Below are 57,671 nucleotides of genomic sequence, written 5' to 3' on the forward strand. Positions count from 1 at the left end.
TGCAGTCGCAGGCGCCGCCACGTCGGAGCCCGTGGTCGAAAAGCTCCGTCAGACACTCGAACGCGCGGAGGCGGCGCTTACCGGCTTCGCAGAGGAGACCGGCGGACAGAAGCTGGCCGAATTGCGTCGCAGCCAAAATGAACAAAAGCAGCTGGTCGCAGAAGTCGCCGAGGTGCAGGCGGAACTCGCGGACCTCAAGATCAGAGCTGCACGAGCGTCCGCCATGACGCTGGAAGATGTGCTCAACAAGCCGCTGCCGGATAATCTGGATTATACCGGCCTTGAATACCAGCGCCAAAGGCATATCGAGGCGAAGCTCGCCGTCGACCAGCTCTCGGGCAATCTCGGTCCGCGCCACCCGCGCCTCCTTGCCGCGCAGGCTGCGCTGGGGGAGGTTCGACTGGATATCCAGAAGACCCTGAAACAACTGTCCTCGACGCTTCGCCAACAGGAGACGGCGGCCGGCCGGCACCTGGCCGAATTGAAGAACAAGCAAGTCCGAAAACCCGATAACAAGGAAATAGCTGACTCCGCCGCAAGGCTCGCAGCGCTTGAAGACGCGGCGAAAGAGGCGCGTCAGAACTATCTCGACGCCCTTCACCGGTCGGAAGGCCAGGCGGCGCCGCCGGCCGCCAAGGTCGAAATCCTAAGCCCGGCGACGGCAGAGGCCGCGCAGCCGGCGGGCCTGTCGATGATGCAGGCATCAGCCGCCGGTGCCGTAGCTGGCCTTTGCTTTGGCCTTGCTCTGTCTGGCCTCGCGCGTCGCAGCTCCGGGTCGGACGAGATGGACGAGGAGCCCGCTTTCGATCTTATCGATCCGGAGCCTGCTCCTAGACGGCCAATCGAGGTTGCCGACCCTGTCGGGACGATTGAGGACGAGGAGGATGCCGACCACTACGAACCTCCGCGCGGTTATCCGGCTTTTCCCCCGAAAACCCGCTACGCGGCGCCAGCCAACGACGCGCCGCTTACCGAGCAGATCCGCGAGATGCTGATCGCCAACCGCAGACCGTCGCGCGAGATTGACCTGCCGCCGCTGGTCGCGGCCGTTATGTCGGGCGGGAGTGCCTATCCGCCGTCTTATAGTGCGGCGCGATCCTCCCCTGAGGATATTCGAAAAGCTGAAGAGGTTCGCGAATTGCGCCGTAACATGACGGAGCTTCGGGAGAGGGTTCAGTCCTATTCCGCCCGCCGCGGGTCGACGTTGTAATAACGGACATCCGCGACATCGAATCAGCTTGCATTTGCCGTCTGCGACCAGCATAGGGCGTTGGCGGGCAAATCTGACCGATACCCGCTTTGTAGATTGGCGGCGGTTTCAAGCGGGAGGGTGACGCGTGGCTGTAGTGATCGATGGCAAAGAGGCGGCAGCATCCGTGATTGCAGCCGTAACCGAGGCGACCGCTTCTCTTGAAAGTGAAACGGGCGTTAAGCCGGGACTCGCGGTCGTCATCGTCGGCAACGATCCGGCAAGCCACGCCTATGTAAACTCCAAGAGCAAGATGGCCAAGCAGTGCGGATTCAACTCGATCCAGCATAGCCTTGCTGAAGAGACGACGCAGGAAGAACTTGAAGAGCTCGTCGCCGGGCTGAATGCCGATCCAGCGATCCACGGTATTCTCGTGCAGCTTCCTCTGCCGAAGCATCTGAAGGCGGAACCGGTAATCCTTTCGATTTCACCGGAAAAGGACGTCGATGGCCTGCATGTCGTCAATGCGGGCAAGATCGCCACCGGAGACTTGGAAACGGGCCTTATTTCCTGCACGCCGGCCGGCGCAATGCTGCTCGTCAACCGCATCCACGGCCGAGATCTTTCCGGCCTCAACGCCGTCGTCATCGGCCGCTCCAACCTGTTCGGCAAGCCGATGGGCCTGTTGCTGCTAGCCGCCAATGCGACCGTGACCATGGCGCATTCCAAGACGAGGGATCTCGCCTCGGTCTGCCGCAATGCCGATATCCTGGTTGCTGCCGTGGGACGGCCGCAGATGGTCAAGGCGGATTGGGTGAAGCCGGGAGCTACAGTGATAGATGTCGGCATCAACCGCGTGCCGGCCCCGGACAAGGGTGACGGAAAGAGCCGCCTTGTTGGTGACGTCTCTTATGTGGATGCAGCAGAAATCGCCGGAGCCATCACGCCCGTTCCCGGTGGTGTCGGCCCGATGACCATCGCAATGCTGATGGCCAATACGGCAATCGCCGCCTATCGCGCCGCCGGAAAAACCGCTCCCAGATTTTAATCGATTTAAAATATTCTGAATGCCGCTGCCTGAGGGGGTTGACTCCTCGGCAAGAGCGTTAAATCTCTTTCCATGTTTTGGAACTCTCGGTTGGGTAGAAGAAGCCGGGACAATGGGAGGGTAGTTTCATGAAGACACCATTTTGGATCGGTACGGCGCTCGCGGTCGTTCTCGCAGGAAGCGCAGCCGCCCAGGAACTCAAGTTTGCGCCGGGTCAGGACGCGCGCTTCAACTGGAAGAGCTACGAGGATTTCAAAGCCGCCAATGCCAACCTCAAGGGGCAGAATCTGACGCTATTCGGCCCTTGGCGTGGCGAGGACGAGGTGCTGTTCAACAGCGTTCTGGCCTACTTCAATGCGGCGACCGGTATCAATGGCAAATATTCCTCCTCGGAAAACTACGAGCAGCAGATCGTCATCGATACGCAGGCGGGCTCGCCCCCGAATATCGCGATCATTCCTCAGCCGGGCCTTTTGGCCGATCTGGCCACCAAAGGGTTTCTGACGCCGCTCGGCCAGGAAAACGCCGACTGGGTGAAGCAGAACTACGGTGCAGGCGAGGGCTGGATCCGGTATGGCACCTATAAGGGCAAGGATGGACAAGAGGCCTATTTCGGCTTCCCATTCAAGGCCGATTTCAAATCCATGGTCTGGTATGTGCCTGAAAACTTCGAAGAGGCGGGCTACGAGGTACCCAAGACCATGGAGGAACTGATCAAGCTCAGCGACCAGATCGTTGAGGATGGCGGCGTTCCATGGTGCATCGGCCTTGGCTCCGGGGGCGCCACAGGCTGGCCGGCGACCGACTGGGTCGAAGACATGATGCTGCGCACCCAGACTCCGGAAACTTATGACAAGTGGGTAAGCAACGAGATCAAGTTTGACGATCCGGCCGTAGTGGGCGCGATCGAAGAGTTCGGCAAGTTCGCCAAGAATGAGAAATATGTCAGCGGCGGTGTTGCGGCAGTTTCCTCCACCGACTTCCGCGACAGCCCGAAGGGTCTCTTCGGCATTCCGCCGAAATGCTACCTGCATCACCAGGCATCATTCGTGCCGTCCTTCTTCCCGCCGGATACGAAGCTCGGCACCGATGCCGACTTCTTCTACCTGCCGACCTACGCCTCCAAGCCCGAGCTTGGCACGCCCGTTCTCGGCGCCGGTACGATGTTTGCCATCACCAAGGATTCACCAGCCGCCAAGGCCTTCATCGAATTCCTGAAGACGCCGATTGCTCACGAGGTCTGGATGGCGCAGTCGTCGTTCCTGACGCCGTTCAAGGGCGCTAATCCTGATGCATATGCCAACGACGTCATGAAGAAGCAGGGTGAGCTTCTGACCACGGCAACGACCTTCCGTTTCGATGCATCCGACCTGATGCCGGGCAAGATCGGCGCCGGCGCCTTCTGGACCGGCATGGTCGACTATGTCGGCGGCAAGGACGCCAAAACGGTTGCGACCGATATACAGAAGGCTTGGGACGGCCTGAAGTAAACCTCCGAACATAAATCCGAGAATTCGCCGCGCCGGTTTTTCGGCGCGGTGCCTTCAGAAAAATCCGGAAAAATCGGTGAAAAGGGGAGAGGCATGATATCGCAGGTCGTTTCAGCCGTCGGCGTTGTGATCGCCGGCGTTTTCATCTGTGCCTTGTATTACTGGCTCTCCGACAAGATTCTGCAACTCGTGTTTCCGGTTCCGGTGGATAATGTCCATGCGGCCTCGGTGAACCTCAACCGGCGGGCGGTGGTTCGCCCTTGGCTGTTTCTGGGGCCGGCCCTCATCCTGCTGGTCGTCTATCTGGTCTATCCGGTAGTCGCGACCTTCGTCTTGTCCTTTTACGACCGGTCGGGCGGAAATTTCGTTGGTCTTTCGAACTACCGCTGGGCCATCCAAGACGCGCAGTTCCGCCAATCGATCTTCAACAATATCCTGTGGCTGGCGGTGGTACCGGCGGCCTGCACCTTCTTCGGCCTCGTTATCGCCGTGCTGACCGATCGGATCTGGTGGGGTAATCTCGCCAAGAGCCTGATTTTTATGCCAATGGCGATTTCTTTTGTCGGCGCCTCCGTCATCTGGAAATTCATCTACGAATATCGCGGCGGCAGCGAGACTCAGATCGGCCTCCTGAATGCTGTCGTGCAGTTCTTCGGCGGCAATCCGCAGGTGTGGATATCGCTTCCCTTCTGGAACAACTTCTTCCTGATGGCGATCCTGATCTGGATACAGACCGGTTTTGCTATGGTCATCCTGTCGGCAGCGCTTCGCGGCATCCCGGAGGAGACGATTGAGGCCGCCGTCATCGACGGCGCCAGCGGCTGGCAGATTTTCTGGAAAATCATGGTGCCGCAGATCTGGGGCACCATTGCCGTGGTCTGGACGACCATCACGATTCTCGTTCTGAAAGTCTTCGACATCGTGCTGACCATGACGAACGGCCAGTGGAACACCATGGTCCTGGCGAATCTGATGTTCGACTGGATGTTCCGTGGCGGGGGGGACAGCGGACGAAGCGCGGTCATCGCGCTCATCATCATGGCCGCCGTAACGCCGATCATGATCTGGAATATCCGCCAGGCGAACAAGGAAATGGGAGGCCATTGAGATGAACCCTGCCGTCAGCCTCCGCCGTATCGGGCTCCCGCGCCTCATCGTCCATTTGTCGGTCCTGGTGATCTGCATCATCTGGCTTATCCCGACCATCGGCATCCTCGTCACCTCATTCCGCGATGCAGGCCAGATCGCCGCGTCGGGCTGGTGGACGGCATTCACCGGCGCTGCCGAGACAAGTGCTGCCCGCCTTGGCGAGCCGTCCACCGCCAGACAGGAGGGGGCGAACTACGTCATTTCCGGCTCGGTCTTCGAGCAAGGCCAGAGCGGGGCGGTTCGCGCCTTCGGCACGCGCGTCGCGGCGCCGACGGAATTCGAAGCCGGGCAGGCGGCCGACCTCGGCGACGGCGAGATGCTGACGATCAACGAGGACGGCAGCTACGTCTATACGAAGAATGCTCCCTTCGACGGCGAGCGTGGAAAGCGCGTCTATCTCTCCATCGCGGCGCCGCCCTCCTTTACCCTCGACAACTACCGGACCGTGCTCACCTCTCAAGGTATCGGACAATCCTTCGTCAATTCCCTGACGGTCGCGATTCCTGCGACCATCATCCCGATCCTGATCTCCGCTTTTGCCGCCTACGCGCTGTCCTGGATGGAATTTCCCGGGCGTGCGCTGATCATTGCCATGGTGGTGGGGTTGATCGTCGTGCCCTTGCAGATGTCCCTCATTCCACTTCTCAGGATGTATAACGAGATCGGCAACTTGTTCGGGGTGCCGTCGCGCAGCTATGCGGGCATATGGCTTGCCCACTCGGCCTTCGGAATGCCGCTTGCGATCTACCTTCTGCGCAACTACATCGCAGGCCTGCCGAGGGAGATTATCGAATCCGCCCGGGTTGACGGCGCGAGCGACTTCGAGATCTTCGTGAAGATCATCCTGCCGCTGTCGTTTCCGGCTTTGGCATCCTTCTCCATCTTCCAGTTCCTGTGGACATGGAACGACCTTCTGGTCGCCATGGTCTTTCTCGGTACAGGCAAGGATCAGCTTGTCCTGACCGGCGCTCTCAATGCGCTTTTGGGCTCCATGGGCGGAAAGTGGGAAATTCTCACCGCCTCCGCCTTCATCACGATTGTGGTGCCGATTATCGTCTTTTTTGCACTTCAGCGGTATCTCGTCCGCGGATTGCTTGCCGGCTCGGTCAAGGGCGGCTGAGCCGCAGGCTTATTGTGTCAACTACAGGATATTGAATGATCATTTCGCACGAAAAACCCGCGGAGCTGGACAAGGATTGGTGGCGTGGGGCGGTCATCTATCAGATTTATCCGCGGTCCTTCCAGGATTCGAACGGCGACGGCATCGGTGACCTGAAGGGTATCACTGCGCGCCTACCGCATGTCGCCGCGCTCGGGGCCGATGCGATCTGGATATCGCCGTTCTTCCCCTCACCCATGAGGGACTTTGGCTACGATGTCTCGAACTACACCGATGTCGATCCGATGTTCGGGTCGCTCTCCGACTTTGACGGTCTGATCTCGGAAGCCCATCGGCTTGGCATCAAGGTGATGATCGATCTTGTGATGTCCCACAGCTCCGACCAGCATCCATGGTTCATCGAGAGCCGGTCCAGCCGCTTCAATCCCAAGGCCGACTGGTATGTCTGGGCCGATGCAAGACCGGATGGAACGCCGCCGAACAACTGGTTGTCGATCTTTGGTGGATCCGCCTGGGCCTGGGATCCGACGCGCATGCAGTATTACATGCACAACTTCCTGACATCGCAGCCGGACCTCAACCTTCACAATCCGGAAGTACAGGATGCGCTCCTGGACATGACCCGTTTCTGGTTGTTGCGCGGCGTCGATGGTTTCCGTCTGGATACGATCAACTTCTATTTCCACGACAAGGAACTGCGCGACAACCCGGCGCTTGATCCCTCGCGGCGCAATGCATCCACTGCACCGGCAGTAAACCCCTATAACTTCCAGGAACATGTCTACGACAAGAACCGGCCTGAAAACCTGGAATTCCTGAGACGCTTCCGCGCCGTGCTTGATGAGTTTCCGGCGATCGCCGCTGTCGGTGAGGTCGGCGACAGCCAGCGGGGCCTTGAGATCGTTGGCGAATATACCTCCGGCACCGACAAGATGCAGATGTGCTATGCGTTCGAGTTCCTGGCGCCGGATCCGCTGACGCCTGCGCGTGTCGCAGAAGTGCAGAACGCCTTCTCGGTCGCCGCGCCGGACGGCTGGGCATGCTGGGCCTTCTCGAATCACGACGTCGTGCGTCACGTCAGCCGCTGGGGCCACGATCTTCTCGACCGCGACGGCTATGCAAAGATGTCCGCTGCGATCCTCATGACCCAGCGTGGCTCCGTCTGCATCTACCAGGGCGAGGAATTGGGCCTCACCGAGGCAGATATCGCCTATGCCGATCTGCAGGATCCATACGGCATTCAGTTCTGGCCGGAATTCAAGGGGCGGGATGGTTGCCGCACCCCCATGGTGTGGGACGCACAGGCGTTGCAGGCCGGTTTTTCGACCGCCGAGCGAACCTGGTTGCCCATCCCCGTCGAACATCAGCTCCGCGCCGTCGGCGCCCAATATGGCGACCCCGCTTCCGTGCTGGAGCAGTACCGTCGCTTTCTGGCGTTCCGCAAGCAGCACCCGGCCTTTGCAAAGGGCGATATCGCCTTCCTGCCGGAAGATGGGCCGGTGCTCGGCTACAAGCGGCAGTACGGTAACGAGACCGTGCTTTGCCTGTTCAATATGAGCCCAAGCGAGACCTCGACGGAATTGCCTATCGGCGACTGGGAGATTTTGACGGGGCATGGATTTGAAAGCGGCCTCGAAGGCCGACGCATCGAACTACCGGCCTGGGGGGCGTTCTTCGCCCGCCACGCCTAACAAAAACGGGAGGGAAACATGGCTGGTGTCGTGCTTAAGGATATCCGCAAGGCCTATGGTCAGGTGAAGGTGCTGCACGGCATCGACCTTGACATCAAGCAGGGCGAGTTCGTGGTTTTCGTCGGCCCCTCGGGCTGCGGAAAATCCACGCTGTTGCGGATGATCTCCGGTCTCGAGAGCATCACAGGCGGGGAAATGTTTATCGACAATCAGTTGGTGAACGAGGTTCCGCCTTCGCGCCGCGGCATTGCCATGGTTTTCCAATCCTACGCGCTTTATCCGCACATGACGGTTTACGACAACATGGCCTTCGGCATGCGGATCGCCAAGGAAAGCAAGCAGGAGATCGACCGTCGCGTCCGCTCGGCTGCCGACATCCTGCAGCTCACGCCCTATCTCGACCGGTTGCCGAAGGCGCTCTCGGGCGGGCAGCGGCAGCGCGTGGCGATCGGCCGGGCCATCTGCCGCAATCCGAAGGTCTTCCTGTTCGACGAGCCGCTCTCCAATCTGGACGCTGCCCTTCGGGTGGCAACCCGCATCGAGATCGCCAAACTCAACGAGGCGATGCCGGATACCACGATGATCTACGTCACCCACGACCAGGTGGAGGCGATGACGCTTGCGGACCGTATCGTTGTACTCTCGGCCGGGCGTATCGAACAGGTGGGGGCACCGCTCGAGCTTTACGAGCGTCCCCACAACCTCTTCGTCGCGCGGTTCATCGGCTCGCCGGCGATGAACATCATTCCTGCAACGATAACCGAGACTGGCGAGACCACCACCGTATCATTGAGGGGCGGCAAGTCGGTGCGTCTCCCGATCACCACTGCCGCTACTGAAAAAGGCAGGGCTGCAAGCTTCGGCGTGCGCCCGGAGGATCTTTCGATCGCGACTGGCGAGGAATATCTTTTCGAAGGGCAGGTCTCGATCGTCGAAGCTCTTGGCGAAGTAACCTTGCTTTACATTGAGGGGCTTGCCGACCAGGAACCGATTATCGCCAAGATTCCCGGAATTCTGAATGCGAAGAAGGGGAACGCTATGCGCTTTGCCGCCGACCCTACGAAGCTGCACCTTTTTGATGCAGAAGGTAAGAGCTATCGGAAATAAGGGATAAGCCGCCGTTTACTATAAACCACCGAGCGTTGTTGGGAATTGTTCTGGATTGAGACTTCAAAACGCTCTGTTAAATTTCACCGGCTAGCCTTCTTCTCATAAACGAAGGAGGGATGTCGTGGGTGCGGCTCCAAAAAACAAAAATCACTTTTTGAGTAAGGAAGAGTCTTTCATGTACGACCGGGAAGCCCGGTTCAAGATGGAAGACACGATGAATGCGGCGCGCATCGAATATACGGAAAAAGGCGTGATGAACATGGCGCAGCGCCGCTGCGACGTGTTGCGCATTTCCCAGAGCAGCGCCGTTATCGGCATCCTGACCCAGTACAATCTGCCTCAGCAGTTTTACCTGGATATTCCGGATGCGCGGATCACCAAGGTCGGCTGCCTGTTGATGCGCACTAATGCCAACAACACGATCGAAGTCCGTTTCCTGCGCCTTCTCACGCAGAAGGAGATGGACCGGATTTTCGTGTTTTCGACCCATCCCAACCATCGCGACCGGACGCTCGACATCCGATCCTGGTGAAGTCGGAAATTTTCGATGGGCGGCTCTGGCCGCCCATTCATTTATGCAAACACGCTTGCACCCTGGTCCGCGTGACCGACATTGCGGCGGAATGCGGCGAAGAGCTCTCGGCCCATGCCGAACTCGTTGCCCGAAAGGTCGGCGACAACAGGCGTCCGCGCTTCAAACTCGCCCGCATCCACCAGTACCTCCAGCGTACCTGCGACGGCGTCAAGCCGGACCATGTCTCCGTCCTTGATCTTGGCGATGGGTCCGCCGTCGGAAGCTTCCGGGGTAATATGGATCGCCGCCGGCACCTTGCCCGAGGCACCTGACATGCGCCCGTCAGTCACGAGCGCCACCTTGAAGCCGCGGTCCTGCAGCACGCCCAGCGGCGGCGTAAGACGATGGAGTTCCGGCATGCCGTTTGCTTTCGGCCCCTGAAAGCGGACGACTGCGACAAAATCCTTGTTGAGTTCGCCGCGCTTGAAAGCGTCCTGCAGCCCCTGTTGGTCATGGAAAACAATGGCCGGCGCTTCGACGATGTGGCGCTCCGGCTTTACCGCGGAAATCTTGATGACGGCCTTGCCGAGATTGCCGGTCAGCATCTTCAGCCCGCCGGTGGACTGGAAAGGTGTCTCTATGGTCGACAGAACTTTCTTGTCTCCACTTTCGGCCGGTGCCGGCTCCCGCACCACCTGGCCTTGAGCATCGAGTTTCGCTTCGACGGTATAGGCATCGAGGCCGTGGCCGAAGACGGTGCGAACGTCGTCATGCAAGAAGCCTTGCTTCAGGAGCTGCTTGATGAGGAAGCCCATGCCTCCGGCGGCGTGGAAATGGTTCACGTCCGCCAGACCGTTCGGATAGACGCGGGCGAGCAGGGGGACGACATCCGAAAGGTCGGAGATGTCCTGCCATGTCAGGTGAATGCCGGCCGCGCGCGCCATGGCGACGAGGTGGAGCGTGTGGTTTGTCGAGCCGCCGGTGGCGTGCAGGCCAACGACGCCATTGACCACCGAACGTTCGTCGATCATCTCGCCGGCTGGTGTGAATTCATTGCCGAGGGCGGTGATGGCGAGCGCCCGCTTGGCGGCTTCTCGAGTCAATGCTTCGCGCAGCGGCGTACCCGGATTGACAAAGGAAGCGCCGGGCATGTGGAAGCCCATGATTTCCATCAGCATCTGGTTGGAGTTTGCGGTGCCGTAGAAGGTACAGGTGCCGGGGCCGTGATAGGACTTCGACTCGGCGTCGAGAAGTTCTGCGCGGCCGACCTTGCCTTCCGCATAGAGCTGCCGGATGCGCGACTTCTCGTCGTTCGGTAGACCCGAAGTCATAGGGCCTGCCGGAATGAAGACGGAGGGCAGGTGGCCGAAGCTCAGCGCTGCGATCACCAGGCCGGGTACGATCTTGTCGCAGATGCCGAGGAAGACTGCTGCGTCGAACATGTTGTGGGAAAGGCCGATGCCGGCCGCCATGGCGATCGCATCCCGCGAGAACAGCGATAGTTCCATGCCCGGCTGCCCTTGGGTGACACCGTCGCACATAGCCGGCACGCCGCCCGCAACCTGCGCGATCCCGCCTGCCTCCCGGGCGGCTTCCCGGATGATCGGCGGGAAGATCTCGTAGGGCTGGTGGGCGGAGAGCATGTCGTTATAGGCTGTGATGATGCCGAGGTTCGGAACGACGTCGCCCGCGAGCGCATCCTTTTCGGCGGGGGAACAGACCGCAAAACCGTGTGCGAGATTGCCGCAGGAGAGTGTCGACCGGTGCGGGCCTCGCGATGCCGCTCGCCGGACGCGGTCGAGATAGGCCTCACGGTGCGGCTTTGATCGTTCTACGATGCGGGCGGTGATAGCCTCGATGCTGGAATGGGCGGCCATGGGTGTTGTCCTCATCCGTCAAGCCCGGCTTGGGAATGGCGAAAGCCGACCGGGATTGCTCCTGTTGAAAATCCTGCGCCTTTACGGCGCCCAGTAGATCTCTAGCGGCGACGCAGCGTGATTGAGCACGGCGCGGATTGGCATCTCCGCTTCGTCGGAACCGGCCTTCGCCTTTTCCAGCACGTCCCGCTTGCCCTGACCTTCGATATGAAGGACCAGGAAACGCGCGTCCGAAAGGCTTGCAAAGGAGAAGGTCAACCGCTCCTCGCCAGCACCTTCCGCCTCCATGGTCAGAACGCCGCGAGGGCCAGAAAGATCGAGCGCTTTCGTGAGATTATTGCCGTGCGGGAAGAACGAGGCCGTATGGCCATCGGTTCCCATGCCGAGGATGGCGACATCGAAAGGATTTCCAATGCCCGCCGTCTTATCTGTTGCCGCGACCGCAGCTTCGTCGATTGAGGGTCGATCATAATAAAGCGGGATGAACTTCGCCGTCGCAGCCTTGTCCTTCAGGAGATGCGTCGCGACCAGAAGATGGTTGGAGCGCGGATTGTCGGCCGGTACGAAACGCTCGTCGACCAGAGTGACCGTGACCTTGCTCCAATCGATATCGCGCGCCGACAGCGTCTCGAAGAACTTTTTCGGTGTGGAACCGCCAGAGACTGCGATGGACGCGATCCCCCGTTCGCGGATCGCGGCGGCCAGGCGTGCCGCAACCTCGTCCGCCAGGGCGGCAGCAAGTGTTGCGGCATCGGGAAAGTCATGCAGGTTCGCGGTCATTGCCCGGTCTCGCCCTTCCTATCGTCAGCCTTCGTGCCAGGTGCGGTGATCCCGTTCTATCAACGCGATCGCTTGGCTGGGTCCCCAGGTTCCGGCGGTATAGCCCTGCACCTGCTGGCCGGTTGCTTCCCAACCCTTGAGGATCGGGTCGACCCAGCGCCACGCGGCTTCCACCTCGTCACGGCGCATGAAAAGGGTCTGGTTGGAGCGGATCGTGTCCATCAGGAGCCGCTCATAGGCGTCGGGATTGCGAACCGCGAACGCTTCCGCAAAGCTCATGTCGAGCGAAACCTCGCGAAGCCGCATTCCGCCGGGACCTGGGTCCTTAATCATCAATGATTGCTTCACCCCCTCATCCGGCTGCAAGCGGATGATCAGCTGGTTTGCGGCAATTCGGCCCGCAGCATTGTCGAAGATATTGTGTGGGATCGGCTTGAAGGTGATGACGATCTCGGAGACGCGGTTCGCGAGCCGCTTGCCTGTACGGATATAGAAGGGCACGCCGGCCCAGCGCCAGTTGCCGATCTCGGCCTTTATGGCCACGAATGTCTCGGTATTGGAGACGCCGCCTTCCAGCTCGTCGAGATAGCCCTTAACGGGGCCGCCGGCTGAAGCGCCCGCGCGGTACTGGCCTCGCACCGTGAATTGTTCGACATTGGCTTCGGTGATCGGCTTCAGCGCCCGTAGCACCTTGAGCTTTTCGTCGCGCACCGATTCCGAATTCATCGAGGAAGGGACTTCCATGGCGACAAGGCAGAGAAGCTGCAGGATATGGTTCTGAACCATGTCGCGCAGCGCGCCGGCCGTATCGTAATAACCGGCGCGGCCTTCGAGCCCGACAGCCTCCGCAACCGTGATCTGCACGTGATCGATATGCTCGGCATTCCACAACGGCTCGTAGAGCGCGTTGGCGAATCGCAGCGCCATCAGGTTCTGCACCGTCTCCTTGCCGAGATAGTGGTCGATACGGAAGATCTGCTCTTCGCGGAAAACCTTGCCGATCGTATCGTTGAGTTCGAGCGCTGAGGCGAGATCGCGGCCAATCGGCTTTTCCACGACGATCCGGGTTGCTTTCGTGATTAGCTTGTGGTCGCGGATTTTTTCGGAAATTGCTCCGAAGATGCCGGGCGCAACGGCGAGATAGAAAACGCGCACCCGTTCTTTTCCATCATCGATGAGCTTCTTGAGCGCATCCCAGCCCTGATCGGACTTGGCATCGATCGAGACGTAGTAGAGCCGCTGGCAGAACTTTTGAACTTCAGCCTCGTCGTATTCGCCCTTCTTCAGGTGCTCCTTCAATGCGTCCTGAGCAAATTTTCGATAATCTTCGTGTGAGAGATTGCTGCGGGAAGCGCCGATGATACGGGTTGGTTCCGTAAACTGACCCTCCACCTGACGGTGGTAAAGGGCCGGCAGGAGTTTGCGCTCTGCGAGGTCGCCGGTTCCGCCGAACACGACGCAATCAAAGGCTTCGACTGGGATGATCTGGCTGCTCATCTCTGTTCTTTCGTCCTGGATGGTTGGGGGCATACTTAATCTAATCGATTTAAAAAGGCTAGCCCGAATTGATGTTGAGGACCTCGTAGGGTCGCTTGCTTGTCAGAGCCTGTCGCGCAGCGCAAACCACGTGAGGGCCAGAAAAAGCAACGGCGTTCGCATATGACGCCCGCCTGGAAAGGCGGGAACATCCAGTGCGGCAAGTTGATCCAGTTCGGTCGCATTGCCGGAAATCATGTCAGCATAGAGCTTGCCACAATAGTTTGACAGCATGACGCCGTGACCGGAATAACCGCCGATCGAGGTCACACCCGGCATGACTTCGCGCACGAAAGGCTGGCGCGGCATCGTGATTCCCACATTGCCGCCCCATGCATGCGTGATCGCAATGTTTTTCAGGCTCGGATAGGTGGCGATGATTTGCTGGCGGATGGCCTGCGCAGTATCTTTCGGGTCGCGAGAGGAATAGACCTCGCGCCCTCCGAACAGGAGACGGTTGTCGCGCGACTTGCGGAAATATCTCACGACGAATCGCGAATCGGCCACCGCCTCGCCGCCCGGAATGACCGTTGGAAAATCATCGAGCGGTTCCGTGGCTGCGATGAAGGAGCCGATCGGCATGATATGTGCGGACGTGACAGGTTCCAGTTCGCCGACATAGGCGTTTGTGGCGATCAGCACCCGGCCGGCCGTCAACGTCCCGGACGGTGTATCTACCTTGATCTTTCCGCCGCTCTGCCGGATGGCCGTTGCCTTCGTCATTTCGTGGATCTGAGCGCCGGCCGACCTGGCAACGCTCGCAAGACCGATCAGCAGCTTCAGGGGATGAATGTGGCCTGTGCCCGTATCCCGGACGCCGCAGTGATAATCCCCGGTGCCGAGCCGTTCTGCGGTTTCCCTGGCGTCCATGAACGAGATATGGGGATAGGCGTAACGTTCCGCGGCAATCTCGGCATTCGCACGATATTCCCTCTCGTGTCCCGGCTTGTGGGCGACATTCATCTGCCCCGGCATGTAATCCATGTCGATGCCGTGAACATCGGCAAAATCGAGAAGATGGCGCTTGGCATGCTCCGCCATATCGAAGAGCGCCTTCGAGCGTTCATAGCCCAACTCCTTCTCGAATTCTTCCGGCCACCAGCGCTGGCCGGTGCCCATCTGCCCCCCATTGCGTCCCGAAGCGCCGTCGCCGAGGCGATATGCCTCGATCAGGGTGGTGGAAATACCGCTCCTGGCGAGGTTGTAGGCGGCCTGAAGCCCGGTATAGCCGCCGCCGACGATCGCGACATCGACCGTCTTCGATTCGTCGAGGGCGGGATAGGTCGGTCGTTCGCCAACGGTTGCCTGATACCAGGAAACCCCCGGCGCTATCGGGCTCTGCCACTTGTCCAAAACACCAGCCCTCACACGTTGAGAAGCAGGAATTCCCGCTCCCACGGGCTGATGACCTGCATGAAGGTCTCAAATTCCCCACGCTTGACGCCCGCATAGAGGCCTATGAACTCGGGGCTGAAGACCTGCGCCAGGGCTGGTTCTGATTCCAGCAACGATACGGCTTCGAGCAGGCCACGAGGCAGATCGATCGAGCCTTCGTTGGCCGTATCTTCCGTGGGCGGCGCCGGCTCAATCCCGTTCATGATGCCGAGCAGGCCGCAGCCGAGCGACGCCGCGAGCGCCAGATAAGGATTGGCGTCCGAGCTCGGCAGTCGGTTTTCGACGCGGCGGGCGTTCGCGTCCGAAACTGGCACACGGAAGGCGGTGGTACGATTATCGTAGCCCCAGGCATTGTTGACCGGTGCCGACATGTCGGGCGTCAGGCGGCGGTAGGAGTTCACATAGGGAGCCATCATGGCGAGCGTCTTGGGCACATAAGTCTGCATGCCGCCGATGAAGTGGAAAAATTCCTTCGAGGCGGAGCCGTCCGGGTTCGAGAAGACGTTCTTGCCGGTTTTGATGTCGACCACCGACTGGTGGATGTGCATCGCCGAACCCGCCTGGCCCTGCATCGGTTTGGCCATGAAGGTGGCGTAAATCCCGTGCTTCAGGGCTGCTTCGCGGATCGTCCGCTTGAACATGAAAACCTGGTCGGCGAGTTCGATCGGATCGCCATGGCGCAGGTTGATCTCGAGTTGCGCCGGACCTTCCTCATGAATGAGGGTGTCGATCTCCAACCCCTGCTTTTCGGAAAAGTGATAGATGTCGTCGATCAGCTCGTCGAATTCATTGATGCCGGCAATCGAATAACCCTGGCCACCGAGGATCGAACGGCCCGACCGGCCTTTCGGCGGGTGCAGGGGATAGTCAGGGTCGTCGTTTTTGGCGACAAGGTAAAATTCGATTTCCGGGGCTACGACAGGTTTCCATCCGCGTTCTTCGTAAAGCCTAACAATGTTCTTCAACACATTGCGCGGCGTGTAGGCCACAGCCTTGCCATCCGTATCGACGATATCGCAGATCACCTGCGCCGTCGGGTCCGTCTCCCACGGAACGACCGCGAGAGTGGACAGATCAGGCATCAGCTTCAGGTCGCTGTCCCGCGGCTCGTAACGGAAAGTGCCGGTTTCTTCGGGATATTCACCTGAGATTGTGTGGCGGTAAAGGGCGGAGGGCAGCGCAAGCGAAGTATTCGACGTGAATTTCGAAGATGGCATCATCTTGCCGCGCGGAACGCCGGCCAGATCGGGTGTGATGCATTCGACATCCTCGATCCCCCGCGCTCTCAGCCACGCGGTGGCCTCCCGCCAGTCCGCCACGCCTCGAAGGGAGGTGAGCGTCGGTTGGGCAGCGGCTGCTTTGAGCACGGTGCCGGTTGCGGGGGCGGGATTGGCTTTTTTGCGCGGCATGACACACCGGAGTGAGGTTGATCGAAGTTCCCATCATAGCCACGGATTGGCGCTTGGCGAGGGGGCGTCATTGACTTTGGCGCCGGGGATGGCGAAGAGCCAACGGGGAAACGATGGAGCGCCGGGTGACGCGAAAATTCGACGTGGTGATTTTGGGCGCAGGCGCCGCAGGGATGATGTGCGCGATCCGAGCCGGAGCCCGCGGACGTTCGGTCCTGTTGCTCGACCATGCGAAGGCGCCGGGGGAGAAGATCCGCATCTCCGGCGGCGGGCGATGCAACTTCACCAACATCCATGCCAGCGCCAGGAATTATCTGTCCTCCAATCCGCATTTCGCCAAGTCGGCGTTTGCCCGCTACACGCCGCGCGATTTCCTCGACATGGTCGAGGCGCACAAGATCGGCTGGCATGAGAAGACGCTCGGGCAGCTCTTCTGCGACGAAAGCGCCAAAGATATCATTCGCATGCTGCTCATCGAAATGCAGGCGGCAGGAGTGGTCCTCGAACTGCAGAAGCAGGTCACTTCGATCGAAAAGACTCCGGATGGCTTTCGCATCGCAACGTCTGAAGGTGCCGTGGAAGCAGCAGCACTCGTCGTTGCGACGGGCGGCAAATCGATTCCGAAGATGGGGGCAACCGGCTTTGCCTACGAGATTGCGAAACAGTTCCGCCTGAAGGTCATCGAAACACGTCCGGCGCTCGTGCCGCTGACGCTCGACCCGAACCTGTTGGAGAGACTGTCGCCGCTATCCGGCGTCTCGGTGGCGGCGGAGGTACGACACGGCAAGACGGCTTTCCGGGAAGCGCTGCTGTTTACTCATCGCGGCCTGAGTGGCCCTTCCATCCTGCAGATATCCTCCTTCTGGCGGGAAGGAGACGACATCACCCTGGTGATCGAACCGGACCTGGATGTTGCGTCCATGCTTAAAGCAGCGCGCAAGGTCAACGGCAGGCAGGCTGCGCAGACGGTGCTTGCAGAAGCTTTGCCCAAACGGCTGGCGCAATTTTTTGTCGAGACGAGAGGCGTGACGGGACATCTGGCGGATCTTTCGGACAAGGCGATCGCAGGGCTTGCCGCTGCAATACAGAATTGGACGATCCGGCCTGCCGGTTCGGAAGGTTACAGGACGGCGGAGGTGACCCTTGGCGGCGTCGATACATCCGAACTGGATTCCAGGACCATGCAGGCGAAGGCGGTGCCCGGTCTCTATTTTATCGGCGAATGCGTTGATGTGACCGGCTGGCTCGGCGGTTATAATTTCCAGTGGGCCTGGGCATCAGGCCATGTTTGCGGGGAAGCATTGTCGTAGTGCGTGATTCAGCACTTCTTAATATACCTCCCTCATCCTGCCTTAATGCCAGCAAAATCCTGTGGTTAAGAGCTGGTATACGCAGCCTGTCGGGTCGCGGCAGGACGTCGAGAGCAACCGTTTTTGGGGTTCAGGATTCATGCAGAAAACCCGCCGTGCCCGCGCAATTGCAATCGCACTCGTCAAGGACGACGCCAGGCAGAAGCGGTTGCGGCTTCTGGTGATCTCGATCGGGGCTATGGCAGCTCTTCTTTCCCTTCCGGCGTTTTTTCACTAATCGCTTGAAAGCAATTTAAAGAAGCTGGCTCTCCGCAGCCATTGCTCTGCATGACTCACTGAAGCGGTGTCGCATCTTGAATTCCACTGGTTCAGTAAAATTTTAAAGATTGCTCATAATAATCCGACTGTCTTTATCCCACAGGGAAGGCTTGGGGCATGTCGAGATTTTTTCCATCGTCCGTCGTATCGCGGATCGCCTTCTTCTGTCTGTTCATGATCTTCGTCGCGATTGCCGCGGTTGGCGGTCTCGCCTACGTGCATCTGCGCGGCGATATCATGGAAACGGCGAAAGCAGATGCCCATAAGGCGGTTCGCACCATGAGCCTGCTCTACGAGCTTGAGCTGCCCGGCGCCAAGAGCGAAATCCGCGACGGTTTCGTTTCCCGCGTGCTTCAGGGGGATGGAGTTCTGAGTGACCATGACCTGGTGGACCGTACGGCCGGAGCTATCGGTGGCGTTGCTACCCTCTTCGAAAAGCGCGGCAGCGATTATGTTCGCGTCTCCACCAACGTGAAAACGGAGAAGGGCGAACGTGCTATCGGCACCAAGCTTGCCGCGGAACACCCGGCGCAGCCGTTCCTTGCCCGCGGTGAAGCCTATTTCGGCCCGGCCGTCTTGTTCGGCCGCGATTTCATGACCGGCTATTTTCCGATTACCAACGCCTCCAATGCCGTTACAGGCCTCCTGTTCATTGGCATCCCCATGGAGGTCTACTTCGATCACATCGCCTCCTCGGCTTATGTCATTGTCGGCAGTTCGGTTGCTGCACTCGTCCTGATCGGCTTTGTGAGCTTCTTCACGCTGAGGAGCTTGCTCCGCCCGCTCGGTGTACTGACCAGCACGGTCCGCACGCTCTCCGGCGGAAATGATGCGGTCGAGATCCCTTATACCGCGCGCCGCAACGAGTTCGGCAACATCGCTCGTGCGCTGGAAGTGTTCCGCGACGCAGCCCGCGAAAAACGGCTCATCGAAAGTCGAAGCGTGGAGGAGCGCAGCGAAGCAGAGGCGGAACGTCGCCGGAGCGATGAGGAAAAGCAACGTGTCGATCAGCAGATCGATATTGCGGTCAGCGAGCTGGCGGCGGCTCTATCCCGCTTGGCGCAGGGCGATCTCTCGACCACGATCGAGACTGTTTTCTCAGGCAGGCTTGAACAACTGCGCAACGACTTCAACGGCTCTATCGTCCGGCTACGCGATACTCTTTCCGATATCCGCGAAAGCACGCTCTCCATCCAAAAGAGCAGTGCCGGTCTCAGCCATTCATCGACCGAACTCTCGCGCCGAACCGAAACCCAGGCAGCCTCGCTGGAAGAGACCGCTGCCGCAGTGGACCAAATCACGGTAACGGTGCGGTCTTCGGCCGAGCGTGCCCGCGAAGCCAATCACGCCGTTTCGGAGACCAAGAAGAGCGCCGACAATTCCGGCACCGTGGTCAACAACGCAGTCGCCGCCATGGGGCGTATCGAGGAGGCCTCGCGGAAAATCGAACAGATCATCGAGGTGATCGACGATATCGCCTTCCAGACCAACCTCCTTGCGCTGAATGCCGGGATCGAGGCAGCGCGCGCAGGCGAGGCCGGCAAGGGCTTTGCCGTCGTGGCTCAGGAGGTCCGCGAGCTTGCCCAACGATCCGCCGGAGCGGCGAGCGAGATCAAGGATCTGATCACGCAGTCAAGCCAGGAAGTAAGCTCCGGGGCCGGTCTGGTACAACAGGCGGGTGCGGTGTTGGCGGCCATCAGTCAGCAGATCACCGGCGTCAGCCAACATGTCGATATGATCGCAACCGCAAGCCAGGATCAATCGGCGGCCCTGCAGGACATCAACAACTCGGTCAACCGTATGGATCAGATGACCCAGCAGAACGGCGCAATGGTCGGCGAAACCACCGAGGCGAGCCGCCGTCTTGCCGAAGAGGCCGACGCCCTGCTTCAACTTGTTCAGCAGTTCCGCATCGACGGCGTAAAGCATTCGCGCCCGCAGGCTTCCCGGGCGGCTTGAGGTTTCTTGTCGGAAATCCGTGGGGCGGCAGCGATGCCGCCCTTTCTTGTTTTCAGTCTAGCGACCAGGTCGGCCACCCCGGAGATCCAGCTGGGGGCGAGTGAACCGAACTGCTCGTAATAGGCGTCCTCAGCCTGCCGGCTGTCACCTTTCGCAGCGGGATAGATTGGGCGGGAAAGAATGAGGGCGACGACATTCTCATACATCGGGAATTTCTCCTCTAGAAAAGCCGTCTCCTCCTCTAAACATAAAAAAGTGCTTCTTATAGAGAAAAAACCGCATTATGTTTTTCACTGATGAAAAACATAACTTGGGACGCTTACGAGCTTTTTATGCAGGTGGCCCGCCACGGAGGACTGTCGGGAGCTTCCGCCGTCAGCGGCCTCAGCCCCGCAACCCTTGGCCGTCGCATGCTCGATCTGGAGGAAGCGGTGGGGCGATCTCTCTTCGTCCGCAGTCGCACGGGTTACCGTCTGACATCCGATGGTTCGACCCTGTTTTCGCAAATCATGGAAATGGAGGGCACGATCCGGCGGATCGAGAGCTGGAAGCACAAAGGCGTGACTGCTCCTCTCGTCCGTGTGGCATGCGGCACCTGGCTTGCCTGGATCTTTACCCGCAACCTGTCTCTCATCCGTACGGATGAGGACAATTTTCGCCTCGACTTTTATGTGGCGGAGCGGCGGGCGAGCCTCGCGCACCGGGAAAGCGATATCGGCATTCGCGCCTTTGAACCGCAGGAGCCGAACCTGGCAGCAACGAAGCTCGGCGATGTTGCCTATGCCGCCTATCGTGCCCGAAGCGCGCACCCCTCCATGGCGGACCGATGGCTTGCAGTTTCGGAGGAGGACGCCATTTCCGCTTATCTGCGCTGGCCGCATGAAGAGCGGGCCGATCAGATCGTGGTTACCGTGAACCGGCCGCGCTCCCTGCGCGACCTCGCGCTTGCCGGTGCCGGCACTGCGGTTCTTCCCTGTTTCGTGGGCGATCAGGATATGCGCCTGGAGCGGGTGGGAGACGAGATCGCCAGCCTTCGCCACACTCAGTGGGTGGTCATGAACAACGACGATCGCCACCGCCGGGAAATCCGGGCGGTGGTCGATCGCATGGTGAGGTTCGTCAAAGGCAATTCAGACCTCTTTGCCGGTAAACGTCCTTAGTTACTGGATGCGGTTCGTCACGATGACGGGGATCATCAGGTCTCCCCAATGGCCGTCTCCGCCGTGGTGCCGGGCAGACCGGACGAGCTCGACAGAAACGCCCGCCTCGACCGCCTTCATGATGGAATGGTTCAGGCGATGCAGATCGTTGGCGAGTGTACGGATCGCCGCCTGCTGTTCTGGTGTCATGGCGGAGGACTGTTCCTCGGCGCGTTCCTTGACATGAGTCTTGACTGGGGCTTGGATCGTCATGGCATTTCTCCTCTTTTTTGATCGGGGTTTTTGAAAGGCCCTGCCCTCCGAGAAGGGCAGGGAGTTTGGCCATTATTCAGCCGCGGGGCGGAACTGGTCGTGCTCGGTGGATTCCTTCATTGCGGTGGTGGACGAGAGGCCGCCGGTGATCGCCACGGAGACGGCATCGAAATAGCCGGTGCCGACCTCGCGCTGGTGCTTGGTCGCGGTGTAGCCGTTGACCTCCGCCGCGAATTCCGCCTCCTGCAACTCCGAATAGGCCGCCATCTGCCGGTCCTTGTAGCCGCGGGCGAGTTCGAACATGCCATAGTTCAGCTGGTGGAAGCCGGCGAGCGTGATGAACTGGAACTTGTAGCCCATCGCGCCGAGCTCACGCTGGAATTTGGCGATCGTCGCGTCGTCCAGGTTCTTTTTCCAGTTGAACGAAGGCGAGCAATTGTAGGCGAGCATCTTGCCGGGATGCGCCTTGTGGACGCCTTCAGCAAATTTGCGCGCCTGCTCGAGATCCGGCTTCGAAGTTTCGCACCAGATGAGGTCACAATAGGGTGCATAGGCCACCGCGCGAGCGATGCAGGGCTCAAGCCCGTTGCGGACCTGATAGAAGCCTTCGACGGTGCGGCCGGCGTCGTAGTCCACGAAGGGTTGGTCGCGCTCGTCGATGTCAGAGGTCAAAAGCTTTGCTGCTTCGGCATCCGTGCGGGCAATGACCAGTGTCGGCGTGCCCATGACGTCGGCTGCAAGACGTGCTGCAGTCAGGTTGCGGATATGGGCGGCGGTCGGGATCAGAACTTTGCCGCCGAGATGGCCGCATTTCTTTTCCGAAGCCAGCTGGTCTTCATAATGAACGCCGGCAGCGCCAGCCTCGATGAAGGCCTTCATGATCTCGAAGGCATTGAGCGGGCCGCCGAAGCCGGCCTCCGCATCCGCAACGATCGGAGCAAACCACGTTTCGACCGAAAGGCCCTTACCTTCGGCAGTTTCGATCTGGTCGGCACGCTGCAGCGTGCGGTTGATACGACGGGCCAGCTCCGGTGCAGCATTGGCCGGATAAAGCGATTGGTCCGGATACATGGCGGATGCCGTATTGGCGTCGGCCGCGACCTGCCAGCCGGAGAGATAGATTGCCTTCAGTCCAGCACGAACCTGCTGCATGGCCTGGTTGCCGGTCATGGCGCCGAGCGCGTTGACGAAGTCCTCGTTGTGGAGCAACGACCAGAGACGGTTGGCGCCCAATTCCGCCAGCGAATAACGGATATCGGCCGAGCCGCGCAGCCGTTTTACGTCGTCAGCCGAATAGGGGCGCTGAATACCCTCGAAGCGGTCCTTCGGTGCTCCTGGAACGAGTGTGTAAAAATCTGTCATTGTCATTCTCCCAAACAAAGTAACCACTGCGCTCAACCGCGTTCTGGTGTGACTAGATTTACAGAAGGGAATGCTGCACCGCCAGAAAAGAAGCAAAATTGGCGTTTGAAAAAGGGTTAGGATGTGTTGCTTTTCACAAACGGCTCTGTGAAGATGTCAAAACAGTAAAAGCGGCAGTTGTCTGGATTTTGTAAAAGAGGCCAAATTGGCAGAACGGAAGATATTCGCAGGTCCCCGGGTCCGGCGGGTGCGGCTGGGGCTCGGACTGACCCAGACGGCGATGGCGGACGCTCTGGGCATTTCGCCCTCCTATCTCAATCTGATCGAGCGAAACCAACGGCCGTTGACGGTCCAGCTCCTCTTGAAGCTTGCTTCCGTCTACAAAGTCGATCTTGACGCCTTGCAGGGGGAGGCAGGCGGATTGGCGAGCCAACTCCGCGAAGTTTTCGCCGATCCGCTGTTGGTTGGTGAAATTCCCGGCGATCAGGAAATCATCGAGGTTGTCGAAGCAGCCCCCAATGCAGCGTTGGGCCTGATGAAACTCTACCGGGCCTATCGCGAGCAGGCGGCGCGGCTTTCCGATCTCGCCGACCTTCTTGCCCGCGAGGGGCATGAAACCTCGATCGCGGGTGCACGTCTTCCGATCGATGAGGTACGCGAGGTTCTGGAGCGACGGCCCAACTTCTTCATGCGGATCGAGAACGCGGCTGAGGCCTTTGCAGCAAAGCTGGGCATCGGCGACGAACTGCCGGGCGCGTTGAAGGCCTGGCTGAAGAGTGAGCATGGCATCGTGGTGCGCGCGCTTCCCGTTCATGCCATGCCGAACCTGCGCCGCCGTTATGACCGCCACTCGATGCGTCTGTTCCTGTCCGAGCGCCTCTCGCCTTTCGAACGCACCCGTGAGCTCGCAATGGAAGTGGCCTTGCTGGCGCTCGGGCAGGAAATTGCAGCCGAACTCGATGCACTGGCCTTCTCGACCAACGAAGCGCGCCGGATTGGAAGATTCGAACTCGCCCGTTATGCCGCCCATGCGCTGATGATGCCCTATGACGCATTCCTGTCGGCGGCACAACGCGCCCGCTACGACCTCGATGTGCTGCGGTCCCGTTTTGAAGTTTCCTTCGAGCAGGCGGCCAGCCGCTTGACATCGCTTGCGCGTGCGGGTGCTGCCGGCATCCCGTTCTTCCTGATGGAGGTTGATCATGCGGGGAATGTGATCCGCCGCGCCGGGGCGCAGGGTTTTCCCTTGGCACGTTTCGGCGGGCACTGTCCGAAGCTCGGCATTCACGCCGCGTTTGCCCAGCCTGGACAGATCCTGGTCGACCGGGTCGAAATGCCTGATAGCGCTGCGTTTGTCACGATTTCGCGAACGCTTGATGGCCCCCAGGCCGGCTTCGGCGAGCGTGTCCGGCGCACGGCCGTTCTGCTGGGTTGCGACTTGTCCAATGCAGGTGATGTTGTCTACGACGGCGCATTGCCAGGGCCGATGGGAACGGTGCTCGCCGGCACGGCCTGCCGCCTTTGCGAGCGGCAGGGTTGCCTCTCCCGTGCCGAGCCACCGATCACCCGCCCGCTCGGTCTGGACGAAATGGTCACCGGCTTGAGCGCCTTCGATTTCCAGTGACCTTTGTGGCGGTGCACATTTCCCCTTGTGGTGGGAAAAATTCCTTTCTACTCTCCCGAAAAAGATAAGGGAATTAAGCGCCTTTCGCATTCGCGCAGAAAAAACTGGAACAGGAGAGATCATGAAAAGCCATTTGCTCAGCTTAGCCGCCGCCGTTGCTGCGACGGCATTTGCCGCGACCGCAGCCATGGCGCAGGAGCGCGTGGTTCATGTCTATAACTGGTCCGACTATATCGACGAGTCGATCCTGGAAGACTTTACCAAGGAAACCGGCATCAAGGTCGTCTATGACGTCTTCGACAGCAACGAGATGGTCGAGACCAAACTTCTCGCCGGCGGCTCGGGTTATGATGTAGTTGTTCCGACCGGCCCATTCCTGGCTCGCCAGATTCAGGCCGGAGTATTCCAGAAGCTCGACAAATCGAAGCTGCCGAACCTCCCCAATATGTGGCCGCAGGTGATGGAGCGCCTCGCCAAATACGACCCCGGCAACCAATATGCCGTCAACTATATGTGGGGCACCACCGGCATCGGCTATAACGTCGAGAAGGTAAAGGCTGCGCTGGGAGACGTGCCGGTCGACAGCTGGGACGTACTTTTCAAGCCTGAAAACGCAGCAAAATTGAAGTCTTGCGGGATCAACATCCTCGACGCGTCCGACGAGACCTTTGCGATTGCGATGAACTACATCGGCAAGGATCCGGACAGCAAGGAGACGGCCGACCTGGAAGCGGGTGGCGACGTCTATATGAAGGTCCGCCCCTATGTGAAGACCTTCAATTCGTCGGCCTATATCGATGAACTCGCGAACGGAGACACCTGCATTTCGATCGGTTGGTCGGGCGATGTGCTGCAGGCCAAGGATCGGGCCGAGGAAGCGAACAACGGCGTGAAGGTCGAGTTCGTGATTCCGAAGGAAGGGACCTATATGTGGTTTGACAACCTGGCCATTCCCGCAGACGCCAAGAATGTCGAAGAAGCCCATGCGTTCATCAACTACCTGATGAAGCCCGAAATCATCGCCAAGGCATCGAACTACGTTCAGTATGCAAACGGTAATCTTGCGTCTCAGAAGTTCCTCGACAAGGAGGTTCTCGAAAACCCTTCCGTCTATCCGCCTGAGGATGTCGTCAAAAAGCTCTTCACGATTTCGCCCTATGGCGCCAAAGAACAGCGCGTGCTGAACCGGGTCTGGACGCAGATCAAGACCGGCAGCTGAGACAAGAGAGCGGGGCAGGCGGAAGCGTCTGCCTCGAATGCTATCGGGCTGTGGTGGGCGAAACGGGGTAAGGCATGGCGAAGTCTCTTGGGCCGGTAAAACGCAAATTCTCTCCCTGGACCGATCCTTCGGCCGTTCCTTTCATCCGCTTCGAAAACATCACCAAGCGCTTTGGTGATTTTACCGCCGTAGACAATCTGACGCTGGATATCTACGAGCGCGAATTCTTTTCCCTCCTAGGTCCTTCGGGCTGCGGCAAAACCACGCTGATGCGTATGCTGGCCGGTTTCGAGGAGCCGACGGAGGGTCGCATCCTGCTTCAGGGCAAGGATATTTCCGGTGTGCCGCCCTATCGCCGGCCCACCAACATGATGTTCCAGAGCTACGCGCTCTTCCCGCACATGACGGTTGAAAAGAACATCGCCTTCGGGCTGGAGCAGGACAATCTGCCGAAAGGTGAGATTGCGGCTCGGGTCGAGGAAATGCTGAAGCTCGTAAAACTCGAGCCCTTCGCCAGACGCAAGCCGAACCAGCTTTCCGGCGGCCAACGCCAGCGCGTTGCTTTGGCCCGCTCGCTCGCCAAGCGTCCTAAAGTGCTGCTTCTCGACGAGCCGCTCGGCGCCCTGGACAAGAAGCTGCGCGAGGAAACGCAGTTCGAGTTGATGGACATCCAGACCAATCTCGGGCTCACCTTCCTGATCGTCACCCACGACCAGGAGGAGGCGATGACCGTATCGGATCGGATCGCCGTCATGGACAAGGGCGTGATCATGCAGGTGGCGACGCCGGCAGAGATTTACGAAGCCCCGAACAGCCGCTATGTCGCGGACTTCATCGGCGACATCAATATTCTCGAAGGCACCGTTTCCACCACCGAAAGCGCGCTCGGAGCGCCGGGAACAGTGCGGATCGATTGCGATGGCGTTTCCGTTGCCGTCGAGCAGGAATGCCAGGCCGTGAAAGGCGACAGAGTTGCCTTCGCGATCCGCCCCGAAAAGGTACGGATATCCCCGGATCAACCGACGGATACGTCCTTCAATGCCGTCTATGGCGAAGTCTGGGATATCGGCTATCTCGGCGACTTTTCGGTCTTCCTTGTCAAGATGGCTGACGGCCGCATCGTTCGTGCAGCGCAGGCAAACGTATCGCGCCTGGTCGATCGGCCGATTACGTTTGGCGACATGGTCTGGCTCACTTGGCCGCTCGATGCCGGCCTTGTGTTGACGCGCTGACCAAGGAGGAGGGGGAGATGGCGAGCGTTTCGGAGACACAAGCCGCCAATACGCCCAACCCGGCGCGCTGGTTCGTTGTCGTCGTGCCCTATCTTTGGCTGCTGCTGTTTTTCACGGCGCCGTTCCTCATCATCTTCAAGATCTCGCTGTCGGACACGGCTATTGCTATGCCGCCCTATACACCGGTCTTTCCCGGCTTTGGCGCGATCAGCGGCTACATTTCGAAGCTGGATTTTGAAAATTATCTCTTCCTTACGGAGGATCCCCTCTACATCAAATCCTATCTGTCCTCGCTGAGGATCGCGGTGATCTCCACCTTCCTGCTGCTCCTGATCGGCTATCCCATGGCGCTCGCCATGGCGCGGGCGCCGATCACGCTCAGGCCGACCCTCGTCATGCTGGTCATCCTGCCGTTCTGGACCTCGTTCCTGATCCGTGTTTATGCCTGGATCGGCATCCTGAAGCCTGACGGCCTCATGACACTACTTCTTCAGACGATCGGCCTCCTGGAGCCGAACGAGCAGGTCCAGATTTTCAGGACCGACATCGCCGTCTTTATCGGTATCGTCTATTCCTATCTGCCGTTCATGGTCCTGCCGCTTTATTCGGCGCTGGAGAAGATGGACAATACGCTACTGGAAGCCGCGAGCGATCTTGGTTGCCCGCCGTGGAAGGCATTCTGGAAGATCACCTTTCCGCTGTCGCTGCCGGGCGTCATTGCCGGGTCGATGATCTGCTTTATTCCAATTACGGGTGAATTCGTGATCCCCGATCTCTTGGGAGGTGCCGACACGCTGATGATCGGCAAGACGCTCTGGACGGAATTCTTCGGCAATCGCGACTGGCCGCTCGCCTCGGCCGTGGCCGTGGTCCTGCTGATCATGCTGGTCGTGCCGATCATGATTTTCCAGAACCAGCAGAAGAAGGTCGTGTGAGATGAAATCGTCCCGTTTCGACGCCACCGTCCTGACGCTCTGCTTCGCCTTTCTCTATATCCCGATTATCATTCTGGTCGTTTATTCGTTCAACGCATCCAAGCTGGTGACGGTCTGGGGCGGGTTTTCGCTGCAGTGGTATCGCACCATGTGGTCCAACGAGGGGCTGATGGATGCAGCCTGGGTAACAGCGCGTGTCGGCGTCCTTAGTGCGACCCTGGGCACTGTGCTTGGAACGCTCGCTGCCCTGTCCCTTGTCCGTTTCCAGAAGTTCCCCGGCAGGATGCTGTTTTCCGGCATGATCTACGCGCCGCTCGTCATGCCGGAAGTGATCACCGGTCTGTCCATGTTGCTCCTCTTCGTGGCGCTGAATATCGACCGCGGCTTCTGGACGGTCACCATCGCTCATACGACCTTCACGATGTGTTATGTCGCGATTGTCGTTCAGTCGCGCCTTATGACCTTTGATCGCAGTTTGGAAGAGGCAGCACTCGATCTCGGCTGCCCGCCCGTCAGGACCTTTTTCAAGATCACCCTGCCGCTGATCCTGCCCGCTGTAATCGCCGGCTGGATGCTCGCCTTCACGCTGTCGCTCGACGATCTGGTGATCGCGAGCTTCAACACCGGCCCGGGCGCGACGACGCTGCCGATCAAGATCTATTCGCAGGTGCGTCTGGGTGTAACACCGGAGATCAATGCGATCTGCACCATCCTGATCGGTTTTGTGACCATCGGCGTGATTCTCGCCTCGATCAGCACCAAGCGAACCGAACTGCGGCGTATCCGCGATGAGCATGTCGCCCTGCGGGGTACGACCTGATCGGGAGCAGGGAGCTCTGTTCGCGGGCTTACTCCGCCGGTTTTGGCGCGGTCTCCGAAACTGGCCAGATCACCGGATTGGGCCAGGATCCTCCAATGAAAACGGTCAGCTGTGCTGGGTCATCGGCTGCCGGGCGAATGGTCGCGGAAAGCGCAAGGCCATTGCTGGCATAAGGTACCACCCCGGAAATCGCCAACGTACCGTCGCTGCCGGTGATCTTTCCATCGTGGATCTCGGCCGAGCCATGGGCGATGCGCGCAGCCAGGTCGATGCTGTCGAACTGCAAATTGCCATTGCTGGCCTCGCTCAGAGAGAAATACTGCTTTTGAGTTGCGAGCTGCCTGACACTTGCGATGTTGATGCCGGGAAGAAAACCCTCTCCTCCGCGCAAGCGGAAATTCCCCTCTGCCTCGCGCCACGCCTGGGGGTTTATCGGCCGGCGGATGTTGAGCGACAAATCCAGGGAGCCGTGGGTCATGGGCAACGGGCCGCCAAGGCCCAGATTCTTGATGATATTGCCGAAATCGGCGCCCTGCACGGCAATATGGAGGGCCATCTCGTCCTGCCGGTCGATGCCTGCGGTGGCAAGGCGCCCGGTCAGCCGGCCGGTTTCGAAATCGCTGTCGACGATGTCCACCCGTGACTGGTGCGGCGTGTCCAGCACGCTTATGGCCGCCTGGGAAAGATGGAGAGGCCCCAGCACTGCCTGCTCCGCCGAAAGCCGCAGGTCGAATTCTATTCCTGTTTGCAGGTTGTTGTTTTTACTTGCTTCATCGGCGGCCGGTGTCAGTACATCTAGGATTCCGGACAAATCCAGGCGATCAAACGCGAGCGTCCCGGTAAGCCGCGGTAACCGATCTTCGGGAACCATCAGATCCAGGATGCCTGTTGCCTTATCGTCGTTGAGGCCGAGCGACAGGTTCTCGAAGCGCAGCGTGTTGTCGTTAGTGACGAGACGCGCATTCAGCGAGAGGCGTTTAATGCGCTCGGCGCCTGCAAAATTTACCCCCGACCATGCCATGACGGTTGGCAGGTCCGGAATGGTCAATTCGGCATCGCCGGATAGGAAAGCATGTGTCGCAAGGTTGGCGACGCCTTGGAAACGCCCCTGAAACAGCTCGGATACGATAGCCCCGGATGCGTTTCCGCTTCTGCCAGCGAGGAGAAGGAGAGGTTGCGTCGAATTGAAGTCCACTGAAATCTTGCGGCCGTTGATCTCGCCCTTGGCTTTGATCTCCATGCCGCGGGAAAGCCAGGGCCAATTGAGATCGCCATCGATGGCCGTAAATCGTAGGGTACGGCCGCTCGAAACGTCGGATATTTCGAGAATTCCATTGGTGATGCGGACCTCTCCCATCGGAGCGTCGGCGTCTGCGGCGAGCTGCTGGCCGCTGGCATTGGGCTTTGCTTCCCTTACCGCCCGGCTCAACAGCCCGTCATTTGCCCAATCAAGCCGACCGTCCGGCTCTCGCAGAACGTAGATTTGTGGATCGGTGAGGCGGAAATCCTTGAATTCCGGCTGCCCGATCAGGGTTTGAAGAAGGTCGAACGAGGCGGACAGACGCGCGACGCGGCCAAGGACCCGTTCGCGGCCATCAACCGGTTTGCGGATCGTGATGTCGCGGAGAGTGATCCTCGGCTTAGGCCAGAACCGAATGTCCGGAGATCCTTCGATCGTAACGTCGTGGCCCGTCCATTCGGCGACGGCCTGTTCCATGCCTGCCCGCACCAGGCTCGAGGAGATCAGGAAGGGGGCGATGATTTGGAAAAGGGCAAAGAGCCCCAAACCTGTGAGGACCCCGATCAGCAGACCGCGGATCCGCCGGCTGAGCGGGCGCTTCAGGTGTCTTGGCAGATTTTTGATCCCCACGGTCAGCATGTCCAACGCGAATATAGGAAATGCCAAGATCGCGCAAATCCGCACTTTCTTGGCCGGCAATCCTCTTTATCATGCAGTGCAGCATGCTATACAGGCCAGGGCAATTCAGCTTGAATTCAAGCCTGAGCGGCCAAGGAAAGAGTTCGTTTGGTCAGACGGCTCTCTGGGATGGAGGAATGGGAATGGCCAACCAACAGCCGCTGTGGAGTCCTTCGCAGGAAGCCCGGCAGAAGACACCGCTTTTTCACTTTATCGGCTGGTGCGCTGAGCGCCACGGGAAGAGCTTCGCGGATTATGACGCCTTTTACGCCTGGTCGATTGCCGAGCGGGAGGCGTTCTGGTCCGCGATATGGGACTATTGCGGCGTTAAGGGCAAGCGTGGGGAGCGCTCGCTTGAGGATGGCGACGATATGCTCGCAGCCCGCTTTTTTCCCGACGCGACGCTGAATTTTGCCGAAAATCTCCTGACCGGCACCGGTGCGGCCGATGCTCTTGTCTTTCGCGGAGAGGACAAGGCGAGCGACTGCTGGTCCTGGGATAGGCTGCGTGCTGAAGTTTCCCGCCTGCAGCAGGCGTTCAGGGCTCTCGGTATCGAAAAAGGCGACCGGATTGCGGCCATGATGCCCAACATGCCGGAGACCGTGGCTTGCATGCTGGCGGCAGCCTCTATCGGCGCGATCTGGTCTTCCTGTTCTCCCGATTTCGGGGACCAGGGCGTCCTCGACCGCTTCGGCCAGATCGAACCCAAGCTCTTCATTACCTGCGACGGTTATTGGTATAACGGCAAACGTCAGGATGTCGCTGCCAAGGTGAAGGCGGTTTCCCAAGCGTTGAAGACACCGGTCTTGGTCGTTCCCTATGCGGGAGATGCTCCGGCGCTGGCCGCCTCGCTTTCCGACGGACGCATGCTCGCGGACTTTATTGCGCCTTTTCAGGCAAAGCCGGTTGAGTTCGAGCAGCTGCCCTTCGCGCATCCGCTCTATATCCTTTTCTCCTCCGGAACGACTGGTGTGCCGAAATGCATCGTTCATTCGGCAGGCGGCACGCTTCTGCAGCACTTGAAGGAGCACCGCCTTCACTGCAGCTTGGAGCCCGGTGAGAAGTTATTTTATTTCACCACCTGCGGCTGGATGATGTGGAACTGGCTGGTCTCCGGCCTTGCCGTCGGCGCAACGCTCTGCCTCTTCGACGGCTCGCCCTTCGCGCCGGACGGAAACGTTCTCTTCGACTATGCTCAGGAGGAGAAATTTGCCGTATTCGGGACCTCGGCAAAATACATCGATGCAGTCCGCAAAGGCGGCATCCTCCCGAAGCAGACCCACGATCTCCAGAGCTTGCGATTGATCACCTCGACCGGCTCACCGCTTTCGCCGGAAGGCTTTTCATTCGTTTACGAGGGCATCAAGAGTGAGGTGCATCTTGCATCCATTTCCGGCGGCACGGATATCGTGTCCTGTTTTGTACTTGGCAATCCGCTAAAGCCCGTTTGGCGGGGGGAAATCCAGGGACCCGGACTGGGTCTTGCGGTGGATGTATGGAATGACGACGGGAAACCGGTACGTGGGGAAAAGGGGGAGCTCGTTTGCACCAAGGCCTTCCCATCCATGCCGATCATGTTCTGGAACGATCCCGACGGCAGGAAATACCGGGCAGCGTATTTCGAGCGGTTCGAGAACATCTGGTGCCATGGCGATTTCGCCGAATGGACGGAACACGGCGGCATCATCATTCATGGCCGTTCCGATGCCACTCTCAATCCGGGCGGCGTGCGTATTGGCACGGCGGAAATCTACAATCAGGTCGAGCAGATGGAGGAGGTCGCGGAAGCGATCTGCATCGGCCAGGATTGGGAAGACGATGTGCGCGTCGTCCTCTTCGTGCGCCTGTCGGAAGGCCGACAGCTCGATGAAGATCTCGTCAAGGCGATCAAGAGCCGAATTCGCACCGGTGCCTCGCCGCGTCACGTGCCGGCAAAGGTCGTCCAGGTTGCCGATATTCCGCGCACAAAATCTGGCAAGATTGTTGAACTGGCGGTACGCGACGTGGTCCATGGCCGGCCGGTCAAGAACAAGGAAGCCCTCGCCAATCCGGAAGCGCTCGATCTTTTTGCCGGGTTGACCGAACTTGAGAACTGAAGACATACCATCGGAAGGTCCTGATGTGTATCATGACAACCCATCAGAAATGACGCTTCCCAAAAGGAGGCGCAGTTTACCGGCTGTTAAGTGGAAATGCTCAAGAGTGGAGCAATAGGGATTCATCCGGTGTATGAAGCCGGGTAGCCGCGAGCTTTCATAGACATGATGTCTCCGCCAACTTTCGTTGGACAGCATTTAAATTTAAAGGCAGCTTTGGCTGCCTTTCTTTTAGCCTTCAATGCATCTCAGGATTGCAATCATCCTCAGTGCAATCTGTTGAGCGAGCGCGACACCAACGCGACAGGCACCAGCCCGGCAAGAATGATGATGATTGCGGCGACGGAGGAATCCTCTATCCGGGCTCGCGAGGCGTCCTCGTAGACGAGCGTTGCCAAGGTGTTGAAATTGAACGGCCGAAGCAGGATGGTGGCCGATAGTTCCTTCATTGTCTCAATGAAGACAAAGAGGGCGGCTGTCAGGAGCGCGGGATGCATGTTGGGGAGCAGCACGGACCAGAGGGTCTGCCGGCGATTTCGGCCAAGAGCACGCGCGGCCATGTCGAGATGCGGCGAGAGTTTTTGAAAGCCGGCATCCAGATTGCCTTCAGCCATGGCCATGAAACGAACAGTGCAGGCATAAACGATAGCAAAGCCGGTACCGGAAAGCAGCAGGCCCGTCGAAATCCCAGCGCTCTCCCGCAGGATGCCGTCCAACGCGTTGTCGAAGGCGGCAAGCGGAACAAGCACGCCCATCGCAAGGACCGTGCCAGGTACCGCGTAACCGAGCGACGCGAGCCGGTTGGAGAATGCGACGAGCCCCGAGCGTTCGCTGCGTGCCGCGTAGGAAAGGACAAAGCCGAGAGCAACAGAGCAGAGAGCGGTCGCCGTGGAGACGGTAATGCTGTTCCACAGCGCGTCAAGCAGGCGAGGATCGGCAAAATCCTCGATCCGTGCCAGCGCAAAGCGGCCCTGCACCAGGAATGGGAGGCCGAAGCCAAAAGCAACAGGCAGGACGCAGAAGGCAGCTGCAAGCAAGCCTTTTGCTCCGCTCAGTCGCGGCCGCATTGCCGCATCGGCGAGCGTGGTCGTTCTGTTGCCGGAAAAGCGCTGCTGCCGGCGGGCTGCCCGTTCGACAAGAATCAGGATCGAGACGACCAGCAGCATCACGGCGGCGATCTGCGCGGCGCCGGAAAGACTGCCGCGGTTCAGCCAGGTGTCGTAGATCGAGAAGGTGAGAGTATTGACGCCGAGAAATTCCACCGCGCCGATATCGTTCAGCGTCTCCATCATGACGAGGGTCAGCCCGATCATGATTGCTGGCCGCGCCATGGGAATCTGCACCTGAAAGAACACTCGAAGAGGGCCGGCGCCGAGTGTACGGGCAACATCAGCAGCCGCGCGGCCCTGCATCATGAACATCGAACGACAGGCGAGATAAACATACGGATAGAGGACGGCAGAGAGCACCAGCACCGCCCCGCCGAGCGAACGAATGTCCGGCAACCAGTATTCGCGGGCAGTCTGGTAGCCGAAGATCTGCCGGTACCAGGTCTGCAGCGGACCGGTAAAGTCGAGGAACTCTCCGAAGGCGTACGCGGCAAGATAGGAGGGAATAGCAAGCGGCAGCACCAGTGCGGCCGAGAGAAGCCGGCGGAAAGGGAAGTCGAAACTTGCGACGAGCCAGGCGGTGAGCACGCCAAAAAACGCGGTTACCAGTCCGGTTAGAAAGAGAAGCCGCAGCGTGCGCCCGGTGGCGCGCGGTACGACATTGGCGATGATATGTTGCCAGGTGCCATCGTCGCCGGATATCGCAATCCATAATATGGCGAGGATCGGCCAGGCGATCACGGTGGCGACGCCCACCGCGGTCCAGGAAAGCGGTCGGCGCGGCTGCCGTGCTTTCTGCGCCGGCATGGCGGGTGTCGTCGAAACCTGCAAATTCTACTCCTCTTTCAAAGAGGAGTGCTAATCATTGGACAGTCAGTTCGCAAGCACTCGCGGCGAAGGGAAGGTAATTTCCACCAATGTACCTTCGTTTGGAGCCGATGTGATCGAGAAGGCTGCGCGATTTGCGTCTACCATCGCTTTGGTAAGCGGCAGGCCAAGACCGGTGCCGTCGCCTCGTTTACGGGTGCCGCCTGCGACCTGACGGAACGGCTTCATGGCGAGTTCGAGTTCCGGGCGCGTCATGCCGATGCCCGTATCACGAATGCGAAGCACCACGTTGCCATTGGCTTCATAGGCCGTCGACACGACGATCTGCCCGCCCGACGGCGTGAAGCGGATGGCATTCGACAGAATGTTGAGGACGATCTGCTTCACGGAGCGAAGATCGGCGACGACCTGCGGCACGGCATGCGAAAGCGCCGTGCGAATGATGACGCGTTGGCTGTTTGCCTGCGGCTGCACCAGGGACACAGCCTCAGATACTGTTTCGTTAAGGCCTACAGCGACGAAATCGAGTTCCATCTCGCCCGCCTCGATCTTCGAAATATCGAGCAGGTCGTTGACGATATCGAGCACATGTCGTCCGGAGCGACCGATATCGTTGGCATATTCGATATAGCGCGGATGTCCGATCGGCCCGAAACGCTCTGTCGCCATCATGTCCGCAAATCCGATGATGGCGTTCAGCGGTGTGCGGATCTCATGGCTCACATGTGCAAGGAACTCGCTCTTGTGGGCGTTCGCCGTCTCGGCGGCGCGTTTGGCCGTGCGCAGCTCTTCCTCTGTGCGTTTCCATTGGGTGATGTCGCGTATGACTGCGCAATAGCCATTGGACGAGGTGAGCTTGCCGATCGTCATGAAGAGCGGCAGGAACCCTCCGGAGGCTTCCCGCCCGATCACTTCGCGACCATCGTTCAGGACGCTGGCGACGCCGTGGCCGGAGAGACCGCCGAGGTAGTCGAGAATAGCGCGCTGGCTTTCATGGGCGAAGAGCGTCACGAAGGGTTTGCCGTTGATCTCTTCGTTGTCGTAGTTGAAAAGCCCGCTCGCGGCCCGGTTCAGGGAACGGATATCGCCTTCGGCGCCAATGATCACCACGCCGTCGGTTGCCGTCTCCAGAATAGCGCGCAGCTCCTCCACCTCGACCTGCAGCTTTGCGAGCTGATCGGCCGGACGACGGGGATGTAAGGGAATGACCTCGGCCGCCTCGGTGCCGTCGGATGCCGAGCTTTCGGTGACGACCGGCATGAGCGCCAGCATCAGGGCGGTCGAATCGCCCCAGCGGACCGATTGCAGCCGCGCTGTCACCGGAACCACAACGTCGTCCGAGCGCACGACGACCATACCGCCAGCTTCCGTCGTCTTGCCTTCGAGATCCTGGCGCTGCAGAAGCGCATCCAGGCCGCCGACTTCAACCAGTTCATCGAGCGCGGCATAGCCGGTCAGCCTCAGGAATTCCGGGTTGCCGTGGATCAAGTGGTCGCCGTTGTGAATAAGCAGCGCAACGGGCATCTGATCGACGATTTCCGCCGAAAGTCCGATCCGCTCTCGCACCGGCATCATCCGATTGAGAAGTTCACGGTCGGAAAGCTCCAGTCCGGGACCAATCGCCTCTTCCGTTCCGTCGGCGTCGACCGGTACTTCTTCCTCGGCAACAATGTTGCCCGTTTCACCGGTGATCGTGGCCACCTTGTCGGAAGCGTCCTCAGCCGCTTCAGCAGGTTGCTCTTCAACTCTGTCCGGAGTCTCGGTCAGACTTTCCGCCGAGGCACGGATGCCGCCTTCCTGGACAAGATCCCGTTGTTCCTTCTCTGAAAACGCCCCATCCTGAACGGGATCGATGGCGATGGGCGCAGTTTCGTTTGCCTCGGAAACAGGCGAGGGGGCGTCTGGTTCCGCGTTCTTTTGCTCGGCGTGGCGGTCGATGAAGCTGTCGAGCTGCCGTGCGATCTCCCGAAAGGCGGCCTGCTCCACGGGGGTCAGACGTTCGCGCCCGCTCGACCGGTGTTCCTCAAGCTGGATCACCTTGTCGGAATAGCGGCGGCCTGCATTTTCAACGATACGCAGCGCCGGCTTTTCGCCTTCGGGCCAGTCGAGCAGTGAGGGGACCTGTCTGCCGGTCAGCGATAACGGCTTTGGTTCACCGGCCGGCTGATCGTCCTCGGCGGCGATGGCTTCGGTCGCGGCAGGTTCCTCAGTCGCCTTCGTCTGCGTCATTTCATCGACGGTATCTTCCTCATCCGCGCCTGAAGCGTTCGCTACGCTCCCTTCCGGATGGGCTGACGGCTCATCGTCTTCCAACTCGAATGCGATGAACGGCGAGTCGGCTGGTAGGGATGTCGTATTTGTCGCGCCGGCCACATCCTCCGCTAGGGTAGGCGTGAGCGTCAGGCCGATGGCATTGGGATCTTCCGCCGCGTCGCCGATGCGGACGATGCCGAACCCTCGAAAGCCGTCGAATTCCCGGGTTCGGGTATAGGTGGGCAGAGCCGCGAGATCGACAGGCACAACGAGCGACGTGCCCTCGACCGGCCACCAGATCGTTTTGCCCGACCAGGTGTCGCGCTTATTGAGGAGCTCGGCAATCTTTCCATCCGGATCGAGACCGAAGAGAGCGGCCAAATCGCCAAAGCCCATGCCGTTGATGTTAGCGGCATTCGGGCCAACCGCATCGGCGAATTCACTGGAAACTTCGCTGAACCGGCCGGTGGCGTCGATCTTCCATACGAAGCGGATCGCGCGCCCGTCGCGGCGGAACACGAAGCCGGTGGGGTCTTGGGTTGAAGCTTCGCCGGCCGTTGCAACAGGCTCGGACCCGCCGCCCGCTATCGACTGAGCATCCGACCCAGCCGCCTCGTCCGTGGAAACGTCGTTTGTCTCTTCGGCAGGCACGTCCTCGTCTTGGCCAAAACCATCAGGGACTTGCGCCTCAAGCGAGATTTCTTCCTCCAGTTCCTCGGCATCCTCGATTTCGGAGACGGCGGTGATCACATCTTCGAAACCGGCGCCAGGCACGGCCTCGACGGTGAAATCCTCATCCTCTTCGCGGACGTCGGAACCAAATGCCCCGTCCGCATCTGCTTCCGTCGCATGGACCGTTGCCATCTGGCTGGCGGACTTTAGACCATCGTCAGCGGCAGTCCGGTCTTGCACGGTTTCGACGGTAAACAGAAGATTGAGTGCAGGCTCCTCGGAAAGCCGGCCGATGGCCGCCGGGAGATAGCCCTTGGCCGTCGGGATCGGCCGCTTGACCAGCCGACTGGGGTCATTGCCGGCCGTGACAGACAGCATTTTTGCTGTCTGATTGGAAATTCCGAGGTCCGCAAATTTGGCGGAAGCGGCAAGCACCTCGCCGTTCTCGTCAAGCACCGCCATGTGCGTATCCGGATCGTCGAAACCTTCGATCATTCGCGCGGCACGGGCTGAAAGGGAAAGGCGAGATTTTTCAACGGGTGCGCTGAACAATACTGCCGCTTTCCCTTGGATCCGAATGAGCTCGCACGCAGCCTGGATAGGCACACGCTGGAATCCGGAGGCTATGCGGATCATGAGATGGCGAACGTCGCCCGCCGCACCGAGCTGGCGCGCCGCCGCTTCTATTTGGCGGAAGACGATGTCATTGCGGTTCGGCCCCTGGTCGAGAAAGTCATAGATGGACTCAAAACCAAAAAGATCGGCGCCGCGGCCATTGCACCACAACGGATCCATTGTGTCCTGAGAAAACAGGATGATCGCTTCACCCGCCGCAAAACGGTCGCGCACATGCTCGTGTACGGCAATGTCGATGAACGGATATTGGACTGCGGACATAGGCGAAACCTGCAGAGTCGTTTAACCGCATTTCTACGGGATTTAACGGATTATTAATATCTCCCCCCCGCCTGCGGGTCGAGAGCGGTTGCCCTCAAACCGCTAACAGGGTTAATTCCGAAATTTTTATTGTGCGGTGCACAATATATTGCAATGCACAATAAGATGGGTTATATAAGAGGCATCACATCTTCGGTTCTGCCGAAGAAAACGCCAACGAGGACCAGAAACGATGGCATACAAGACCGACGACATCTTTTCCTTCACCGCTTTCGACCCGGCCAAGCTGACCGAGAGCTTCCGCGAATTTGCCGAAAAGGGCGCCACTCAGTCGCGTGACGCTTATGCTAAGATGAAAACCGCCGCTGAGGAAGCCACCAAGACGGTGGAGACCACTTTGCAGTCGGCTCAGGCAGGGTCTGTAGAGCTCGGCCTGAAGGCTATCGACGCGCTGCGTACGAATGCCGACATGTCCCTTTCCCACATGGAAGCGCTGCTCGGCGTGAAGTCCGTATCGGAGCTTTTCGAGCTGCAGACCGCCTTCATCCGCAAGCAGGCCGAAATCACGGTTGAACAGGCGAAGTCCATGCAGGACGCAGCCCGCAAGCTTGCCGAAAATGTCTCGCAGCCGGGCAAGGTTGCAGCTGAAAAGGTCATGGCGACCTTTAAGGCCGCCTGATTTCTACGCGGCGATTTCAAGAAGAGGGCCGGAGCAGGTTTCGGCCCTCTTCTATTTGAAGAAGGGACTTGCAAAACAAGTCTGATCGCCGTATGTGACCCGAAATGCCGCTTTGAGCGGTTTTTGTGCGGTTGTAGCTCAGTTGGTTAGAGCGCAGGTTTGTGGCACCTGAGGTCGTAGGTTCGATTCCCACCAACCGTACCACTTTCATTCAAGGCAAACTGATCGACGGGGCTTGTCTCCGCCTGGAACAGTCTCTCTAAGTCTTATTTCTGCTGGCCTGTAAACGCCAAACCGACACGTTCTTCGGACATTCGACGGTTTCCGGATACCTCGGCCCTTGTCTGGCCCGGAAACGAACACAATCTTGTGCACTGCATTATCAGGCCTTGTCACAATCGCTGACATGCCTATGTTTGCGGCAGCGAGTGCCCAAAATTTTGGACACTTGCGTCTTGGGCTTTGGCCCCCTTCACCTGTTCGCCCTGCGCGGCAGGCCTTTTTAGAAGGAGTCATGAGGATGACAATTTCCATCAATAATTTCGCATCTGCGAACGGAACTACGCTTTCTCCGCAGCACATCGCCTCTGCAGTTGCCGAAGCCCGACGGGCGATGGGCTATAGTATTGACGAACTTGCCGTCACGACCGGCCTCGTCAGTGACGAGATTCTCCGTGTTGAAAGTGGCATGGACGCAGATCCGGCAAAGTTGAAACGCATTGCCGCAGCCCTGCAGGTTCCGATTTCGACCTTCTTGCTTACCTGATGTTCAGGCGTCCGGCCGCTTCGGCGGCCGGTCCTCCTTCTTCCATCCGTATAGGGTCGATTTCCTGCCTACACGAAGATGTGTCGCTCCTCATCGATCAGTTCCCTCAGAAAGTCGACGACGGTGCGCAGACGTATCAGGTCGCGCGTGGTTTCATGATAGGTGGTCCAATAGGAGCGCCGGATGACGATTTCCGGTAGCACGCGCTTCAGTTCGCAGGATTGGCGCGCTACGTAATCATGCAGGATGCCGATGCCGGCGCCCGAACGAACCGCTTCCGTCTGCCCGATCGCGCTCGATATCTCGAAACTTGCATCCCAATCGCGCATCACTTCGCCCGTGAAATTGAGCGAGGGGGAAAAGATCAGGTCTTCGACATAACCGATGCGGGGATGTGCTCTCAATGCCTCGACGGTTTCTGGAGTTCCGGCCTGGTCGAGATAACTTTTAGAGGCATAAAGCCCCAACGTGTAGTCGGTAAGTTTTGACGAGACGAGCCGGCCCTGTTCCGGTCGCTCGATCGTAATGGCGATATCGGCCTCCCGCTGGGATAATGAAAAGGAGCGCGGCACCGGTACGAGTTGCAGTTTCAGGTCCGGATGTCGGCGGGTCAACCGCCCGAGCCGGGATGCCAGGAACGAGACCCCGAAACCGTCGGGCGCACCGATCCGCACCGTTCCCGCAACCGCGGTGTCTATCCGTCCCGTACTCGCCTGCGCTGCAAGCATTTCCGTTTCCATGCGTTCGGCGGCGTGGAAAAAGATCTCGCCTTCTACGGTCAACTCGCAACCATTGGTGCGGCGGATCAGCAGCCGGGTCCGCAGGTCCTCTTCGAGCGCGGTCACCCGCCGCCCCAGTGTGGCATGGTTGATGCCGAGCCGCCGGGAGGCAGCAAGGATTTGCCCAGTCCGCGCCACGGCTAGGAAAAGGCGCACATCATCCCAATTCATCCAGCGCTCCGATGTCGATTTTTGCACAACAGATGCGTAAACTACGGCGTTGCCTTGTGCAATTCTGCGCGTATCCTTCGCCTATACAGATAAGTCGTTCAGAAACAGTAGGGGGAGCATCCCATGCGTGAGATCGGGCATTTCATAGGCGGAGAGCACGTCGCTGGCACCAGTGGCCGGACTGCGGGCGTTTTCAACCCGGCGACCGGCGAGGTCCAGGCGAAGGTTTCTCTCGCCAGCGTTTCGGAAATTCGCGCAGCCGTCGAGAATGCGAAGGCAGCGCAGCCGAAATGGGCGGCGACCAATCCACAGCGTCGCGCCCGCGTCTTCTTCAAATTCGTGGAGCTGCTGAACAAGCACATGGACGAGCTTGCCGAACTGCTCTCCCAGGAACATGGCAAGACGGTTGAAGACTCCAAGGGCGATATCGTGCGCGGTCTTGAAGTCTGCGAATTCGTCTGCGGCATTCCGCATCTGCAGAAGGGGGAATTCACCGAAGGCGCCGGCCCCGCGATCGACATGTACTCGATGCGCCAGCCCGTCGGTATCGGCGCCGGCATCACGCCGTTCAACTTTCCGGCCATGATCCCGATGTGGATGTTCGCCCCGGCGATTGCCTGCGGCAATGCTTTCATTCTGAAACCGTCCGAACGCGACCCCTCGGTGCCGCTGCGGCTTGCCGAACTGATGATCGAGGCAGGCCTTCCTGCCGGCATCCTCAACGTCGTCAACGGTGACAAGGCGGCCGTCGACGCAATCCTGACTGACCCGGATATCGGCGCCGTTACCTTTGTGGGCTCTACGCCAATCGCGCGTTACGTCTATGGAACGGCGGCGATGAACGGCAAGCGCGCCCAGTGCTTCGGCGGCGCCAAGAATCACATGATCATCATGCCGGACGCCGACATGGACCAGGCGGTCAATGCGCTGATGGGTGCGGGTTATGGTTCGGCCGGCGAGCGCTGCATGGCGATTTCCGTTGCCGTGCCAGTTGGCGAGGAAACGGCCAACCTTCTGGTCGAGAAACTGGCGCCCAAGATCGAGTCGCTGCGTATCGGCCCTTATACCGACGACAAGGCGGACATGGGTCCGGTCGTCACCAAGGAGGCGCATGCCCGCATCAATGGTCTGATTGACCGCGGAGTCGAAGAAGGTGCCAAGCTCGTCGTGGATGGCCGCGGCTTCAAGCTGCAGGGCTATGAGAACGGCTATTTCGTGGGCGGCACGTTGTTCGACCATGTGACGCCGGAGATGGATATCTACAAGACGGAGATATTCGGGCCGGTTCTGTCGGTCGTTCGCGCCAAGAACTACGAGGACGCGCTTTCCCTTCCGATGAAGCACGAATATGGCAACGGCGTCGCCATCTACACCCGCGATGGCGATGCTGCCCGCGATTTTGCCAGCCGCGTGAATATCGGCATGATCGGCATCAATGTTCCCATTCCGGTTCCGCTCGCCTACCACTCTTTCGGCGGCTGGAAGGCGTCGAGCTTCGGAGACCTCAATCAGCACGGGACGGACTCGATCAAATTCTGGACCAAGACCAAGACGATCACCGCGCGCTGGCCCTCCGGCATCAAGGACGGCGCCGAATTTGTCATGCCGACGATGAAATAGGCGAAAAGTCAGCTTCAAACATAGAACGGGCCTCTTCGGAGGCCCGTTTCCGTTGATGTGAATTGGTGCCCTTACCTGTAGTTGAAATGACAACCTTTGACCTTAAGATGCTCCCGGATTCGGTCAACCGAATCTGAAGGGTTCAATGGGGGACATTGTTTCATGGAATTTCAGGCAAAACCTCCGGTCGAGGCGGGAAAATTTGAGCGCGCTTCCTTCACCGGCAATGCCAGCGAATATTTCGGCATCTGGATCGTCAACATCCTGCTGACAATCATTACCTTGGGCATCTATTCCGCCTGGGCCAAAGTCCGACGTAAGCGCTATTTCAATGGCAATACAGTTATTCTTGGCCGGGCCTTCGAATATCACGCGACCGGCAAGCAGATTTTTATCGGACGCCTGATCGTCTTTGCCTTCCTGATCGTGGTCAACCTGCTTTCCGCCATCAACCCGCTTTTCTCTATTGTCACGACCGTTCTGATCCTCCTCGCCTTGCCTTGGCTGATCATGCGCGGCTTGCGCTTCAATGCCCGCGTGACGAGCTATCGCAACGTGCGTTTTGATTTCGCGGGTTCGGCAGGTGGTGCCTTCGTGGCGGTTATCCTCGGCAGCATCGTGGCCTTCGTTTCCCTTGGCATTCTGGCTCCGTTGGCAAGCCGCTGGGTCTGGCGCTATGTTTTCAACAATTTCCGCTATGGCGATCGGCCGTTTTCGACGGATCCCTCCCTGGGGTCGCTCTATCGCGTCTGGATCCTGCCGGCGCTGATGTTCCTCTTTGGAGCGTTTGTGTCTACGGCCATAATCATATCCATCGCGGTCGCTTCGGGGACGCTCACCGGTGGGGACGGCGTATCGAGCGAGGAGACTGTCGGGATGTTTGCCTTCGCGGCGTTCCCGGTCGTTGTCCTTGCCTTTCTTCTTTACGGCCTTGCCGGCCTCTTTTATCGCGCAGGCGTGCGCAATGTGGCCTGGTCGGCAGCGAAACTGGATGACCGTCACGAACTGCTGAGCGATCTTTCCCGGTGGCGTTTTGCCTGGATTGCAATTTCCAACGTTGTCGTCACGATCTTTACGCTCGGGCTGATGAGGCCCTGGGCCGCGGTGCGTATGGCGAGGTATGTCAACGAGCACACAGCCATCCGCATCCACGGAGATCCAGGCCAGGTCATGTCTTCGATCGAGGCGGCAGGTGCGGCGATTAGCGCCGAGTACATGGACATGGAAGGGTTTGATTTTGGCTTCTGATCCCGCCGTCATAGCCAAAGGCGAATGGCATCCCGCCAATTCGAGCCACGCGACGCCCTCCGTCCTGCGGGTGGAGAATGGTCGACTGGTTGCCGAAGGGGAGGGGGCGGTTCTTGCAGTGGCGGTTCCGGAGCGAGTGGAGATCAGCCCGAGAGTGGGAACGATTCCGCGGCGCTTGACCTTTCCGGACGGCTCGGTGCTGGAAACGCGTGAAAACGATGCCATCGACGCCTATCTTCGTTCTCAACGGGGTGCGCGCAGCGGGTTTGTTCATCGGCTGGAGGAGTTTCACCCGCGCCTGATCGCCATCACCATCGCAGTCGTGGTCCTGGCTGCCTCCATCTATCGGTTCGCTTTGCCGGCACTTGTGGAAGTCGCGATCCTCGTAACCCCGCCTTTCGTGCCGGAGATGATCGGTTCGGGTACGCTCTCCTCCCTCGACCGAACTGTCCTCAAGCCCTCGCAATTGCCGGAAGCGGAGCGGCAGGCGATCTCCGAAGGGTTCGGAAAACTTGCCGCGCATTCGGAAGGCGGCAAAAAGGCCTATACGCTGAATTTCCGCGATGGCGGGGTGATCGGTCCCAACGCCTTCGCCCTTCCCGACGGCAATCTCATTCTCACCGACGATCTGGTGAAACTGGTCGGGGACGATCGCGAGATGATCCTTGGCGTCCTTGGTCACGAGATTGCCCATGTGGAAGGAGAGCATAGTCTTCGCCAGCTTTATCGCGTTGCCGGTGTTGCGGCGCTTGTCATGCTGATCGCCGGGGACGTCGGATCCGGCGTCGAGGACATCCTCACCCAGGGAGGCGCCCTGGTTGCGCTGTCCTATTCACGCTCGGCCGAAGCCGAAGCCGACCGCCGATCGGTAGAACTCATGAATGTTGCCGGTTACGATCCGGCGGCGCTCGCCCGCTTCTTTGCGCTTCTGGAGGAAAAACTCGGCGATCACGGCGACACGAGCATGTTGTCGAGCCATCCTGGCACACCGCAGCGCCAGCAGGACATCCGCAAATATTCGCAAGAGCTAAAAAGTCGGTCTGGCGCAAGGTAGCCGTGTTTCATGGCTGACTGTTGACGTCTGTGAAGACTGATCTAATTTAGCTCGCGGAGTAGGAGTGGGAGTTCATGGTATACGAGTGGGATGCAAGGCGCGCGCGCCGCGCATATTTGGCCAAGATGGGCATCAGTTTGCTTGTGATCCTGGCGGCACTGGCAGTACCTGCTTGGTTCGCCGTTTCGATGGCAAGCTAAATTCCAGGATCGCTCATTCCGTCGAACCGCCGCCGATGCGGAAAAACGCCCTCATCGTGCGGGAGATCGACATGTAAGCCGGAGGCTGCCGCCCGATCGCGATATAGCCGGATTCCGTCAGCGAAAAGAGCCGTTCGGATCTGCCCTCGCGATGGACGATATACTGCATGTTCAGCGCCCGATTTAAAGCGGGTGCCATGTCGCTCGTCCAGGCAACCTGCGAGGCCGGCACGCGCGAAGCGCCCGCTTCATAGAGAATCATCAGGACAATGTGCAGGTCGCGCGACAGCATGGAATATTCTGTCACGGAACGCGAAGCCTGACCAGCGGGTCTCCGGGCGCATTATCTCCATAATGCCAAAAGCCGGCGTCGCAGCCGGCTTTTGTTTTGTTGTGGGCCACCAGGGCGAGATCCGGTTTAACTCAGCTCTCGGGACCTTCGTTGAAGGCGACCTTGTCGACCAGTTCGGAAGCCTTCTTGCGGTTGGCGGCGATGTCGGCAAGCGAGAGCGTGTCCGGCTTGATCGGCCCGAATGCTTTGACGATGTCGGAAGGTTCGGCGCCCGGCATGACCGGATATTCGAACACCTGCTCGGCATAGATCTTCTGGGCGTCACTGGAAGCCAGGAATTCCATCAGCTTCACGGCGTTGGCCTTGTTCGGGGCGTTCTTGGCAAGCGCCATGCCGGAAATGTTGACATGCGTGCCGCGATCGGCAGCGTTCGGGAAGATGATCTTGATCGCCTCCGCCCACTTCTTCTGCTCCGGCTCCTTCTCGTTCGTCTGCATGAGGCCGACATAGTAGGTATTGCCAAGCGCGATATCGCATTCACCGGCGAGAATTGCCTTTGCCTGGTCGCGGTCGCCGCCGCTGGGCTTGTGAGCGAGGTTGTTCTTCAACGCTTTTAGCCATGTTTCCGTATAGGCTTCGCCATGAACTGCGACCATCGAGGCGAACAGGCCGATATTGTAGGAGTGCTGGCCGTCTCGAATGCAGATCTTGCCTTTCCATTTCGGATCGGCCAGTCCCTCATAGGTGATTGCCGTATCGGTGACGCGCTCCTTCGAAGCATAGACCACGCGGCCGCGCGTCGTTAGCCCGAACCATTCTCCGGCGGGATCGCGAAGATTGGCGGGAATATCCTTGCTGATGGTTGGGTTGTCCCCAACGGGCTGGGTCACGCCGCCTTCCTTGGCCTCCATCAAGCGGGCGATATCGACCGTCATGATCACGTCCGCCGGCGAGTTGGCGCCTTCGGCACGGATGCGCTCGACAAGCCCTTTGTCGAGGAAGAGTACATTGGTCTTGATGCCGGTTTCCTTGGTGAACTCGTCGAGCAGCGGCTTGATCAATTCCGGCTGACGATATGAGTATATGTTCACCTCACCATCGGCCCATGCCGTCGAGGCCGTCGTAAGCATAGAGGCACCTAGAAGTGCAATGAGCCGAAGCGGGCTGCGGATAGGCATGAAAAGTCCTCCTGGGTTGTTTGTTGACGCCAACATTCATGTTCTCAATCCCGCGTCAATGGCGGAGTTTAAGGTCGGACAGAAAACTTGATCACAATTTTCTTATTTTGGAATTGTTCAAAACTAGCGAAGCCTCTATATAAGTATGTACGAGTCTTGGGAGACCAGCATGCGTTTGACCAAACAGACGAACTACGCAGTACGAATGCTGATGTATTGCGCTGCCAATGAGGGCCGTTTGAGCCGCATCCCCGAAATCGCTCGGGCTTACGGAGTTTCCGAACTTTTCCTGTTCAAGATCCTGCAGCCGCTCAACAAGGCTGGTTTGGTCGAAACAGTGCGCGGCCGTAACGGCGGTGTGAGGCTTGGCCGCAGCGCTGACCGCATCACGCTCTTTGATGTCGTCAAGGTAACGGAAGACAGTTTCGCGATGGCTGAGTGTTTTGAAGACGGCGTCGCCGAATGCCCGCTCGTCGATAGCTGCGGTCTGAATTCGGCGCTTCGCAAGGCACTCAATGCTTTCTTCGATGTGCTTGCCGATTACACGATCGACGATCTGGTGAAGGCTCGCCCGCAGATCAACTTCCTGCTCGGTATCGACACGCATATGCCGAAAATCGTAGCGCCGGCTGCCTGAATCCGATTGCCTACGCTTTCAGGGGCGCCGTCCGCAGCGACGGCGCCTTTTGATTTTTGTCATGTCTGATGGTTGACCTTCCCTGCATTTGCAATAGAAGGACGATAGGCGTTTTCGGCTTTGGAGCCATTCTTCCTGTGGCGCCTTCAGGACCAAGCCATGCCTTTTCTGGAACTGCGCGCTTACGCGCTGACTGCGCTGCTCGGAACCGCCGGCGCCGCAGCAGCCATCGTCGTCGGACTTCCCGCCCCTTACCTGATCGGCCCCGCCGTTGTTATCACCGTTGCCGGACTGTTTGGATTGACGCTCCGCGTACCGATCCAGCTTCGCAATATTTGCTTCGTCGTCGTGGGCGTTTCGATGGGAACAAGCGTGACGCCGGATGTGGTCGTGGCGGCGCGCACCTGGCCGCTTAGCTTCGGCATGGTTCCAATTTCAGTTGTCCTTTTGCTTTATGCCAGCTGCTGGATGCTGCAGCGGATATTTCGCTATGACCGGACCACCGCGCTTTTGGCCTCGTCCCCCGGCCATCTGAGTTACGTTCTCAGCCTTGCCGCGGAAACGCGAGGCGATCTGCGCACCGTCAGTATTGCCCAAAGCGTGCGGGTATTGGCGCTTACCATCACCACTCCGCTTATCGTCGAGGTTTTCGGCTTGGCAGCGACGGAGCCGGCAGTGCCGGTAGTGGCGATGAGCATGCCGGTCCTCCTCGCGACGCTCGGGGTGTCGATCGTCGTTGGCCTGCTTTTCCTGCGCTGGCAGTTTCCCGCCGCGCTCCTTCTCGGCGGTGTTGCGGTCTCGATTGGCACGCATGTAACCGGCGTGGTTGCAGGCGGCGTCCCCAATTGGTTACTCATTCCGACCTATGTCATTCTCGGATCGATGATTGGCACCCGTTTTAGTGGCGTGTCGCTCGGTGCGATCCGCACGGCGTTTATCGCAGGGGCCGTGGTGACGGTCTTGGTGATGGCATTGGCCGCGGCGATTGCTTTTGGTGTCTCCCATGTGACCGGAATCCCGCTTGCGGCGGCGTTGATAGCTTTTGCGCCCGGCGGCCTCGAGACCATGGCGGCAATGGCTGTCATGCTGCACGCCGATCCAACCTATGTCGGTGCTCATCATGTGTTGCGGCTGATGGTTCTTTCCGTACTGATGCCATTGGTCCTCGGCAAAGATGCACGCCGGCGCTGAGCAAGCTTGTGAAACCCATGTTTGAACAGATATTGCGATAGACAATCGGGAAAGGAAACATCGACGTGAGCATTGACATGCATCAACAGTCTCCTCGAGCAATCATCGTCATGGGGGTCAGCGGGGCGGGCAAGACCTCGGTCGCACAACTGCTTGCCCAACGGCTCGGCTGCGCCTTTGTCGAGGGGGACCGCCTGCATCCTGACGCGAATGTAGAGAAGATGGCGAAAGGCATTCCGCTGACCGACGAGGACCGTTGGCCATGGCTGGATCTCGTCGGAGGCGAACTGGCTGCGGCTCGGGCGCGCGGCGAAAGCGTCGTGGTGACCTGCTCGGCACTGAAAAAGGTCTATCGCGAACGTTTGCGTGAGGCGAGCGGCGGATCGCTCAATTTCGTTTTCCTTGCCGGCGCGGTGGACGTGCTGGAAAAGCGAATGGGCGAGAGAAAGGGACACTTCATGCCGGTTTCCTTGTTGCACAGCCAGCTTGCGACCTTGGAGAGTCCGGTGAACGAGGAAGGTGTCGTCACCGTGGATATCGATGCCAGCCTGGAAACGATCGTGGACGGAGCTGTGACGGCGCTCGTTGAGCAGTGGCGGTAAGCAAATGCCCAAGAGCTCGTTATCTGATGGCCATCTTGCGTTTTTCGGCGAAGTTTCGGTAAAGTATTGTAAAAAAATCTAATTAGCTTGATCCGGATATCTCCACCCATCGTATAAAACGACAAGATTTATGTAGGTGCATTCGGGCGCGTCGAAACCAGCGCCGCCAGATGCACCGCGAGGGGAGACGGTTCGCGAATGCCAGATTCGACGCAAGGGCCAGGGCGGGGCACCCTTCGCCGGATACCGAAACAGGAAAGAAGCCGCGAGCGTATCGACGAAATCTTGAAGGTATCCATGGAACTGATCGGCCGGAAAGGCATCGATGCGGTAACCATGAAAGAGATTGCGGCGCTCTCCGGTGGTCCGATCGCCTCGGTTTATCAGTACTTCCCGAATAAGTCCGCAATCATCGCGATGCTTTATGAGAAGTATGCGGAAGAGGTTCTCGGTTTCGTCAACGAATGCGTTGCGGACCTGCAGACCGAACAGGATGCATTCGGCGCTATCGACAAGCTGATCGACCTCTATTACGCGAACGTCAGAAACAACCCGCCGGTCCAGGATCTGATCAACGCGATCCAGGCCGACAAGGCGCTTGCGGATATGGATATCGCAGAGTCGCGCGTGCATAGTCGGATTTTTGCGGATGCGACAGGAGCGTTCGTCCCGGACAACCTGCGGGAGCGGTATGTCCGCCTGGTGTTTATGATGTTTCACCTTGCTGCCAGCGCCGTGCGCCTGGCACTGCTGGTTCCAGAGCAGGAGGCGGAAGGCATAATCGAGAATTTCAAGGCTTCGGCAAAAATCCAGCTCGGGCAGTTCATGAAAGGAAACTATCCGAGTTTCTGAGATCGCGGCCTTACAATCCGAGCCTGTCCCTCAACCCGTACCACCATGCACCAAGAACGGTCAGCGGCACCCGAAAAGTCTTGCCACCGGGGAATGGCAGGTTCGGCAACGAAGCCCAGACATCGAAGCGTTCGGCATGCCCCGCGACGGCCTCACCGAGAATCTTTCCGAGCAGATGCGTGGTCGTCACGCCATGGCCGCTGTCACCATGGGAAAAGTAGACCTTGTCGGAAAGCCGGCCCATATGCGGAATGCGCGTTAACGTCAGCGCGAAATTGCCGCTCCATGCATAATCGATGTGGACGTCTTTCAACTGTGGGAATGTCTTCAGCATGTTCGGGCGGATTATTCCCGTCAGATCCTTCGGATCGTGTCCGCCATAGCCGATGCCGCCGCCATAGAGCAACCGGTTGTCGGAGGTACGGCGATAATAGTCGAGGATATAATTGGCATCCTCGACGCAATAATTGGACGGCAGCAGGCTCTCGATGAGCGCCTGATCGAGGGGCTCCGTCGTCATGACCTGGCTGGAGACCGGCATCATCCGGCCGTGAATTTCAGGCAGCAGTGGCGCAAGATAAGCATTACCGCAGACGAGGACGTAGGACGCCTTTACGGAGCCTTTGGCCGTACGGACCACGGGCCTTTCGCCAAGCTCCAGGCCGACGACACGCGAACCTTCGAAGATGCGCCCTCCGAGGTTTTCCACGGCGGCAGCCTCTCCGAGTACGAGATTGAGCGGATGTATATGGCCTCCAAGCATGTCGATCATGCCGCCGGCATAGCGGTCCGTCTTCACGTATTTCCCTATATCCCGTTTGGCGACCATCTCCAGCCCGGTGTGCCCGTGCCTTTCCCAATGGTTCTTCTGAGCCTCCATCTCGCGGATCTGTTTATCCGTAAAGGCGGCAAAAAAACCGCCATGGACGAGATCGCAATCGATCGCATATCTGGCGACGCGCGCCCGGATGATCTCGCCTCCTTCGAGCGACATCTTTCCAAGTTCTACGGCTTTCTCCCGGCCATATCGCCCGGCAATCGTTTCAAGATCGCGGCTGTAGCCATTGACGATCTGGCCGCCATTTCGTCCGGATGCTCCGAAGCCGATGCGCTCGGCTTCCAGCACGACGACAGAGTAGCCGCGTTCGGCAAGCTCCAGTGCCGCAGAAATACCCGTGAAGCCCGCGCCGATCACGCAAACATCCGCCGAGGTTTCGCCATCGAGGGCAGGGCGGACCTTTTTATCCTTGGCGGACGCGGCGTACCAGGAATTAACGTGGCGTGGGTTGTCGCTTGCTCTTAAAACCATCTCACACCGTCCGGATGTAGGCATCGTATTCGACGTCGGTCACCCGCGTGGCAAACTCCGCAAGTTCCTGCTGTTTGCAGGCCGTGTAGAGCGCGCGGTATTTCGGCCCGAGCGTCGCATAGGCAAATGTAGACCGGGCGAATTGTTGCAGCGCATAGTCCCAGTTGGTTGGAAGCGGCTCATGGCTGACGGCGTGGTCGTCACCGGTGATTGCTCCGCCCGGGTTACGCTTCTCCTTGATGCCCGAGAGCGCTGCGTTAAGGATCATCGCCAGCACCAGATATGGATTGCTGTCGGCGCCTGCGACGCGGTGTTCGATGCGGGTGGCGGGCTTCGAGGCGGTGATGACACGCACCGCCGCCGAGCGGTTGTCGAAACCCCATGAGGCATAGGTAGGAGCATGTTCGCTCGGCCGAAGGCGGCGATAGGAATTGGCATGCGGCGCAAAGACCCCCATGCTCTCGCCCATATTCTCAAGAAGCCCGCCGACGGAGTGGAAAAGCATTTCCGAGGGCCCGTCTTCGCCGGCATACACATTGCGTCCGGCTTCGTCGACCAGCGAAAAGTGCACATGCATGCCGCTGCCGGCCTGGCTGCCATAGGGTTTGGCCATGAAGGTCGCGTCAAGGTCGTTGGCGCGTGCGACACCCTTCACGATACGCTTCAGGAGTACGGCATAGTCGGCGGCCTTCAGGGCGTCCGGCACGTGGTTGAGATTGATCTCGTACTGACCCGGCCCGTTTTCGCGCAGCGTGGTGTCGGCGGGAATACCCTGTGCGCGCGCCGCGCTGGCGATCCCGTGAAAGACATCTTCGAAATCCTGCAGTTCGGAGATCGACAGCACCTGTGTCTGGCCCGTGTGCCATCGCCCCTCGCGCGAATTCGGTGGGCGGACGGGGTCGAGCGCCGAGCGCACCGGGTCGATCAGGTAGAATTCAAGCTCCGTCGCCACGACCGGCGTCAGGCCAAGCTTTGAAAATCCTGCGACGACATTGGCAAGCACCTGGCGCGGATCGGCATAAAATCCGGCGCCATCGGTGTCTCGCATACCAAGCAATACCTGCGCAGTCGGACGATTAAGCCAGGTGACCCGGGACAGCGTTCCGGGAATGGGGAGGCAGATGCCATCCGGATCGCCGGTGCCTTCCGCAAGGCCTGCGGCGTTGACGTCGCGGCCCCAGACGTCGAGGGCATAGACAGAGCGTGGCATGGCCATGCCCTTGGCAAGCACGTCCAATGCGCGCTCCCTCGGGATCCACTTTCCCCGCGGCACGCCGTTTACATCGATGACGAAGGCTTCGAGAACCTCGATATCGGGATTGCCCTCGAAGAAGATCTGCGCGGAACTGATATCATCCATGGAACACCAGATAGCCCAGTCTCTCCATTTGAGCTAGGCGTTGAAGCGTTCGGGGCCGTAGGCGGAGATATCGATGAGCGTCTTCTGCCCGGTAATGGCTTCGGCGATCACTTGGCCCGTTACCGGTCCAAGCGTCAGGCCATGATGCGCGTGCCCGAAGGCGAACCAAAGGCCATCATGGCGCGGCGCCTTGCCGAGCACCGGCATCATGTCCGGCGTGCACGGACGTGCGCCCATCCACGGCTCCTTGTCGAGCCGCTCGCTGAGGGGGAAGATCGTCCGGGCGACGGCTTCCGCCCGCTCCAATTGCACCGGAGTCTTCGGTGCGTCCCGGCGGGCAAATTCCGCGCCGGTGGTCAGCCGGATGCCCTGGTTCATAGGGGCGAGGAAATAACCGCGCTCAGCGTCCATGGTCCAGCCGTTGAGCTTCGCGTTCCCCGTCGTCCCATAATGCATATGGTAGCCGCGCTTGACGCCGACCAGGAAATTGTAGCCGAGCGGTTTTGTTACCGTATCCGACCAGGGCCCCAGGGCAACAACCACGTCCTTGGCCTCTACGATCCCGTCACCGGCGACCACCTGCCAGCCCGTCCTGGTCTGCGACAGGCTCTTTGCATCGCCTTTCAAAACACGGCCGCCCAGCTTTTCGAAGAGAGCGATATAGGCGCGTGTAAGGGCCAATGGATCCCTGACCGACCACGGATCCTCCCATTTCAGGCCGCCGACGAAATCATTGGAGAGATGTGGTTCCTGAGCGGCGAGGTCGGCAGGCGTCAATCTCTTGAAAGAGACGCCGTATTCGCCGGCCAGGCGTTCGGCTTCCCTGAACTCTGCGTCCTGTTTGGCATTGCTGCGGAAAACCTCGGTCCAGCCGTCTTTGGCAATCAGGGCCTCGGCGCCGGCTTCCTCGATCAGTTCGTTGTGGGTCGAGATCGAATGTTCGATCAGCGGCGCATAGGCGCGCGCAATGAGCTGATGACGGGTCAAGTTGGAATGCCACCAGTATTTCGCCAGGAATGAGGTGACCGAAGGAATTGCCCGCCAGTGATAATGAGCGTCGATGCGATTATTTAGTGCATAGCGCAGGATCAGGCCGAATTGCTGCGGAAAGCCGTAAGGCACCACGCCTTCGCGCTGGATCAGACCGGCATTGCCATAGGAGGTTTCCATGCCCGGTTCTTTCCGGTCGACGAGTACTACCGATTTGCCCCGCCGGGCCAGTTGCAGCGCTGTCGAAACGCCGATGATGCCGGCTCCGAGCACGATCGCATCCGCTGTCATGATCTGATTTCCATTCCCATTTCTTTATAGTTCGAAGTTTCGAACATGCCGCCCAGGATGCTGCGGCGCAAATGAAAAATGAAGCTGTGCGCAGGGATTTTTGTCGCGGCATGCAGTGAAGTGAGAGGAGCCTGGTCAAATAAATTTCAAGCAATGTCACATCGGCAAATCCTGTCTCGTCATGGTGCTGTAACCAACAGAAGGAAACGAACCATGAGTGCCAAACTTGATCCTTTCACTGCCGCTCCCTCGCTGATGAAGAAGTGGATGGGCCTTTCTGTCGACGTTGACTCGAGCCTTGAGTGGAACGTCATCGAACTCGTGAAGATCCGCGCATCGCAGATCAACGGCTGCGCCAACTGCATAAACATGCACACGGCGGAAGCGCGGGCTAAGGGCGAAACCGAGCAGCGCATCTATCTGTTGTCCGCCTGGCGCGAAGCTCCTTGCTATTCCGATCGCGAACGCGCCGCGCTAGGTTGGACCGAAGCCTTGACCCGATTGTCGGAAGGCCACACGCATGAAAGCGCGCGAGAAGCCCTCAAGGCCCAGTTCACGGAGGAGGAACAGGTGAAGCTTACACTGATGATCAATGTCATCAACGGCTGGAATCGTCTCGCCGTCGGCTTCGGCCTCTGGGCCGGTCCGGCAGCCGCGAAGACTGCCCAGGCGGCGGCATGATGACCGGCTTCCACCAGGAAGACGCAGCGGCGAGTTTCGATCCGCTGCGTCCGAAGCTCCTGCGCGTCGCCTATCGCATGCTCGGATCGGTAACCGACGCAGAAGATATGGTGCAGGAGGCCTTTATCCGCTGGATGAAGGCCGACCGCAAAACGGTGCTGGAGCCGGAAGCGTTCCTCCGCCGCACAGTGACACGGCTCTGCCTCGATCAATTGAAGTCGGCGCGGCGCCAGCGCGAAACCTATGTCGGTCCCTGGCTTCCCGACCCCGTGGTGGAAGAGGAAGAACAGGAGGACGTCACCTTGCCGCTGATGCTTGCACTGGAACGCTTGTCGCCCCTCGAGCGGGCGGCTTTCCTGCTGCACGACGTCTTTGGACTGGGATTTGAGGAAGTCGCCACGACCATCGAACGCGACTCAGCCGCCTGCCGTCAGCTCGCTGCCCGGGCGCGCACCCACGTTCGCGAGGCGAGAACCCGCTTTCAGGTGGACAAGCAGCGCGGCGTAGAGCTCGCTGAAGCCTTCTACGCGGCATCGCGCAGCGGCGATATGAAGGCGCTTGGTGCGATGCTGGCGGCCGATGTCAGTATCCATGCGGATGGCGGCGGAAAACGTCCTGCGGCCATGGAGCCGATCTTCGGCTTCGAAGCCGTCATGAAAGTGCACGTCTATCTTGCAGGCGAATTTCAGAAAAACGGCTCGCAGTTCGTCCGTGCCGGTTTCGTCAACGGATTGCCTGGTTTTGTCACACTCGAAGCGGATGGCGAACTTCAGACGACTGCACTCGACATCGAAGACGGAAAAATCATGGCCATCTATGTGGTGCGGAACCCCGACAAGCTGAGGCATCTGCATTAGCGATCCCATGCGGCGGGCGGCTTCGAATAGCCGCCCGTTAATCGCGCGCTTGGTACGACGCGACGCTAAAGTTCGATCAGCCGCTGAGCGGTGAACTTGTCCGTTACAAGCATGTCGATGACGCCGGTTCGGAGCGCTCCGGCGATGGCTACCGTTTTCTTCATGCCACCCGCGAGCGCGATCACTCGTTCAACTTTCGCAAGCTCCTCAAGCGGAAGCCCGATCACCCGCTCGTCGAGCGGCGTTTTGACCGCCTTTCCTTCCTTGTCGAAGAACCGGAGCGATATGTCCCCCACCGCTCCTGCATCGGCCAAGTCGGCAAGCTCCCGGGACGAGAAGATGTTGCCGGAGCGAGCCAGCAATTCGGAGGGTTCGACCGCTCCGATACCGACGATTGCCAGTGAAATGCTGCTGAAAAGGTCGATTGTTTCCCGGACGAATGGATCGGCCATCATCAGAAGTTTCGCTTCCCTCGATGACGTCACCCCTTGTACCGGAAGCAGTTTCGGTTCCGCGCCGGTGAGGCGTGCCAGGCGCGTCGTGAGCTGAGTGGCATGCGTCTGCACGGAGGGATCGCCCATGCCGCCCAGTGTCTGAACGACATATTTGGCCTGTGCACTTTTCTGGGGATGGATGTTCTCGACCATCTTGAAAATGGTCTGGCTCCAGCTCGAGACGCCGATGATCTCGCCGGGCGCAAGCGTCACTTCGAGAAGATGGGCGGCCGCTTCGCCGATCCGTGCCATGATCGCTCCGTCGCGATCTTCCGAGCATTCCACGACGACTGCTTCAGGGACACCGAACCGCTCCCGAAGCGCCTTCTCAAGGTCCGCATAGGTTCCGACGGGGGGGATGACGCTCGTGCGCACGATATCCTCCGCCTCGGCCCGCTTCAGCATGCGGGAAACGGTTGCCTGCGAGAGGCGAAGATGCTGCGCGATATCCGCCTGCCGACGTCCCTCGATGTGATACATCTGAGCAACTCGTGAGATCAGGCGAAGTTCGTTTAAGCGACTCATGGCCGTTCCCGGTGTGAATTATTATTCACCTTTAACGGTTGCGGGGTTCCACGTCGAGCGGGCCACGGCATCACCCCATGTCTTTCTCCGCTCTGCACTATCGTTGGCTTCGGGACTGATGAGTTGCGATTGCCTCGGAAGGCGGCTGATAGTTTCGAGGTCGGGCCACATTCCCACCGACAGTCCCGCAAGATAAGCTGCTCCAAGAGCAGAGGCTTCGGGCGCTTTGCACTGCATCACGGGCCGCATGAGCACGTCGGCGACGCATTGCATTAGGAACCTGTTCTGGCTGGGGCCGCCGTCCGCATAAAGCGCGCCGATGCCGCCCCCGCTCTGGTTCTGCATGGCGGAAAAAACGTCATAGACCTGGAATGCGATCGAGTCGGTGACAGCCCTCGCCATCTGCGCACGCGTCGTGTTGAAGTTGATCTGCGAGAAGAGCGCGCGCGCCTCGGAGTTCCAGTATGGCGCGCCGAGCCCGACGAAGGCGGGTACGAAACCAGGCCCGTCCGGTTCAGCTGTCGCGGCAAGATCGATCAGGGCCGCGACATCGGGCAGTCCGAGGATCTCGGTCATCCAGGGCAGGCTTGCCGCCGACACGAGAATGTTTCCCTCGAAGGCGAATGTGGGTTTTCCAGAAATACGCCAGGCAATCGTGGTTGTGATGCCGCTCTTCGGCGCAATGAAGCCGGGCAGTGTCGTCATCACAGACGAACCTGTCCCGAACGTCACCTTGCCGTCGCCCGGGTTGAAGGCCCCATGTCCGAAAAGGGCGGCATGACTATCGCCGATCGCCGATCTGATAGGCGTGCCATCGGGGACACCCGGCAGGCCAAGCGTTGTTCCAAAATCGGCTGCGCTGTCGAGCACCTCCGGCAAAACCGATATGTCGACGTCGAAGATCGCGCATAATTCTTCGCTCCACGCCTGCTTTTGGAGGTCGAACAGCTGACTTCTTGCCGCGTTCGATGCGTCGCAGGCATGTCGTTGCCCGCCCGTCAGGCAGTGGACGAGCCAACTGTCGATGGTGCCGACCCGGAGGTGGCGGCCCGCCGGAGCCCGATCGAGGAGCCAACGAAATTTCGGTCCGGGAAACATCGGATCGAGAGGCAGTCCCGTTATCGACTGGACGCGATCCAAGTGTCCTTCATGAATAAGACGTTCGCAATCCTCGGCCGTGCGGCGGCATTGCCAACTGACGACCGGGCCGAGTGGTTCACCCGTTTCGGCATCCCAGATCGTGACGGACTCGCGCTGATTGGAAATTGCGACGGCTTCAACGCCAATATCGGGCGCAGCTTGAAGGCAGGCGGTAACCGCTTCGCAGACCGACTTCCAGACTCTTTGCGGGTCCTGCTCTACCCAGCCGGGTTTCGGATAGGCGATGCCAACTGGTGCCGAACCACGGGAGACAAGTTCTCCCTTGTCCGAAACCAGGACGGCTTTGGAATTGGTCGTGCCCTGGTCGATGGCCAGAATAGCCCGCATTCATGTCCTCCCTTGAAACGGCCGGGCAAATACTTGGCTCCGGCCAACGCCTGCGTCGAGCGCTTATTTCCTCTTGATAACCGCTAGGGCAGCTTCGGCGATGGAGGCGGGTCTCATACCGAATTCATCCAGGAG

At 59.3% G+C, this 57,671-nt stretch carries 49 protein-coding genes and 1 tRNA gene (2 of these 50 cut by a window edge); 30 read left to right on the top strand and 20 right to left on the bottom strand.

Features of this window, described 5'->3' with window-relative positions; translation table 11 throughout:
* From EDE09_RS01980 to EDE09_RS02015, 8 genes are all read left to right on the top strand, one after another.
* On the top strand, positions 1 to 1,210 hold the 3' portion of the coding sequence (locus EDE09_RS01980) for a hypothetical protein (protein WP_132408583.1). 530 nt of this gene lie to the left of the window's left edge; only the last 1,210 of its 1,740 coding nucleotides appear in the window; its start codon lies beyond the left edge, outside the window; it ends in the stop codon at positions 1,208 to 1,210.
* A 127-nt stretch (positions 1,211 to 1,337) separates the two neighbouring features.
* The gene (gene folD, locus EDE09_RS01985) at positions 1,338 to 2,237 is read left to right on the top strand and encodes a bifunctional methylenetetrahydrofolate dehydrogenase/methenyltetrahydrofolate cyclohydrolase FolD (RefSeq protein ID WP_105370684.1); all 900 of its coding nucleotides are present in this window, start codon (positions 1,338 to 1,340) and stop codon (positions 2,235 to 2,237) included.
* Positions 2,238 to 2,365: 128 nt separating this feature from the next.
* Positions 2,366 to 3,727, top strand: a complete 1,362-nt coding sequence (locus EDE09_RS01990; protein ID WP_132408585.1) for an ABC transporter substrate-binding protein — start codon at positions 2,366 to 2,368, stop codon at positions 3,725 to 3,727.
* Between the two features lie 93 nt (positions 3,728 to 3,820).
* Positions 3,821 to 4,834 (top strand): sugar ABC transporter permease, encoded by a 1,014-nt coding sequence (locus tag EDE09_RS01995; protein ID WP_132408587.1) that lies wholly within the window; start codon positions 3,821 to 3,823, stop codon positions 4,832 to 4,834.
* 1 nt (position 4,835) lies between these two features.
* Positions 4,836 to 5,996 (top strand): carbohydrate ABC transporter permease, encoded by a 1,161-nt coding sequence (locus EDE09_RS02000; RefSeq protein ID WP_132408589.1) that lies wholly within the window; start codon positions 4,836 to 4,838, stop codon positions 5,994 to 5,996.
* A 35-nt stretch (positions 5,997 to 6,031) separates the two neighbouring features.
* A complete protein-coding gene (locus tag EDE09_RS02005) occupies positions 6,032 to 7,687 on the top strand; it encodes an alpha-glucosidase family protein (protein WP_105370688.1) in 1,656 nt (551 codons plus the stop codon).
* An 18-nt stretch (positions 7,688 to 7,705) separates the two neighbouring features.
* A complete protein-coding gene (ugpC, locus tag EDE09_RS02010) occupies positions 7,706 to 8,794 on the top strand; it encodes a sn-glycerol-3-phosphate ABC transporter ATP-binding protein UgpC (protein ID WP_132408591.1) in 1,089 nt (362 codons plus the stop codon).
* A 178-nt stretch (positions 8,795 to 8,972) separates the two neighbouring features.
* Positions 8,973 to 9,329, top strand: coding sequence for a hypothetical protein (locus EDE09_RS02015; protein WP_105370690.1), 357 nt, complete (start codon positions 8,973 to 8,975; stop codon positions 9,327 to 9,329).
* 41 nt (positions 9,330 to 9,370) lie between these two features.
* On the opposite strand, the gene edd is transcribed toward EDE09_RS02015, so the two are convergent.
* From edd to EDE09_RS02040, 5 genes are all read right to left on the bottom strand, one after another.
* Positions 9,371 to 11,188 carry a phosphogluconate dehydratase gene (gene edd / locus EDE09_RS02020; RefSeq protein ID WP_132408593.1) on the bottom strand — a complete coding sequence of 606 codons (1,818 nt, stop codon included), beginning with the start codon at positions 11,186 to 11,188 and terminating at the stop codon, positions 9,371 to 9,373.
* 81 nt (positions 11,189 to 11,269) lie between these two features.
* The gene (gene pgl, locus EDE09_RS02025) at positions 11,270 to 11,968 is read right to left on the bottom strand and encodes a 6-phosphogluconolactonase (protein WP_105370692.1); all 699 of its coding nucleotides are present in this window, start codon (positions 11,966 to 11,968) and stop codon (positions 11,270 to 11,272) included.
* A gap of 24 nt (positions 11,969 to 11,992) precedes the next feature.
* Entirely contained in the window at positions 11,993 to 13,465 is a 1,473-nt protein-coding gene (gene zwf / locus EDE09_RS02030) for a glucose-6-phosphate dehydrogenase (protein WP_105370693.1), read from the bottom strand.
* Between the two features lie 102 nt (positions 13,466 to 13,567).
* Entirely contained in the window at positions 13,568 to 14,857 is a 1,290-nt protein-coding gene (locus EDE09_RS02035) for an FAD-binding oxidoreductase (RefSeq protein WP_132408595.1), read from the bottom strand.
* Positions 14,858 to 14,868: 11 nt separating this feature from the next.
* Complete coding sequence (locus EDE09_RS02040; RefSeq protein ID WP_105370695.1) at positions 14,869 to 16,308, bottom strand: glutamine synthetase family protein; 1,440 nt, start codon at positions 16,306 to 16,308, stop codon at positions 14,869 to 14,871.
* A 125-nt stretch (positions 16,309 to 16,433) separates the two neighbouring features.
* Here EDE09_RS02040 and EDE09_RS02045 point away from each other — a divergent pair, with 125 nt between their 5' ends.
* The 3 genes from EDE09_RS02045 (at position 16,434) to EDE09_RS02050 (ending at position 19,895) form a co-directional block, all read left to right on the top strand.
* Positions 16,434 to 17,618 carry an NAD(P)/FAD-dependent oxidoreductase gene (locus EDE09_RS02045; RefSeq protein ID WP_245505053.1) on the top strand — a complete coding sequence of 395 codons (1,185 nt, stop codon included), beginning with the start codon at positions 16,434 to 16,436 and terminating at the stop codon, positions 17,616 to 17,618.
* A 139-nt stretch (positions 17,619 to 17,757) separates the two neighbouring features.
* A complete protein-coding gene (locus tag EDE09_RS28040) occupies positions 17,758 to 17,895 on the top strand; it encodes a hypothetical protein (RefSeq protein WP_165924093.1) in 138 nt (45 codons plus the stop codon).
* 158 nt (positions 17,896 to 18,053) lie between these two features.
* Entirely contained in the window at positions 18,054 to 19,895 is a 1,842-nt protein-coding gene (locus tag EDE09_RS02050) for a methyl-accepting chemotaxis protein (protein WP_105370698.1), read from the top strand.
* Here the strand turns inward: EDE09_RS02050 and EDE09_RS02055 are convergent.
* Positions 19,835 to 20,101: a hypothetical protein gene (locus tag EDE09_RS02055; protein ID WP_112823815.1), complete on the bottom strand. Its 267-nt coding sequence runs from the start codon at positions 20,099 to 20,101 to the stop codon at positions 19,835 to 19,837. The two genes, EDE09_RS02050 and EDE09_RS02055, sit on opposite strands and share 61 nt — an antisense overlap.
* A 90-nt stretch (positions 20,102 to 20,191) precedes the next feature.
* Between EDE09_RS02055 and EDE09_RS02060 the strand changes: the two genes are divergently transcribed.
* Positions 20,192 to 21,055, top strand: coding sequence for a LysR family transcriptional regulator (locus EDE09_RS02060; RefSeq protein WP_105374640.1), 864 nt, complete (start codon positions 20,192 to 20,194; stop codon positions 21,053 to 21,055).
* On the opposite strand, the gene EDE09_RS02065 is transcribed toward EDE09_RS02060, so the two are convergent.
* Positions 21,056 to 21,307, bottom strand: coding sequence for a hypothetical protein (locus EDE09_RS02065; RefSeq protein WP_105374639.1), 252 nt, complete (start codon positions 21,305 to 21,307; stop codon positions 21,056 to 21,058). It lies immediately after the preceding gene.
* A 72-nt stretch (positions 21,308 to 21,379) separates the two neighbouring features.
* Positions 21,380 to 22,669: an isocitrate lyase gene (gene aceA / locus EDE09_RS02070; protein ID WP_105374638.1), complete on the bottom strand. Its 1,290-nt coding sequence runs from the start codon at positions 22,667 to 22,669 to the stop codon at positions 21,380 to 21,382.
* A 205-nt stretch (positions 22,670 to 22,874) separates the two neighbouring features.
* Between aceA and EDE09_RS02075 the strand changes: the two genes are divergently transcribed.
* From EDE09_RS02075 to EDE09_RS02095, 5 genes are all read left to right on the top strand, one after another.
* The gene (locus tag EDE09_RS02075) at positions 22,875 to 24,293 is read left to right on the top strand and encodes an XRE family transcriptional regulator (RefSeq protein ID WP_132408599.1); all 1,419 of its coding nucleotides are present in this window, start codon (positions 22,875 to 22,877) and stop codon (positions 24,291 to 24,293) included.
* A gap of 121 nt (positions 24,294 to 24,414) precedes the next feature.
* Positions 24,415 to 25,512 carry a polyamine ABC transporter substrate-binding protein gene (locus EDE09_RS02080; protein ID WP_112797208.1) on the top strand — a complete coding sequence of 366 codons (1,098 nt, stop codon included), beginning with the start codon at positions 24,415 to 24,417 and terminating at the stop codon, positions 25,510 to 25,512.
* A gap of 74 nt (positions 25,513 to 25,586) precedes the next feature.
* Positions 25,587 to 26,744, top strand: coding sequence for an ABC transporter ATP-binding protein (locus EDE09_RS02085; RefSeq protein WP_112797206.1), 1,158 nt, complete (start codon positions 25,587 to 25,589; stop codon positions 26,742 to 26,744).
* Positions 26,745 to 26,761: 17 nt separating this feature from the next.
* Positions 26,762 to 27,679 carry an ABC transporter permease subunit gene (locus tag EDE09_RS02090; protein WP_132408601.1) on the top strand — a complete coding sequence of 306 codons (918 nt, stop codon included), beginning with the start codon at positions 26,762 to 26,764 and terminating at the stop codon, positions 27,677 to 27,679.
* A 1-nt stretch (position 27,680) separates the two neighbouring features.
* Positions 27,681 to 28,499 (top strand): ABC transporter permease, encoded by an 819-nt coding sequence (locus EDE09_RS02095; protein WP_105374633.1) that lies wholly within the window; start codon positions 27,681 to 27,683, stop codon positions 28,497 to 28,499.
* Positions 28,500 to 28,527: 28 nt separating this feature from the next.
* On the opposite strand, the gene EDE09_RS02100 is transcribed toward EDE09_RS02095, so the two are convergent.
* On the bottom strand, positions 28,528 to 30,405 hold the full coding sequence (locus EDE09_RS02100) for an AsmA-like C-terminal region-containing protein (protein WP_132408603.1): 1,878 nt from the start codon (positions 30,403 to 30,405) through the stop codon (positions 28,528 to 28,530).
* Positions 30,406 to 30,560: 155 nt separating this feature from the next.
* Between EDE09_RS02100 and EDE09_RS02105 the strand changes: the two genes are divergently transcribed.
* Positions 30,561 to 32,513, top strand: coding sequence for an acetoacetate--CoA ligase (locus tag EDE09_RS02105; RefSeq protein WP_112797200.1), 1,953 nt, complete (start codon positions 30,561 to 30,563; stop codon positions 32,511 to 32,513).
* Positions 32,514 to 32,779: 266 nt separating this feature from the next.
* Here the strand turns inward: EDE09_RS02105 and EDE09_RS02110 are convergent, their stop codons facing one another.
* Entirely contained in the window at positions 32,780 to 34,429 is a 1,650-nt protein-coding gene (locus tag EDE09_RS02110) for an iron ABC transporter permease (RefSeq protein WP_132408906.1), read from the bottom strand.
* 66 nt (positions 34,430 to 34,495) lie between these two features.
* Positions 34,496 to 38,272 carry an ATP-binding protein gene (locus tag EDE09_RS02115; RefSeq protein WP_132408605.1) on the bottom strand — a complete coding sequence of 1,259 codons (3,777 nt, stop codon included), beginning with the start codon at positions 38,270 to 38,272 and terminating at the stop codon, positions 34,496 to 34,498.
* Positions 38,273 to 38,504: 232 nt separating this feature from the next.
* Here EDE09_RS02115 and EDE09_RS02120 point away from each other — a divergent pair, with 232 nt between their 5' ends.
* The 3 genes from EDE09_RS02120 to EDE09_RS02130 all read left to right on the top strand — a co-directional run bounded on the left by EDE09_RS02120 (position 38,505) and on the right by EDE09_RS02130 (position 39,717).
* Positions 38,505 to 38,951 carry a phasin gene (locus tag EDE09_RS02120; protein WP_105374628.1) on the top strand — a complete coding sequence of 149 codons (447 nt, stop codon included), beginning with the start codon at positions 38,505 to 38,507 and terminating at the stop codon, positions 38,949 to 38,951.
* Positions 38,952 to 39,078: 127 nt separating this feature from the next.
* A tRNA-His gene (locus tag EDE09_RS02125) sits at positions 39,079 to 39,155 on the top strand.
* A gap of 316 nt (positions 39,156 to 39,471) precedes the next feature.
* Complete coding sequence (locus tag EDE09_RS02130; protein ID WP_105374627.1) at positions 39,472 to 39,717, top strand: helix-turn-helix transcriptional regulator; 246 nt, start codon at positions 39,472 to 39,474, stop codon at positions 39,715 to 39,717.
* A 68-nt stretch (positions 39,718 to 39,785) separates the two neighbouring features.
* Here the strand turns inward: EDE09_RS02130 and EDE09_RS02135 are convergent, their stop codons facing one another.
* Positions 39,786 to 40,667, bottom strand: a complete 882-nt coding sequence (locus EDE09_RS02135; RefSeq protein WP_132408607.1) for a LysR family transcriptional regulator — start codon at positions 40,665 to 40,667, stop codon at positions 39,786 to 39,788.
* A 123-nt stretch (positions 40,668 to 40,790) separates the two neighbouring features.
* Here EDE09_RS02135 and EDE09_RS02140 point away from each other — a divergent pair, with 123 nt between their 5' ends.
* From EDE09_RS02140 to EDE09_RS02150, 3 genes are all read left to right on the top strand, one after another.
* Entirely contained in the window at positions 40,791 to 42,287 is a 1,497-nt protein-coding gene (locus tag EDE09_RS02140; RefSeq protein ID WP_105374625.1) for a CoA-acylating methylmalonate-semialdehyde dehydrogenase, read from the top strand.
* Positions 42,288 to 42,449: 162 nt separating this feature from the next.
* On the top strand, positions 42,450 to 43,535 hold the full coding sequence (locus EDE09_RS02145; protein ID WP_132408609.1) for a YjgN family protein: 1,086 nt from the start codon (positions 42,450 to 42,452) through the stop codon (positions 43,533 to 43,535).
* Entirely contained in the window at positions 43,525 to 44,589 is a 1,065-nt protein-coding gene (locus EDE09_RS02150; RefSeq protein WP_132408611.1) for a M48 family metallopeptidase, read from the top strand. Before EDE09_RS02145 ends, EDE09_RS02150 begins: the two co-directional genes overlap by 11 nt.
* 213 nt (positions 44,590 to 44,802) lie before the next feature.
* Here the strand turns inward: EDE09_RS02150 and EDE09_RS02155 are convergent, their stop codons facing one another.
* The gene (locus EDE09_RS02155; RefSeq protein WP_105374622.1) at positions 44,803 to 45,096 is read right to left on the bottom strand and encodes a hypothetical protein; all 294 of its coding nucleotides are present in this window, start codon (positions 45,094 to 45,096) and stop codon (positions 44,803 to 44,805) included.
* Between the two features lie 116 nt (positions 45,097 to 45,212).
* Positions 45,213 to 46,211 (bottom strand): Fe(3+) ABC transporter substrate-binding protein, encoded by a 999-nt coding sequence (locus EDE09_RS02160; RefSeq protein ID WP_245423013.1) that lies wholly within the window; start codon positions 46,209 to 46,211, stop codon positions 45,213 to 45,215.
* A gap of 217 nt (positions 46,212 to 46,428) precedes the next feature.
* Between EDE09_RS02160 and rirA the strand changes: the two genes are divergently transcribed.
* The 4 genes from rirA (at position 46,429) to EDE09_RS02180 (ending at position 49,541) form a co-directional block, all read left to right on the top strand.
* The gene (gene rirA, locus EDE09_RS02165; protein ID WP_105374620.1) at positions 46,429 to 46,896 is read left to right on the top strand and encodes an iron-responsive transcriptional regulator RirA; all 468 of its coding nucleotides are present in this window, start codon (positions 46,429 to 46,431) and stop codon (positions 46,894 to 46,896) included.
* 159 nt (positions 46,897 to 47,055) lie between these two features.
* A complete protein-coding gene (locus EDE09_RS02170) occupies positions 47,056 to 48,087 on the top strand; it encodes an AbrB family transcriptional regulator (protein ID WP_132408613.1) in 1,032 nt (343 codons plus the stop codon).
* A gap of 77 nt (positions 48,088 to 48,164) precedes the next feature.
* Positions 48,165 to 48,689 carry a gluconokinase gene (locus tag EDE09_RS02175; RefSeq protein WP_105374618.1) on the top strand — a complete coding sequence of 175 codons (525 nt, stop codon included), beginning with the start codon at positions 48,165 to 48,167 and terminating at the stop codon, positions 48,687 to 48,689.
* Positions 48,690 to 48,887: 198 nt separating this feature from the next.
* Positions 48,888 to 49,541, top strand: a complete 654-nt coding sequence (locus EDE09_RS02180; protein WP_105374617.1) for a TetR/AcrR family transcriptional regulator — start codon at positions 48,888 to 48,890, stop codon at positions 49,539 to 49,541.
* 10 nt (positions 49,542 to 49,551) lie between these two features.
* Here EDE09_RS02180 and EDE09_RS02185 read toward each other — a convergent pair whose 3' ends face one another.
* The 3 genes from EDE09_RS02185 to EDE09_RS02195 are packed head-to-tail and all read right to left on the bottom strand — an operon-like array spanning position 49,552 to position 53,491.
* A complete protein-coding gene (locus EDE09_RS02185) occupies positions 49,552 to 50,850 on the bottom strand; it encodes an FAD-binding oxidoreductase (RefSeq protein WP_165924094.1) in 1,299 nt (432 codons plus the stop codon).
* 1 nt (position 50,851) lies between these two features.
* A complete protein-coding gene (locus EDE09_RS02190; RefSeq protein WP_132408615.1) occupies positions 50,852 to 52,210 on the bottom strand; it encodes a glutamine synthetase family protein in 1,359 nt (452 codons plus the stop codon).
* A 33-nt stretch (positions 52,211 to 52,243) separates the two neighbouring features.
* Positions 52,244 to 53,491 (bottom strand): FAD-binding oxidoreductase, encoded by a 1,248-nt coding sequence (locus EDE09_RS02195; protein ID WP_132408617.1) that lies wholly within the window; start codon positions 53,489 to 53,491, stop codon positions 52,244 to 52,246.
* A gap of 213 nt (positions 53,492 to 53,704) precedes the next feature.
* Between EDE09_RS02195 and EDE09_RS02200 the strand changes: the two genes are divergently transcribed.
* Both EDE09_RS02200 and EDE09_RS02205 read left to right on the top strand, forming a co-directional pair.
* Complete coding sequence (locus EDE09_RS02200) at positions 53,705 to 54,172, top strand: carboxymuconolactone decarboxylase family protein (RefSeq protein ID WP_132408619.1); 468 nt, start codon at positions 53,705 to 53,707, stop codon at positions 54,170 to 54,172.
* Positions 54,172 to 55,029, top strand: coding sequence for a sigma-70 family RNA polymerase sigma factor (locus EDE09_RS02205; RefSeq protein ID WP_132408908.1), 858 nt, complete (start codon positions 54,172 to 54,174; stop codon positions 55,027 to 55,029). The genes EDE09_RS02200 and EDE09_RS02205 overlap by 1 nt, the downstream gene beginning before the upstream one ends.
* A gap of 65 nt (positions 55,030 to 55,094) precedes the next feature.
* Here the strand turns inward: EDE09_RS02205 and EDE09_RS02210 are convergent, their stop codons facing one another.
* The 3 genes from EDE09_RS02210 to EDE09_RS02220 all read right to left on the bottom strand — a co-directional run.
* A complete protein-coding gene (locus EDE09_RS02210) occupies positions 55,095 to 56,048 on the bottom strand; it encodes a sugar-binding transcriptional regulator (RefSeq protein ID WP_105374612.1) in 954 nt (317 codons plus the stop codon).
* Positions 56,049 to 56,069: 21 nt separating this feature from the next.
* Entirely contained in the window at positions 56,070 to 57,536 is a 1,467-nt protein-coding gene (locus EDE09_RS02215; RefSeq protein WP_132408621.1) for an FGGY-family carbohydrate kinase, read from the bottom strand.
* 63 nt (positions 57,537 to 57,599) lie between these two features.
* A protein-coding gene (locus EDE09_RS02220) for a transketolase family protein (RefSeq protein WP_132408623.1) crosses the window boundary here: on the bottom strand, positions 57,600 to 57,671 show its end. The gene runs 885 nt beyond the window's last position; the window shows 72 of its 957 coding nt (coding positions 886-957); the start codon falls outside the window, past its right edge; the stop codon is at positions 57,600 to 57,602.

It is taken from the genome of Neorhizobium sp. S3-V5DH (assembly GCF_004343065.1).
In the GTDB taxonomy this organism is placed as follows: domain Bacteria; phylum Pseudomonadota; class Alphaproteobacteria; order Rhizobiales; family Rhizobiaceae; genus Neorhizobium; species Neorhizobium huautlense.

What these genes read in the sequence shown, in the direction of transcription:
- EDE09_RS01990 (WP_132408585.1), top strand. Translation starts at nt 2,366, where the DNA reads ATGAAGACACCATTTTGGATCGGTACGGCGCTCGCGGTCGTTCTCGCA.
- EDE09_RS01995 (WP_132408587.1), top strand. Translation starts at nt 3,821, where the DNA reads ATGATATCGCAGGTCGTTTCAGCCGTCGGCGTTGTGATCGCCGGCGTT.
- EDE09_RS02000 (WP_132408589.1), top strand. Translation starts at nt 4,836, where the DNA reads ATGAACCCTGCCGTCAGCCTCCGCCGTATCGGGCTCCCGCGCCTCATC.
- EDE09_RS02005 (WP_105370688.1), top strand. Translation starts at nt 6,032, where the DNA reads ATGATCATTTCGCACGAAAAACCCGCGGAGCTGGACAAGGATTGGTGG.
- ugpC (WP_132408591.1), top strand. Translation starts at nt 7,706, where the DNA reads ATGGCTGGTGTCGTGCTTAAGGATATCCGCAAGGCCTATGGTCAGGTG.
- EDE09_RS02015 (WP_105370690.1), top strand. Translation starts at nt 8,973, where the DNA reads ATGTACGACCGGGAAGCCCGGTTCAAGATGGAAGACACGATGAATGCG.
- edd (WP_132408593.1), bottom strand. Translation starts at nt 11,188, where the DNA reads ATGGCCGCCCATTCCAGCATCGAGGCTATCACCGCCCGCATCGTAGAA.
- pgl (WP_105370692.1), bottom strand. Translation starts at nt 11,968, where the DNA reads ATGACCGCGAACCTGCATGACTTTCCCGATGCCGCAACACTTGCTGCC.
- zwf (WP_105370693.1), bottom strand. Translation starts at nt 13,465, where the DNA reads ATGAGCAGCCAGATCATCCCAGTCGAAGCCTTTGATTGCGTCGTGTTC.
- EDE09_RS02040 (WP_105370695.1), bottom strand. Translation starts at nt 16,308, where the DNA reads ATGCCGCGCAAAAAAGCCAATCCCGCCCCCGCAACCGGCACCGTGCTC.
- EDE09_RS28040 (WP_165924093.1), top strand. Translation starts at nt 17,758, where the DNA reads ATGCAGAAAACCCGCCGTGCCCGCGCAATTGCAATCGCACTCGTCAAG.
- EDE09_RS02050 (WP_105370698.1), top strand. Translation starts at nt 18,054, where the DNA reads ATGTCGAGATTTTTTCCATCGTCCGTCGTATCGCGGATCGCCTTCTTC.
- EDE09_RS02055 (WP_112823815.1), bottom strand. Translation starts at nt 20,101, where the DNA reads ATGTATGAGAATGTCGTCGCCCTCATTCTTTCCCGCCCAATCTATCCC.
- EDE09_RS02060 (WP_105374640.1), top strand. Translation starts at nt 20,192, where the DNA reads ATGAAAAACATAACTTGGGACGCTTACGAGCTTTTTATGCAGGTGGCC.
- EDE09_RS02065 (WP_105374639.1), bottom strand. Translation starts at nt 21,307, where the DNA reads ATGACGATCCAAGCCCCAGTCAAGACTCATGTCAAGGAACGCGCCGAG.
- aceA (WP_105374638.1), bottom strand. Translation starts at nt 22,669, where the DNA reads ATGACAGATTTTTACACACTCGTTCCAGGAGCACCGAAGGACCGCTTC.
- EDE09_RS02080 (WP_112797208.1), top strand. Translation starts at nt 24,415, where the DNA reads ATGAAAAGCCATTTGCTCAGCTTAGCCGCCGCCGTTGCTGCGACGGCA.
- EDE09_RS02085 (WP_112797206.1), top strand. Translation starts at nt 25,587, where the DNA reads ATGGCGAAGTCTCTTGGGCCGGTAAAACGCAAATTCTCTCCCTGGACC.
- EDE09_RS02090 (WP_132408601.1), top strand. Translation starts at nt 26,762, where the DNA reads ATGGCGAGCGTTTCGGAGACACAAGCCGCCAATACGCCCAACCCGGCG.
- EDE09_RS02095 (WP_105374633.1), top strand. Translation starts at nt 27,681, where the DNA reads ATGAAATCGTCCCGTTTCGACGCCACCGTCCTGACGCTCTGCTTCGCC.
- EDE09_RS02105 (WP_112797200.1), top strand. Translation starts at nt 30,561, where the DNA reads ATGGCCAACCAACAGCCGCTGTGGAGTCCTTCGCAGGAAGCCCGGCAG.
- EDE09_RS02110 (WP_132408906.1), bottom strand. Translation starts at nt 34,429, where the DNA reads ATGCCGGCGCAGAAAGCACGGCAGCCGCGCCGACCGCTTTCCTGGACC.
- EDE09_RS02115 (WP_132408605.1), bottom strand. Translation starts at nt 38,272, where the DNA reads ATGTCCGCAGTCCAATATCCGTTCATCGACATTGCCGTACACGAGCAT.
- EDE09_RS02120 (WP_105374628.1), top strand. Translation starts at nt 38,505, where the DNA reads ATGGCATACAAGACCGACGACATCTTTTCCTTCACCGCTTTCGACCCG.
- EDE09_RS02130 (WP_105374627.1), top strand. Translation starts at nt 39,472, where the DNA reads ATGACAATTTCCATCAATAATTTCGCATCTGCGAACGGAACTACGCTT.
- EDE09_RS02135 (WP_132408607.1), bottom strand. Translation starts at nt 40,667, where the DNA reads ATGAATTGGGATGATGTGCGCCTTTTCCTAGCCGTGGCGCGGACTGGG.
- EDE09_RS02140 (WP_105374625.1), top strand. Translation starts at nt 40,791, where the DNA reads ATGCGTGAGATCGGGCATTTCATAGGCGGAGAGCACGTCGCTGGCACC.
- EDE09_RS02145 (WP_132408609.1), top strand. Translation starts at nt 42,450, where the DNA reads ATGGAATTTCAGGCAAAACCTCCGGTCGAGGCGGGAAAATTTGAGCGC.
- EDE09_RS02160 (WP_245423013.1), bottom strand. Translation starts at nt 46,211, where the DNA reads ATGCTTACGACGGCCTCGACGGCATGGGCCGATGGTGAGGTGAACATA.
- rirA (WP_105374620.1), top strand. Translation starts at nt 46,429, where the DNA reads ATGCGTTTGACCAAACAGACGAACTACGCAGTACGAATGCTGATGTAT.
- EDE09_RS02170 (WP_132408613.1), top strand. Translation starts at nt 47,056, where the DNA reads ATGCCTTTTCTGGAACTGCGCGCTTACGCGCTGACTGCGCTGCTCGGA.
- EDE09_RS02175 (WP_105374618.1), top strand. Translation starts at nt 48,165, where the DNA reads ATGCATCAACAGTCTCCTCGAGCAATCATCGTCATGGGGGTCAGCGGG.
- EDE09_RS02180 (WP_105374617.1), top strand. Translation starts at nt 48,888, where the DNA reads ATGCCAGATTCGACGCAAGGGCCAGGGCGGGGCACCCTTCGCCGGATA.
- EDE09_RS02185 (WP_165924094.1), bottom strand. Translation starts at nt 50,850, where the DNA reads ATGGTTTTAAGAGCAAGCGACAACCCACGCCACGTTAATTCCTGGTAC.
- EDE09_RS02190 (WP_132408615.1), bottom strand. Translation starts at nt 52,210, where the DNA reads ATGGATGATATCAGTTCCGCGCAGATCTTCTTCGAGGGCAATCCCGAT.
- EDE09_RS02195 (WP_132408617.1), bottom strand. Translation starts at nt 53,491, where the DNA reads ATGACAGCGGATGCGATCGTGCTCGGAGCCGGCATCATCGGCGTTTCG.
- EDE09_RS02200 (WP_132408619.1), top strand. Translation starts at nt 53,705, where the DNA reads ATGAGTGCCAAACTTGATCCTTTCACTGCCGCTCCCTCGCTGATGAAG.
- EDE09_RS02205 (WP_132408908.1), top strand. Translation starts at nt 54,172, where the DNA reads ATGACCGGCTTCCACCAGGAAGACGCAGCGGCGAGTTTCGATCCGCTG.
- EDE09_RS02210 (WP_105374612.1), bottom strand. Translation starts at nt 56,048, where the DNA reads ATGAGTCGCTTAAACGAACTTCGCCTGATCTCACGAGTTGCTCAGATG.
- EDE09_RS02215 (WP_132408621.1), bottom strand. Translation starts at nt 57,536, where the DNA reads ATGCGGGCTATTCTGGCCATCGACCAGGGCACGACCAATTCCAAAGCC.